Below are 57,671 nucleotides of genomic sequence, written 5' to 3'. Positions count from 1 at the left end.
CTCCGGGTGATCGGCGAGGAGAGACACGGCTTCCGCATCCTTCGCGTGGAGAGCCCGACCATCGCCAACGCGATCGCGGCGATACTCCTGCACCTGCGCGACCAGACCGGAAAGACGCCCAACGTCTACTTCCACTGGGCCGAGGGCAATCCCATCGGCGCGCTGCTGCGCTATCTCGTCTTCGGCGGGGGCGATGTCCCCCCGCTCACCCGCGAGGTCCTGCGGCAGGCCGAACCCGACGCCGAACGCCGCCCTCTCGTCCATGTCGGCTGACGTCGGCCGACATGCCGGGGTTCGCCCGCCGGCGCCTGCCCGCGCTCACTCGCTCAGCGGAAGCACGACTCCGAGGATCGCGTAGCGCTCGTAGCCGCCGGGGAAGATGAACTGGGTGAGCAGGTCCACGAAGCCGATGCTCCGGTAGAGGTGCCGGGCCGCGGTGGGCTGGTCACGGGTGGACAGTACGGCGGTGCGCTCCAGGCGGCCCGTGCACATGCCCGTGATCATCGCCCGGCCGACGCCCTTGCCCTGGTAGTCGGGGTGCACGTGGATCTCGGCGAGTTCCAGGGCGTCGCCGAGCCAGCCGCGCGCACTTCCCTCGCCGTTCTTCTCCGCGATCGCCCGGCGCACCACGTCGTGCCACCACTGCCCGGGGTCGCCGTGGAAGCCGTAGGCGACCCCGACCGGCGTCCCGTCGGAGGTCTCGGCGAACAGGCAGGTGAACCCGGGATGGGCCGCGTGGTTCCTCATGATCGCTTTTCGCCCCGAAAGCTGATCACTGGGCGGATTCATCGCCGCGGTGTAGACATCGAGGACCGAGTCCAGCCGAAGGGTGAACTCATCGGGGGCGACCCGTCGCAGTCCGATCACCCGACGCACCCTAGCAGGACGGCGTCACGGGGACCGCCAAAAGGCGCGAAAGCGATGTTTGGTGATTTTCATGGAATTTTTGGACATCTTTGCCTGCTCTCCGGCCCGGGTGATCCAGGGTTGAGAACGCGTCCCACGAGGCCGCTGCGGAACGCACCGCACCGTGCGAGGCATGCGCGTCCTGCCTCCACGCCGGTGTTCCCCCGCGGGAGCGGAACGAACCCGGGCCGGCCGAGCGCTCGGGCACCGTCCGGTCTCCGTGGGCGCGACGGGCGGCGGGGCGTTCTCCAATCGATCAACGGCCCGCTCTCCGCGGTCGCGATGCTCTTCCGGTGGTGCTCGTCGACGAGCACCACCGGCCTCCGCGGGCGTGCGGCCGCACCGGACAGCGGTTACTCGACGTCCACCGGCACGCCGCCGGTGATGCGGATGAGCTCGTCGAAGGAGGTGGGGAAGATCGTGTGCGGATGGCCGGCGGCCGCCCAGACCACCTCGTGCTTGCCGAGCCAGGTGTCGACGAGCGTCCTGATGGGGGCGGGGTGACCGATCGGGGAGACCCCGCCGATGACCTGGCCGGTGGCGGTGCGGACGAAGTCCGGGCTGGCCCGCTTCACCTTCGCCACGCCGATCGTCTCGGCGACGAGGTCGGTGTTCACCCGGTGAGCGCCGCTGGTCAGCACCAGGAGGGGCTCACCGTCGGCGTCGAATATCAGGCTGTTGGCGATGGCGCCGACCTCGCAGCCGAGCTGGGCGGCCGCGGTGACGGCGGTGGGAGTGGCCTCCGCGAACACGACGATCTCGCCCGAGACGTTGTGCTCGGTGAGGATCGCGGCGACTTTCTCGACGTTTGGATGCAACTTTTCTGGCACTCGGCCACTCTAAACAGGTTGACCATGGATTACCGCTTCATTACCTCTGGCTGAAGTAGGCGGTTCGTACGCTATGGTCCCTTGATTCGATCTCTAGCGATGTAAGGGGTTGATTTTAAGTGAGGGTTGGACAACGGCTCGGAGTGGCCGCGCTTATGACGGCGGGCGCCGTGCTTCTCTCATCCGCCGGAGTCGCGAACGCCCAGGCCGTCACCTCGGCGGCCCCGGTCGTCGTGGCGAAGGCCGAGGTGTCCAGGGCGGCGTCCAAGGCCGAGGCGTCCAGGTTCGCCGCGCCCGGCAAGACGCTCAAGGTCGGGGCCAAGGGCACGGAGGTCAAGGTGCTCCAGACCCGGCTGGCGGAGCTCGGCTACGCGCCGGGCAGGGTCGACGGCCGGTACGGCGGGTCGACGCTGTCGGCGGTCTGGGCCTTCCAGAAGGTCAACGGCATCTCGCCGACCAGCACCGTGGCGAGCAGGACCTGGAACGCGATGGAGGCCCCGCGGGCTCCGAAGGTGCTGGTGCCGGGAGGCAAGCCGACCAGGGTCGAGGTCAACCTCGCCAAGCAGTTGCTGGTCCTCTACGTCAACGGCCGGGTGAAGCTCATCAGCCACATCTCCTCGGGCAGCGGGATCGCGTACTGCGAGACGGCCACCTGGCAGGGGAAGCCCCAGCGGTTCTGCGGTGACGCCCGCACGCCGACCGGTGACTACAAGACGACCTGGCGGAGGGACGGCTGGCACAGGTCCTATCTGGGCCAGCTCTACAACCCGATCTTCTTCAACGGCGGCATCGCCTTCCACGGCGCGTTGTCCGTGCCGCTGGCACCGGCTTCTCACGGTTGTGTTCGACTGCCGATGCAGGTGGCGGAGGTCCTTCCCGGCCTGGTCGGCACCGGGGTGCCCGTGCACGTTCGGGGAAGGTTCGTTCGATAGTCGCAGGTGAAGGCCCCGGGAGATTTTGATCTCCCGGGGCTTTTGCTTTTCGACGAAGATCGAACTTTTGTTCGTGGTTTTACTTGACACTACGAGTGATCGAATTTATGTTCGATGTAATGACGCGGGGTTCGTGACCCGCGTCCAGGGCGGGTCGATCTGGTCCATGTCATCGGCGGGAGTCGATCGGGCCAGGTCGCGGCGGGCGGGGAGAGGGGAAGCTCCTCGTCCGGCCGCCGGTGAATTTGTCGGTGGGGTCTGCAAGTGTGACTTCACCGGCGAAATCGCCGGGAGCCGCTTGCGACCAAGGAGGCTGAAGCACATGACCCCTCGGCTCAGCGATTCCGGTGGGCCCCGGTTGTCCCCCACGGTGCGGGCACACCTCACAGACGCGCGCGACTGCCTCGAGGAGGCGGCCGCCGCCCAGACTTCCGCCACACGTTACGTCTCCGCCCACCTGGCGGCGCTCAGGGCCGCCGCCGCGATCCTGGCCGCACGACCCCGCCCCATGGACGGCCGCAGGCGTCGGCTTCGCAGCGCCTGGGAGCTGCTGCCCGAGGCCGAGCCCAGGCTGGCCGACTGGGCACCGTATTTCGAGGTGAGCGCGGCCAAGCGGGCCTCGGCCGAGGCCGGGATGACGCGCGTGGTGTCGTCGCGGGACGCGGAGGAGCTGATCTCCGAGGCTGAGCGGTTCGTCACGGCGGTGGAGCAGCTGCTCGGCGTGCCCACGCAGCCCAGGTTGCCGGGCAGCGTGCCCCTCGCGGGTTGATCGTGCTCTCTTCCGGTGGAAGACGGGGCCGGTCAGGGGTCAGCGCATGACCCGAACGGCACGGTCGGCGAAAAAGCCTAGGCGGCGGCGGAGGCCGTCGGGTAGGTGACGCGGTGGCGCAGCAGGAGCATGGCGGCGTCGTCGCCCAGCGGCCTGCCCACGTGGCGGAGCAGATCGGCGCGGAGGGCGTCCAGTGAGAGCTGCGGGTCGGAGCCGTTGAGCAGGTGTGCCCGCGAGGACAGGGGATAGAACGCACCCCTTCCGTTGCGTGCCTCGATGACCCCGTCGGTGTAGAAGAGCACCTGACCGCCCGGTTCGAACGGGATGTGGTACGGCATGGGCTCGATGGCCTTCAGCGAGCTCATGCCCAGGGGGAGCGCCTCGTCCGGCGGATCGGCGAACCAGCTCTTGCCGTCGGCGGAGAGCACCATGGGCGACGGGTGGCCGCAGTTGATGACGGTGATGGTGGAGCCGGCGCCGATCTCGGCGAGCACGGCGGTGACGAACTGCTCGCCGGACAACTCCCGGGTCAGGGCGTTCTCCAGCCGGACCACCACGCCCTGGAGCCTGCTCTCGTCGTGGGCCGCCTCCCGGAAGGCGCCGAGCACCACCGCGGCGGTCTCCACGGCCTCCAGGCCCTTGCCCTGGACGTCTCCCACGATGACTCTGACCCCGTGCGGGGTGGTGACCACCTCGTACAGGTCACCGCCGATCCTGGCCTCCGCCGTGGCCGAGGTGTAGGAGACGGCCACACCGATCCCGGGCCCCGCCCGGCGCGGCACCGGCCGCAGCAGCACCCGCTGGGCGGCCTCGGCCACCGAACGGACGTCGGCGAGCTGCCGCTCGTGGCGGAGCCGCCCGGCGCTGGCCAGCACGCTGGCCACGGTGACACCGAGGATGGCGATCATCGTGATGTTGGTGCGAGACGTCCAGAGGATGTCGTTGTAGAGGCCGAGAGCGACGAACAGCGCCAGGGCGACGGCACCGACCAACGTGGTGCGCGCCAGGCCACAGGCCACGCTGGCGAAGGCCGGGCCCAGGGCGAGCATGGAGAGCAGTCCGGCGGTGGGGCCGGAGGCGAGGTCGACGACGGCCACCGCGCCCATGACCACGAACGGCAGGAGCTTCAGGGTGTCCTGGGTCCTGCTGGTGCCGATGGACGCCAGCAGCCTCAGGAAGGCGCGCGTCCTGGTCGACCCCAGGGACGCCATGACGGCTTGGCGACGGCTCTTCGGGCGCGATCGAGAGTGGTCGTGCCGATCCTCTCCCGAAGCCATGTCCACCACATCTCGCTAAATGCATGTTTGCCTTTTCCTACCACAACCACTGTCGCCTGCGGTGGAATGAAGGCGATGTTCCGCTGAGAGCAGGATTTCCGGTGGGGTGGGCACGCCGGACCCCGGCGCACCCACGACCGGACGACCGTCAGAAGGCCTCGACGGCGCGGCGTGCCTCGGGGTCCAGGACGCCCCAGCTGATGAGCTCCTCGGTGAGCTCGGTGGGGGACTTGTCGTAGATTACGGCGAGCGAGCGGAGGTCCTCCTGACGGATGGACAGCACCTTGCCGTTGTAGTCGCCACGCTGGCTCTGAATGGTGGCCGCGTAGCGGGCAAGCGCACCCGCCTTCTCCTTGGGGAGCTGGGCAAGGCGCTCAAGGTCGATCACAAGTTTCGGTGTCGGACCCAGAGGGCTCGGAGCGGCTCCCCCGGGCAGCAACTCCGAGACCGGCACCCCGTAGAAATCAGCCAGCTCGGCAAGCTTCTGCACGGTGACAGCGCGATCGCCGCGCTCGTAGGAGCCAACGACAACCGCCTTCCAACGTCCACGGGACTTCTCTTCGACTCCATGCAGGGACAGGCCCTGCTGGGTGCGAATGGCGCGGAGTCGTGCACCCAGCGACTTGGCGTACTCAGACGGCATCGGTTGGCCCCCCGGCTCTCTATGTGCTGCTCTCAACTTGATTGTGCTACCTCGCAACTTATGCCCCAACCACCGGGTTGGTGCCCGGGGTAGGCACCTTCGGTGACCAGAGCGTCAGGGTTCACCCGATAACGCCGCGAGGTGTGGTTACGGACAGTGACGGTAAAGCTGTGGGAGCCTAAGGTCAAGCTGATTGGAAAAAAGATGTCGAATCCGGTCCGGTGTGGTCCGCCTCAAACGCCACACTTGTCCTATTCCACACCGTGAACTCTCACGTGTTTCCCGACTTTTAACCAGATTTCGACTTCTTTTGCAGGTTTCTGGGCAACATCATCAACGGGCACGGCGCCGAGCGTATGATCTTCAAGGAGACGTCGCCCAGAAACACCCGGCGCAACGGCCCTGCCTGGCTGGAGGCGCAGATCAGCATCGCTCCGGCGGGCCAGTCGACGCTTGTGAGCGCCGCCGCGATGTCCCTGCCCTCCAGCACCTCCACCTCGACCCGTACCGGCCGGTGACCGCGTGCCACCGTCTCGAGGTCGTCCGCGACCTGTTCGCGCACCCGGGCGAGCATCTCCTTGACCACGGAGCACCGCCCGCCGCTCACCACCAGGGTGATCAGGCGCAGCGGCACGTCCAGCTGCGTGGCGAGCGTGACGGCCTGCCTGACGGCCTGGCCTGCGGCCGGATCGCGCCGGTAGGCCACCGTCAGTTGCCGGAGCCCGGGCGGGGGCGAGGTGCCGTACCCCCTGGGGGCCAGCGCCACGGGCGCGGGAGAGCCGTGCAGGAGCTGGTCGGCGGTGCTGCCGAGGGAGATGCGGCTCCGGCCGCCCCGCGGGGCCGAGCCGATGACCACCACGTCGGCGTCCGTCCGGGCGGCGAGTTCGGCCAGACCGCGCCCGCTGCCCCGGTTGCCGTGGGAGACGTAGTCGATCGGCACGTCCCGCACCCCCGCCAGCAGCCGCCGCGCCTGTTCGAGGGTCTGGGCGGTCTGCTCGGCGATGTACGCCTGCCATTCGGCGTCGATCTTTCCGGGGCCGGGCGTGGTCCAGGCGGGCGGGTGGACGTAGGCGACCGTCAGCCGGGCGCCGGCCTGCCTGGCCAGCAGTACGGCCAGCGCCAGCCCGTCCCGGCACCGGGACTCGGGAACGAATCCGGCGAGAACGTGTTCGATCTTCATCCGAGGCTCCGGTTGAGACGGGAGTGGCGGTAGCCGTAGAGGAAGTAGGCGGCCAGGCCGACCAGCATCCAGATCGCGAAGGCCAGCCAGGTGACCCCCGCCAGCCCGAGCATCACGATGACGCAGAAGATCACGCCGAGGATCGGCGTGATCGGGAAGAACGGTGTCCTGAAGCTGCGAGGCAGGTCGGGCCTGGTGCGGCGGAGCACCAGCACGCCGACGTTGACGATGGCGAAGGCGAACAGGGTGCCGATGCTGGTGGCCTCGGCGAGCTGGCCCAGCGGGATGAACCCGGCGAGCACGGAGACGAACGCGGCCACGATGAGCGTGTTGGCCACCGGGACCTGGCGGCGCGGATCCACCTTCTCGAAGATCTTCGGGATCAGGCCGTCGCGCGCCATCGCGAACAGGATGCGGGTCTGGCCGTACAGCACGGTGAGGACCACGCTGGCGATGGCGACGACCGCGCCGAAGGAGATGATGAGGCCCGGCCAGGTGGCGCCGGTGGCCCGGTCCGCGATCAGGGCCAGGCTGGCCTCGGTGCTCTCGGGGTCGAACTGCCGCCACGGCATGGCGCCGACGGCGGCCAGCGCCACCGCCACGTAGACGACCGTGACGATGAGGAGCGAGAAGACGATCGCCAGGGGAAGGTCGCGCCTGGGGTTCTTGGCCTCCTCTCCGGCGGTCGAGGCCGCGTCGAAGCCGATGTAGGAGAAGAACACCTGCGAGGCGGCGGCGGTGATGCCGGCGACCCCCATGGGGACGAACGGCGTCAGGTTGCCCGTGCTGAAGGCGGCGAAGGCCACCAGGCAGAAGAACACGAGCACCACGACTTTGATCATCACGAAGATCGCGTTGGCGGTGGCGCTCTCGGAGGCGCCGCGCAGCAGCAGCCAGGTGGCGAGCAGGACGATCAGGATCGCGGTGAGGTTGAGCACGCCGCCCTGGACACCGGGGGAGTGGGTGACGGAGGCGGGCAGCTCCCAGCCGAACAGGTCCCGGAAGAAGTGGTTGAGATACTCGCCCCAGCCGACCGCCACCGCCGCCACCGAGACGGCGTACTCCAGCATCAGGCACCAGCCGCACACCCATGCCACGAGCTCGCCCAGGGTCGCGTAGGCGTAGGAGTAGGACGAGCCGGCGACCGGGATCGTACCGGCCAGTTCGGCGTAGGAGAGGGCCGAGAACAGGGCCGTGACCGCCGCCAGCACGAAGGCGATCACCACCGCGGGTCCCGCCTTGGGCACGGCCTGGCCGAGGATGACGAAGATGCCGGTGCCGAGTGTGGCGCCGACGCTGAAAAGGGTGAGCTGCCACAGGGTCATGGTCCGGCGCAGTTCCCCGCCCTCACCGTGGCCGCCCTCGGCGATGATCTGGTCGGTGGGTTTGGTACGGAACAGCCGATGCGCCACGGAAGCCATGTCCACGGAAGCCATGTGTCGCCTCCCTCCCCTGCCTGTGCGGCGATGATCCGTCTGTCAGAGGGGCGGACCAGGCCCTGTCCGCCGGAAGGCGGGCGGGGACCCTCGGTCAGAACACGTCCTCCAGTGGCCGGGTGGTGCGGGGCGAGGTGAGGGCGCCTGCCTCTCTCTCCGGATTCATTCCAGTTTCCGGTCGGTTTTCATCGGATTCCGGGTCATGTTCTGTTCAGATTCCGTCGCGTTCGAGCGGGCAGCTCATGCATCGCGGGCCGCCGCGGCCGCGGCCGAGCTCGCTGCCCCGGATCGTGATCACCTCGATGCCGTGGCCGCGCAGGAAGTTGTTGGTGGTGGTGTTGCGCTCGTAGGCGACGACCACGCCGGGTTCGAGGGCCAGTACGTTGCAGCCGTCGTCCCACTGCTCCCGCTCGGCCGCGTAGACGTCCTGCGTCGGGGTGAGGACCTTGATGTCGTCCAGGCCTATGGCCCGGCCGATGGCCCGGTGCATGTCCTCGGGAGCGTGATCGGTGATCTTGAGCTCCTTCTCGTTGTCCCCGGGTTCGACCGTGTAGGAGGGCAGCATGCCCAGGCCCGCGAACTTGGTGAACACCCCGACGTCCACGTTGGTCATGACCGTGTCCAGGTGCATGAACGCCCGCGCCTTCGGCATGTTCAACGCGACGATCTTTTCCGCCGACCCCTTGGCGAACAGGCTCCGCGCGAGCATCTCCACCGCCTGCGGCTGGGTGCGCTCGCTCATCCCGACCAGCACCGCCCCCCGGCCGATGACGAGCACGTCGCCGCCCTCGATCGTGGCCGGCGCGGCGGGCAGCCCGGACATCCAGACGTTGTAGCCGCCCTCGCCCGGCCTGTCGTACCCGGGGGCGAACAGCGGATGGTAGCGGTAGACGGCCTCGTAGTTCACGGTCTCGCGCTGGCGGGCCTTCTTTCTCATCGCGTTGATGGAGACGCCGTCGTAGATCCAGCAGGAGGTGTCCCGGGTGAACAGGTGGTTGGGCAGCGGCGGCAGGATGAAGTCGTCCGGCGCGAGCGTGTGGAACGCGAGGCTCTTGGGGTCGGTGCCCCTCTCCACGAGCTCGCGCTTGGTGATGCCCCCGGTGAGATACAGCTGGAGCTCGTCGGAGTCCATCGCGTCCAGCGCGTTGCGGAGGGCGTCGACGGCCATCGGCCCGAAGTACCGCTCGTCGATGATGTGGTCGAGGACGAACTTGCGGGCCTCGGGGATGTCGATCGTCTCGCGCAGCAGATCCGTCAGCAGGTGGACGGCGACGCCGCGGTCGCGCAGCACTCCCTGGAACTCCTCGTGCTCCTCCACCGCGCGCTGCACCCACAGCACGTCGTCGAAGAGGAAGTCGTGCATGTTCGAGGGGGTGAGCCGCTTCAGGGACAGCTCGGGCCTGTGCAGCAGGACCTGGTGAAGGCGACCCACTTCGGAGCCCACGTGAAAAGTCATGTTCTTCCTTCGTCCGCAGCGACCACGGCGATCCCGGCGATCACGACAAGATCGCCTATTTCGGGCTAATCATCACAGGATCTCCCATATCACCCAAAGTCATGAGTAATACCGAAAAAGATCCCCATGGGAGGGATGGCGAAACCATGCCGCCGACGGGGCCGCGCCTCGAGCCGTGTTGGTGGTTTGTCCATGTCAGTGAGCTAAGGGGGTGATTCCGAGGAGTCACACTCCGGCTGCTACCGTGGGGGCGTCGGCTTCCTTTAAGCCCCGTCCTGTGAGGCGGGAAAGGTGGTGTTTTCTTTGGCTGATGCCATTTCGCATGCTCAGAGCAGCGCACGTGCGGTCCTCGAAGGGCCTGACATCAACCGCGCGCTGATCCGCATCTCCCACGAGATCCTTGAGCGCACCAAGGGCGCGCAGGACATCGTCCTGCTGGGAATCCCCACCCGGGGCGTCCATCTGGCCCACCGTCTGGCCGCCCACATCAGGCAGTTCGAGGGCCGTTCCGTGCCCGTCGGATCCCTCGACGTGACGATGTACCGCGACGACCTCCGCCTCCGCCCCGCCCGCGCGCTGGGCCGCACGGAGCTGCCCGCCGACGGCATAGACGGCAAGATCGTCGTCCTCGTCGACGACGTCCTCTACTCCGGCCGCACCGTCCGCTCGGCGCTCGACGCGCTCAACGACCTGGGCCGTCCGCAGGCCGTCCAGCTCGCCGCCCTGGTGGACCGCGGGCACCGCGAGCTGCCCATCAGGCCCGACTACGTGGGCAAGAACCTCCCGACCTCCAAGTCCGAGATCGTCAAGGTCTACCTGGAGGAGAACGACGGCCGCGACGCGGTCCTGCTGCTGAAGGAGGACGAGAAGTGAAGCGGCACCTGATCTCGGCGGCCGACCTGAGCCGTGACGACGCCCTGCTGATCCTGGACACCGCCGACGAACTGGCGAAGATCTCGGAACGTTCCATTAAAAAGCTGCCGACCCTGCGCGGCCGTACCGTGGTGAACCTCTTCTTCGAGGACTCCACCCGGACCAGGATCTCCTTCGAGGCCGCGGCCAAGCGCCTGTCGGCCGACGTCATCAACTTCTCCGCCAAGGGCTCCAGCGTCTCCAAGGGCGAGTCGCTCAAGGACACCGCGCTCACCCTGGAGGCGATGGGCGCGGACGCCGTCGTCATCCGGCACGGCGCCTCCGGCGCGCCGCACCGGCTGGCCACCTGGGTACGCGGCAGCGTCGTCAACGCCGGTGACGGCACCCACGAGCACCCCACCCAGGCCCTGCTCGACGCCTTCACCATGCGCCGCCGCCTCGGCTCGCTGGACGGCAGGAAGATCACCATCGTCGGCGACGTGCTGCACAGCCGGGTGGCCCGCTCCAACGTGCTGCTGCTCAGCACGCTCGGCGCCGAGGTGACCCTGGTCGCCCCGCCGACCCTGTTCCCGGTGAGCGTGGACTCCTGGCCGTGCCAGATCTCCTACGACCTCGACGCCGTGCTGCCCAAGTCCGACGTGGTGATGATGCTGCGCGTGCAGCGTGAGCGCATGAACGCGGCGTTCTTCCCCACCGAGCGGGAGTACAGCCGCCGTTACGGCCTCGACCGCGACCGGGTCGCCCGGATGCCCGACGAGGCCATCGTGATGCATCCCGGCCCGATGAACCGCGGAATGGAGATCGCGGCCGAGGTGGCCGACTCGCCGCGCTCGACGATCGTCGAGCAGGTCGCCAACGGTGTGACCACGCGCATGGCCGTCCTGTACCTGCTGCTTGGCGGCGCCGACCTCGGGGGAGAGATTCAGTGAGCAGCATCGTCATCAAGGGCGCGAGCATCCTCGGCGGCGAGCCGCGGGACATCCTGATCCGCGACGGGGTCGTGGCCGACATCGGCCAGGGGCTGACCGGCGACGAGACGGTCGAGGCCCGGGGGCTCATCGCCCTGCCCGGCCTGGTCGACCTCCACACCCACCTGCGAGAGCCCGGCCGCGAGGACGCGGAGACCGTCGCCACCGGCACCCGCGCCGCGGCCCTCGGCGGCTACACCGCCGTCCACGCCATGGCCAACACCGAACCGGTCGCCGACACCGCCGGAGTCGTCGAGCAGGTCTGGCGCCTCGGCCAGGAGGCCGGCTACTGCGACGTGCAGCCGGTCGGCGCCGTCACCGTCGGCCTCGGAGGCGAGCGGCTGGCCGAGCTCGGCGCGATGGCCGACTCCGCCGCGCAGGTCCGCGTCTTCTCCGACGACGGCAAATGCGTCTCCGACGCGGTGCTCATGCGCCGCGCGCTGGAGTACGTCAAGGCCTTCGACGGCGTGGTCGCCCAGCACGCCCAGGAGCCGCGCCTGACCTCCGGCGCGCAGATGAACGAGGGCGCGGTCTCCGGCAGGCTCGGCCTGACCGGATGGCCCGCGGTCGCCGAGGAGGCGGTCATCGCCCGCGACTGCCTGCTCGCCGCGCACGTCGGCTCCCGCCTGCACGTCTGCCACGTCTCCACGGCGGGTTCCGTGGAGATCCTCCGCTGGGCCAAGTCGAAGGGCTGGGACGTCACCGCCGAGGTGACCCCGCACCACCTGCTTCTCACCGACGAGCTCGTCGAGGACTCTCCCGTCGGCGCCTACAACCCGATCTACAAGGTGAACCCGCCGCTGCGCACCCGCGCGGACGTCGAGGCGCTGCGCGAGGCGCTGGCCGACGGCACGATCGACTGCGTGGCCACCGACCACGCCCCGCACCCGGTCGAGGACAAGGAGACCGAGTGGGCCGCCGCGGCCATGGGCATGATCGGTCTGGAGACGGCGCTGTCGGTGGTTCAGGAGGCCATGGTGGAGACCGGGCTGCTCGACTGGGCCGGCGTCGCCGAACGCATGTCACTCGCCCCCGCGAGGATCGGACGACTCCGGGGTCACGGCCGGTCGATCGAGGTCGGCGCCCCGGCCAACATCACCCTCTACGACGCCTCCGTGCGCGGCGAGGTGGACCCGTCGGGCTACGCCTCCAAGAGCCGTAACACGCCCTACGAGGGCAGGACCCTCCCCGGACGCGTCGTGGCCACCTTCCTGAGGGGCAGGCCGACCGTCCTGAACGGAAAGCTCGCGTGACGCCTCCGACAACGCCGCGGCCGCCGGGTGGGCGTGTCCCACATCGTGGAGGGACGCTCCTCCAGAACATCGGATATTTCATACTTTGCGGAGCAATGACCGAGATGATCGGGGTGTTTGAGTGACCGCAGTGCTAGTGCTGGAAGACGGACGTGTCTTCCACGGGATCCCCTACGGCGCCGAGGGCGAGACCTTCGGCGAGATGGTCTTCAACACGGGGATGACCGGATACCAGGAAACCCTGACCGATCCCTCCTACCACCGCCAGATCGTCGCGATGACCGCGCCGCACATCGGCAACACCGGGATCAACGACGAGGACCCGGAGTCCTCGCGGATCTGGGTCTCCGGCTACGTGGTCCGCGAGCCCGCCCGCGTCTTCTCCAGCTGGCGCGCGGGCCGCTCCCTGGACGACTACCTCAAGGAGCAGGGCGTCGTCGGCATCGCCATCCCCGGCACCCGCGCCCTCACCCGGCACCTGCGCGAGAGGGGCGCCATGCGCGCCGGGGTCTTCTCCGGCGCGGCGCTCGCCCCGGTCGAGGAGCTCCTGGAACGGGTCCTTCGCAGCCCCGGCATGGAGGGCGCGGACCTGGCGCAGCAGGTCTCCACGAAGGAGCCCTACGTCGTCGCCGCGATCGGGGAGAAGCGCTTCACCGTGGTCGCCGTCGACCTCGGCATCAAGTCGATGACCCCGCACCGGATGGCCGAGCGCGGCTGCGAGGTGCACGTCCTGCCGGCCACCACCACCGCCGGGGAGATCCTCGCGCTCGACCCGGACGGCGTCTTCTTCTCCAACGGCCCCGGCGACCCCGCCACCGCGGACGGGCCGGTCGAAGCGCTTCGAGGGGTCCTGGACGCGGGCATCCCGTTCTTCGGCATCTGCTTCGGCAACCAGATCTTCGGCCGGGCCCTGGGCCTGGGCACCTACAAGCTGCGCTACGGCCACCGCGGGGTCAACCAGCCGGTCCAGGACCGGCGCACCGGCAAGGTGGAGATCTCCGCGCACAACCACGGCTTCGCCGTACAGGCTCCCCTGGAGGGACCCTTCGACACGTCGTACGGCCCGGCGGAGGTCAGCCACGTCAACCTCAACGACGACTGCGTCGAGGGTCTGCGCCTGATCGACCGCCCGGCCTACAGCGTCCAGTACCACCCCGAGGCCGCGGCCGGCCCGCACGACTCCGCGGGTCTGTTCGACGACTTCTGCGCATTGATGGAACAGGCGCGGGGAACAGGGATCGAAGTGGCCGGCGCGGTGCACGAGAGGCCGAGCGTGACCACGAACACGAAGGGAAGCAAGGGTGCCTAAGCGCACGGACATCCAGTCGATCATGGTGATCGGCTCCGGGCCGATCGTGATCGGCCAGGCATGCGAGTTCGACTACTCGGGCACCCAGGCCTGCCGCGTGCTGCGCGCCGAGGGCTTTCGCGTGATCCTCGTCAACAGCAACCCGGCGACGATCATGACGGACCCCGAGTTCGCCGACGCCACCTATGTCGAGCCGATCACCACGGAGATCATCGAGAAGATCATCGCCAAGGAGCGCCCCGACGCGCTGCTGGCCACCCTCGGCGGCCAGACCGCGCTGAACGCCGCGATCGACCTGTACGAGGCCGGGATCCTGGCCAAGTACCAGGTCGAGCTGATCGGCGCCGACGTGGACGCCATCCAGGCTGGCGAGAACCGCGAGCTGTTCAAGGGCATCGTGACCAAGGTCGCCAAGGAGAGCGGACTCAACGCGGAGTCGGCCCGCAGCTTCGTCTGCCACACCATGGACGAGTGCCTGGCCGCCGCGGGCGAGCTGGGCTACCCGGTGGTCGTGCGACCCTCCTTCACGATGGGCGGCGTCGGCTCCGGGTTCGCCTACGACGAAGGCGAGCTGCGCCGCATCGGGGGAGCGGGCCTCGACGCCTCGCCGACCACCGAGGTGCTCCTGGAGGAGTCCATCATCGGGTGGAAGGAGTACGAGCTCGAGGTCATGCGCGACCGGGCCGACAACGTCGTCATCGTCTGCTCCATCGAGAACATCGACCCGATGGGCGTGCACACCGGCGACAGCGTCACCGTGGCCCCCGCCCTGACCCTCACCGACCGCGAATACCAGAACATGCGCGACGTCGCCATCGCGGTCATCCGCGAGGTCGGCGTCGACACCGGCGGCTGTAACATCCAGTTCGCCGTCGACCCGCGCACCGGGCGCATGATCGTCATCGAGATGAACCCGCGCGTGTCACGCTCCAGCGCGCTCGCCTCGAAGGCCACGGGCTTCCCGATCGCGAAGATCGCGGCGAAGCTGGCCATCGGCTACACCCTGGACGAGATCCCCAACGACATCACCAAGGAGACCCCGGCGTCGTTCGAGCCCTCGCTCGACTACATCGTGGTCAAGGTGCCGCGCTTCGCGTTCGAGAAGTTCGCCGGGGCCGACGCGACCCTGACGACCCACATGAAGTCGGTCGGCGAGGCCATGGCCATCGGCAGGTCCTTCCCCGAGGCCCTGCAGAAGGCGCTGCGCTCGCTGGAGAAGAAGGGGTCGGTCTTCACCTGGGCCGGGGAGCCGGGAGCCAAGGAGGACCTCCTCGCGGCCTGTCGCGTCCCGCACGACGGCCGCCTGTTCACCATGCAGCAGGCCATCCGGGCCGGGGCCACCGCCGAGGAGCTCTTCGACGCCACCTCGATCGACCCGTGGTTCCTGGACCAGCTGTACGTGATCGACGAGGTCGCGGCGGAGCTGCGCGAGGCGCCCCAGCTGACCGCCGAGGTGCTGACGAAGGTCAAGCGCCACGGCTTCAGCGACGTGCAGATCGCCGAGCTCCGCGACATGACCGAGCCCCGGGTTCGCGACCTGCGCCACGCGCTCGGCGTCCGGCCGGTCTACAACACCGTCGACACCTGCGCCGCCGAGTTCGCCGCCCAGACGCCCTACCTCTACTCCACCTACGACGAGGAGACCGAGGTCCCGTACGGCGACCGCCCCAAGGTCCTCATCCTCGGCTCGGGGCCCAACCGGATCGGCCAGGGCATCGAGTTCGACTACGCGTGCGTGCACGCCTCCTTCGAGCTGTCGGCGGCGGGCTACGAGACCGTCATGGTCAACTGCAACCCCGAGACGGTCTCCACCGACTACGACACCTCCGACCGGCTCTACTTCGAGCCGCTCACCCTGGAGGACGTCCTGGAGGTCGTCCACGCCGAGCAGCAGACCGGCACGGTCGTGGGCGTCATCGTCCAGCTCGGCGGCCAGACCCCGCTCGGCCTGGCCCAGTCCCTCAAGGACGCCGGGGTCCCGATCGTCGGCACCTCGCCGGAGTCGATCCATCTCGCCGAGGAGCGCGGCGCGTTCGGCCGGGTCCTCGCCGAGGCGGGCCTGCCCGCGCCCAAGCACGGCGTCGCGGTGACCGTGGACGAGGCCCTGGCGATCGCCGAGGAGATCGGCTACCCGGTCCTGGTCCGGCCCTCCTACGTCCTGGGCGGCGCCGGCATGGCCATCGTCTACGACGACGAGACGCTGAGCTCCTACATGGGCAAGGCGGAGGCGGCCAGCGACCACCCGGTGCTGGTGGACAAGTTCCTCGACGAGGCCGTCGAGATCGACGTGGACGCGTTGTTCGACGGCGAGGAGCTCTACCTCGGCGGCGTGATGGAGCACATCGAGGAGGCCGGCATCCACTCCGGCGACTCGGCGTGCTCGCTGCCCCCGATGACGCTCGGCAGCTACGACATCAAGCGCATCCGCGCCGCCACCGAGGCCATCGCCAGGGGCGTGGGCGTGCGCGGCCTGCTGAACGTGCAGTACGCCATGTCGGCCAACATCCTCTACGTGCTGGAGGCCAACCCGCGCGCCAGCCGTACGGTGCCGTTCGTCTCCAAGGCCACGGCGGTGCCGCTGGCCAAGGCGGCGGCCCGCGTGATGATGGGCACCACGGTGGCCGAGCTGCGGGCCGAGGGCATGCTCCCGGCCGAGGGCGACGGCGGCACCATGCCGCTGGACGCGCCCATCGCGGTCAAGGAGGCGGTGCTGCCGTTCAACAGGTTCCGCGGCGTCGACATCGTGCTGGGCCCCGAGATGCGTTCCACGGGCGAGGTCATGGGGATCGACGAGTTCTTCGGCACGGCCTACGCCAAGTCGCAGTCCGCCGCCTACGGATCGCTGCCCGTCAAGGGACGAGCGTTCGTCTCTGTCGCGAACCGCGACAAACGGGCGATGATTTTCCCGGTCAAGGCTCTCGCCGACCTCGGTTTCGAGATCCTGGCCACCGAGGGTACGGCGGAGGTGCTGCGCCGTAACGGCGTCCATGCCAAGATCGTGCGAAAGCAGAGCGAGGGAACCGGATCCGACGGCGAGCCGACCATCGTCCGGCGCATCCTGGATGGGGAGGTGGATCTCATCGTGAACACGCCCTTCGGCAGCCCCGGCCAGTCCGGGCCGCGGCTGGACGGCTACGAGATCCGCACCGCGGCCGTGCTGCGGGGCATTCCCTGCATCACGACCGTCCAGGGCCTGGCCGCGGCGGTGCAGGGCATCCAGGCGATCGTCCGCGGCGACATCGGCGTACGGTCACTTCAGGAGCACGCCAGGCGGTTGCGGAGTAGCTGAGGGGAGGGTTCGCTCCCCTGTGGGGTCGATGCCTTAAGCGGAGGTGAGGGAGACGCCTGTTACTCCGGTACAGGTGACGGGCACGGTGCTGACGACGCGCCGGGTCGACGCCTACCATGCGCTGACCGTGGTGGCGCCCGGCATCGCCGAGCGGTTCCGGCCGGGCCACTTCGTGGGAGTGGCCGTCGGCGGGGCCCAGACGTCGATGCTGACGCGCCGCGCCTTCTCCGTCCACGACGTCAAACCCGACTACGGCGGCACGGTGGAGTTCGTCTTCACCGTGCGAGGCCCCGGTACGGCCTGGCTGGCCGAGCGCCGCGCCCGTGACACCCTGGACCTGGTCGGCCCGCTCGGCCGCCCGTTCCCGCTGCCGCGGGACCCGGTGACCTGCGTCCTGGTCGGAGGGGAGTACGGCTCGGCGACGCTGTTCCCCGTGGCCGACGCCCTCCAGCAGCGCGGCTGCCGCGTCGACTTCGTGCTCGGCGCGATCTCGGCCGACCGGGTGTTCGGCGCCCTGCGCGCCAGGAGGATGGGGGAGACCACCACGCTGACCACCGAGGACGGATCCGTGGGCATGCGCGGCCGGGTGACCGACGTGCTGCCCGGTGTGATCGCCGACGTCCGGGCCGACGCGGTCTACGCCTGCGGCCCGATGCCGATGCTGCGCGGCGTCACCGCGGTGGCGGTCGAGTTCGACATTCCCGTCCAGGTGGCCGTGGAGGAGCAGATGGCGTGCGGGACCGGCGTCTGCATGACCTGCGTTCTCCCGGTCATCGGAGACGACGGTGTAACCCGGATGGTGCGCTCGTGCGTCGAAGGACCGGTCTTCCGGGGCGAGCGCGTCCGCTTCGACGACGTGGGAACGATCCCGTTCGACGCGCTGGGAGCGCCCGGTGGGGGAACACGGAATGCCGGTTGACATGCGGACGTACCTCGGGCACGTGGAACTGATCAATCCGATCACCACGGCGGCGGGGTGCGCGGCATCGGGCTCCGAGCTCTCCCAGTTCTTCGACCTGGGCCGGATCGGCGCGCTGACCACCCGGTCGATCACGATGGCCCCCAGGGCGGGCCGGCCGACCCCCAGGATGGCGGAGACCCCCTCGGGCATGCTCAACGCCATCGGGCTCCAGGGGCCCGGCGTGGACGCCTTCCTGGAGCGCGAGCTGCCCTGGCTGGACCAGCGGGGCGTCAAGACCGTGGTGTCCATCGCCGGCGGCACCGTGGCCGAGTACACCGCGCTCGCCCGCAGGCTCACCGACGCCCCCGGCGTCAGCGCGGTGGAGGTCAACCTGTCCTGCCCCAACATCGAGGACCGGGGCCGGGTCTTCGCCCGCGACGGCGCGGCCTCGGCCGAGGTGATCGCCTCGGTGCGTTCGGTGATGCGCTACGACGTGCCGGTGGTGGCCAAGCTCTCCCCGGACGTGATGGACATCGTGAGCGTCGCCCGCGCATGCGTGGACGCCGGCGCCGACGCGCTCTCGATGATCAACAACCCGCTCGGCATGAGCATCGACACCGAGGCCATGCGTCCCTCGCTCGCGGCGGTCACCGGCGGCCTGTCGGGCCCCGCCATCCGGCCGCTGGCCGTACGCTGCGTGTGGCAGGTCCACGCCGCCCTGCCCAGCGTGCCCGTCATCGGCATGGGCGGCGTGCTGACCGGCAGGGACGCCTTCGAGCTCATCCTCGCGGGCGCCTGCGTCGTCGCTGTGGGCACGGCGCTGTTCCACGACCCATATGCCTGCCTGCGCATCCTGCGCGAGCTGGAGGAGCTCCTGGCCGCCCGGGGGTTCCACCGGCTGGCGGACGCGGTCGGGCTGGCCCATCGCCCGCCGGGGGCGGCCACCCGGCATCGAACGGATCTGGAGGAGAGCTCTCTTTAGACATCCCTCCCGGCCCCGCGGGCCGGGAGACCCGGCCGAGGCCGGATGGTTCGCGGTTCGCAGGCCCCGCCCTACGGCCGGAGGCCTCCCCGCGCAGCCACCTCGTGCCTCAGAGCCGTCAGACACGCCGACGGCTCGGCCCATGCCACCGACGGACCCAGACCAGCGAAAGGAACTCACAGATTCCGATGAACGCCACTCCTCACCGGCTCGAAGACCGGAGCATCCCGGCGGACCCCCGATGACGCCCGCGCCCATCGCCGTCGCCCTGGACGCCCCGGACCTCGAGACCGCGGCCCGCTGGGCGAGCCTGGTGACGCCCCACGTCAGCACGGTCAAGGTCGGGCTCGAACTCTATCTCCGCTACGGTCCCGACGTGATCGCCTCGATCCGCGGTGCGAGCGGCGTGCGGTTGTTCCTGGACCTGAAGCTCCATGACATCCCGAACACCGTCGCGGGCGCGGCCGGCGCCGTGGCCCGGCTCAAACCCGCCATCCTGACCGTCCACGCGACCGGGGGCCCCGCGATGATCGAGGCGGCGGTGAACGCCCTGCCCAACACCCAGATCGCGGCGGTGACACTTCTCACATCGCTCTCCGAGGCCGACCTGGAGCGGATCGGGGTGAACGGTCCCGCGAGTGACGCCGTGCGCCGCCTGGCGGTCATGGCCGTCGGCGCGGGCGCCCAGGCCCTCGTCTGCTCGCCGCATGAGATCACCACGGTGCGCGCGGAGGTCGGGCCGGACATCACCCTGATCATTCCCGGTGTCCGCCCCGTCGGCACCGCGAGCCAGGATCAGGTAAGAGTAGCGACTCCCGAGCAGGCTTTCGCCGACGGGGCGGATCTTCTCGTGATCGGCCGCCCGATCACCGGCTCCGCCGACCCCGGCGCGACGGCCGCGGGGATCGCCGCGTCGCTCCGGCGCACCTCCGCGGCCACCGGACGGCGATCATGATCCAACCCCTGAAAACGCGGCGCTGAGCGCAGTTTCGTAGACAGAACGCGACGGCATGATTACACAAAGTCACGAAGTAGATTTTCTCAAGGAAGAAAGTGGCCTTGACGTTGCTTGAAGCGCCATGACCAGCTAGTTTCCCTTCCCGTCCGAGTACATCGACAGGAAATTCGAGGTGACCCGGCGTGGCTCTTCCTCCCCTTACCCCTGAGCAGCGCGCCGCAGCCCTAGAGAAGGCTGCGAAGGCACGAAAAGAGCGTGCCGAGGTGAAAAACCGCCTGAAGCACGGTGCGGTCTCTCTGACTGAGGTGCTCAAAGACGGGCAGGCCGACGACGTCATCGGCAAGATGAAGGTTTCGGCTCTTCTGGAGTCGCTTCCCGGCGTGGGCAAGGTCCGCGCCAAGCAGCTCATGGAGCGGCTTGGCATCGCAGATTCTCGCCGCGTGCGGGGTCTCGGTACCAACCAGCGAGCTGCGCTCGAGCGTGAGTTCGGCGGGGCCGAGAGCTAATCTCGGTTCAGTACGAACACATTCACCCCGCATCCGCGGGGAAGGCAACACGGGGGGTTTGGAGTGACCGGAACGTCGTGGCCCGATGCGAGTCGGGCTCCGGAGGCAACCGCGAAGAGCGGGTCCGGTCGCGCCACATCCCCTGCCGGGAGTCCGGAGAAGGCGCGAGCCTTCGCCGGACTTCCGACAGGCAACCGCCTCACGGTCCTCTCCGGGCCGTCGGGCGTAGGCAAGTCCACGGTCGTCGCCGAGCTTCGGCGGGCACACCCCGAGGTGTGGCTGTCGGTCTCGGTGACCACCAGGAAACCCCGCCCCGGTGAGGTCCACGGGGTCGAATACTTCTTCGCCGACGAGGCGGAGTTCGATCGCCTCGCCGCCTCCGGCGAGTTGCTGGAGTGGGCCGAGTTCGCCGGCAACAAGTACGGCACGCCGCGGGGTCCGGTGCTCTCCAAGCTCGCCGCCGGGGTGCCCACGCTGCTGGAGATCGACCTGCAGGGCGCCCGGCAGGTCCGTGCGACCATGCCGGAGGCAATCCTGATCTTCCTGGCCCCCCCGACCTGGGAGGAGCTGGAGAAGCGCCTGCGCGGCCGCGGCACGGAGCCCGAGGACGTCATCGCGCGCCGTCTCGCCGCGGGCCGGATCGAGATGGCGGCCGAGCAGGAGTTCGACCTGACTCTGGTCAACACATCCGTCCAGGATGTGTGTCATCGGCTGATAGCCTTGTTGGCTGATGCTCCCGAGGCCTCACGCCCCGGACGTTCACCTAGCTAGGGGAAACACAACGTGGCAACCAGCGCCGCCTATTCCGAAGGCATCACCAACCCGTCGATCGACGCGCTGCTCGACATCGTCGACAGCAAGTACAGCCTTGTGATCTTCGGCTCCAAGCGGGCGCGTCAGATCAACGCCTACTATTCCCAGCTCGGCGAGGGCCTGCTGGAATACGTCGGCCCGCTCGTGGAGACCCACGCCCAGGAGAAGCCGCTGTCCATCGCGCTGCGCGAGGTCAGCGAGGGTCTGCTCACCTCCGAGCCGATCGAGGGCTAGTCCCCCCGTGCCGACGCCTGACGGTCGCAAACCCGGTGTCGTCCTCGGGGTGAGCGCGGGCATCGCCGCCTACAAGGCGTGCGAGCTGCTCCGCCTCTTCACCGAGTCCGGTCACGACGTCCGCGTCGTGCCGACGAGGGAGGCGCTCCGCTTCGTCGGCGAGCCGACCTGGGCGGCCCTCTCCGGCAACCCGGTGACGACCGACGTCTGGGAGTCCGTGCACGAGGTGCCCCACGTCCGGATCGGGCAGGGCGCCGACCTGGTGGTGGTCGCACCGGCCACCGCCGACCTGCTCGCCAAGGCCGCCCACGGCCTGGCGGGCGACCTGCTCACCAACACCCTGCTCACCGCGCGGTGCCCGGTGGTGTTCGCCCCGGCGATGCACACCGAGATGTGGGAGCACCCCGCGACCCGGGCGAACGTCGCCACGCTCCGCGAACGCGGCGCGATCGTCATCGATCCCGCCGTGGGCCGCCTGACCGGCGCCGACACGGGTCCGGGCCGGCTGCCGGACCCCAAAGAGATCTTCGAGGTCTGCCGGCGGATCCTCACCGGGCGTGCCGCGGATCTGGCGGGCCGCCGCCTGGTGATCTCCGCCGGTGGCACCCGCGAGGCCATCGATCCGGTCCGTTTCATCGGCAACCGCTCCTCCGGTCTCCAGGGCTACGCGCTGGCCCGCACGGCGCTCGCCAGAGGCGCCGAGGTCACGCTGGTGGCCGCCAACGTGGCCCTGCCCGATCCGGCCGGCGCCAGGATGGTCCGGGTGGAGTCGGCCCTGGAGTTGCGGGCCGCGGTGCTGGACGCGGTGGAGGGCGCCGACGCCGTGGTCATGGCCGCCGCCGTCGCCGACTTCCGGCCCTCGGCGCAGAGCGGGTCGAAGATCAAGAAGACCTCGGCGGAGCCCGACTCAATTCATCTGGTGAAAAATCCAGACGTCCTTGCCGAGCTGGGCGAGCGCCGCCGCGAGGGGCTCAAGCCGTACCCGCAGGTGATCGTGGGGTTCGCGGCCGAGACCGACGACGTCCTCGCCAACGGGCGGGCCAAACTCGCCCGCAAGGGCTGTGACCTGCTCGTCGTCAACCAGGTCGGCGAAAACCTCGCCTTCGGCACCCCGGACAACGCGGCGGTGGTCCTGGTCGCGGACGGTGACCAGGTGGACATCCCGCGCGGTCCCAAGGAGGCGCTCGCCGACGTGGTCTGGGATCTCGTGGCCGCACGTCTTCTCTGATCTGCCTGATCTGCTTGCCCGGGATCTTCTCTCGACGGATACTGCGTCCGAGATGACCTGGAACGTTGCAGTAGGGAGGGATTTGACCATGCCGGTTCCCGCCGCTGTCAGAGCTCGTTGCCGCGCGCTGCTCCCTCCCGGGGAAGACCTGCGCTACCTTCTGCCCGCGACGTCGGCGAGCTCCCCGGAGACGGCGTCCTTTCTGATCGCGATCACCGACCGCTCCATCTGCGTGCTGTCCACGCTGCCCACACTCTCCCCGCTCTCCACCGCGTTCTCCGACCGGATCCTGCCGACCGCGGTCTACGCCACCCATTCCCGGCGGACCCGGCTCGGCCCGGTGGAGTTCTCCGCGGGCGCGGCCATCGAGTTGGGAGGCATGGTGTTCAAGGTCGACGAGGAGTACGTGGCGGTGATCTGTGCCGCCGACGCCGAGGTGTTCGCGCCCGAGACGCTGCCCCCGGACCCGCTTCCCCACCTCTGACGAGCGCTCGGTCTCTTCGGCCTCGGGCCGGGCCTCACCCTCTGACAGAGGCTCTGACGAAGGTTCCGGCGAAGTTGATTCAGGGGCTTTCTCCCTGATCAGGACGTACTCGATTTGATAAGATAGCTCCAGGTGAAGACCTGATTGTCCGGTCGCTGCCTCCCATCGAGGCGGACCGACACGCGATAGCCGGATACGAGATGGTTTCGCGACGCCACTCCAGGTGGGGCTAGACTTCGGCGAAGCGCTACTGGTGTCCTGTCGACGCCAGAGCCCCCAGACGCCAGCAGCCGCTGCATGAGGAGCCACTGACTTGTCCCGTCGCCTTTTCACCTCCGAGTCGGTCACAGAGGGCCACCCGGACAAGATCGCCGACCAGATCAGTGACGCGATTCTCGACGCCATGCTCAAGGGTGATCCCAAGAGTCGTGTCGCCGTCGAGACGCTGATCACCACCGGTCAGGTCCACGTCGCCGGAGAGGTGACGACGGAGACCTACGTCGACATCCCCGGCCTGATCCGGGAAAAGATCCTCGAGATCGGCTACGACGCCTCCCACAAGGGCTTCGACGGCGCCTCCTGTGGCGTGTCGGTGTCCATCGGCGCTCAGTCGCCCGACATCGCCCAGGGCGTCGACGACGCCTATGAGGCCCGCGAGGGTGAGGGCATCGACGAGCTCGACCGTCAGGGCGCCGGCGACCAGGGCCTGATGTTCGGCTACGCCTGCCGCGAGACGCCCGAGCTGATGCCGTTGCCGATCCAGCTGGCACACCGCCTCGCCGAGCGCCTGTCGCAGGTCCGCAAGGACGGCACCGTTCCGTACCTGCGCCCCGACGGCAAGACCCAGGTCACCATCGAATACGACGGCGACAAGCCGGTCCGCCTCGACACCGTGGTGGTCTCCACCCAGCACGCGGCCGAGATCGACCTCAAGGAGATGCTCGCGCCGGACATCAAGGAGCACGTGGTCGACCCGGTGCTCGCCGACCTGGAGATCGACACCGAGGGCTACCGCCTGCTGGTCAACCCGACCGGACGCTTCGAGATCGGCGGCCCGATGGGCGACGCCGGCCTGACCGGCCGCAAGATCATCGTTGACACCTACGGCGGCATGGCCCGCCACGGCGGCGGCGCCTTCTCCGGCAAGGACCCGTCCAAGGTCGACCGCTCGGCCGCCTACGCCATGCGCTGGGTCGCCAAGAACATCGTGGCCGCCGGTCTGGCCGACCGCGCCGAGGTCCAGGTCGCCTACGCCATCGGCAAGGCACACCCGGTCGGCGTGTTCGTGGAGACCTTCGGCACCGAGAAGATCGAGGCCGAGAAGATCCAGGAAGCCGTGCTCAAGGTCTTCGACCTCCGCCCGGCCGCGATCATCCGTGACCTCGACCTGCTCCGCCCGATCTACTCGGCCACCTCCGCCTACGGGCACTTCGGCCGGGAGGGCTTCTCCTGGGAGTCCACCGACCGCGCCGAGAGCCTGCGCGCGGCCGCCGGTCTCTGACCTCAGCCTGTGGAACGGCCCCCGTGAGAAGCCTCACGGGGGCCGTTCCATGCCCGGACCAGCCGCGCCTCCGGCCGCTCCGCGGCCGTCCGCGTCCCACGCCGGTTCGAAGGCCCTAGCCGGCGGCGGAGCCGGGCGTACGGATCGGGGCGTTCCGCGCGGCGCCGCGTCGGCCACCCACCCCGCGCCGGATCACGCGCTCCGCAAGAGGCCGCGTGAGCGGCACGGGGAATCCCCGGTTCAGGCCGGCGAGGTGGTCACATGCCGGCCGGTATGGCCGGGTGGCGCTGGACGATGATCGTGCTGCGCACGATGGCCTCCTTGTACAGCGCCGCCGTACGCCCGGTGAGCACGGTGGCGCGCGGGCTGTCGTCGGCGTTGACGAACTGGATGAGCCCGTCGCGCCGGCCCAGGCTGATGCACTGGTTGAAGTACCGGAAGTGCAGGGGGCGCGGCTCGCGTCCGGACAGGCGGTCGGCGAGGGCGCGGACGGCCTGCTGCGCGGTCGGCAGTCCGGTCGCGCACGCCATGCGCAACTCCTGCCCGTCCGGCCTCCGTATGGCCGCCGCGTCCCCGATCCCGTAGACCTCCGGGTGCGAGGCCGAGCGGAGCGTCTCATCCACGATCATGCGGCCGTGCCCGTCGACGGCGAACCCGGCCTCGCGAGCCAGGTGCGGCACCCGGAAACCGGTCGTCCACACGACGGTGTCGGCGCCGATGTGCTCGCCGCCCTCCAGCAGCAGACCGTCCGCGCGGACCTCGGCCACCCGGACGCCGTCCCGGACGTCGATGCCGAGACGATGGAAGGTTCGCCGCAGGTAGCGCCGGCCGCGCTCCGACAGAGAGCCGCCCAGAACGCCATCTGTCACCAGCTTCACCGTCAATCCCGGATGGGTCTCCGCCAACTCGGTAGCGGCCTCGATGCCGGTCAGCCCGCCTCCGACCACGGCGATCACCCCGGCCTCGCCCACGCGCTCTCTCAGGCGCAACGCCCGATCGGGCTCGATGACGCTGTAGGCGTGCTCGGCCACGCCGGGAACGGAGTCGAGATCGGCCTGGCTGCCCAGGGCGTAGATCAGGATGTCGTAGCCCACGGCCTGGGACGCCCGCTCCAGCCGTACGGTCCGCTCCGCCGCGTCGATCTCCGTCGCGCGGTCGACGACGAGCTCCACCCCTGTGCCCTTGAGGAGATCGCTCAGTGGGAGGTCCCGGAGCCGCTGGCCCGCCGCGAGCTGGTGCAGCCGCACCCGCTCGACGAACCGATCGCTCGCGTTGATCAGCGTTACCTCGGTGTCCGTCCACTTGGCCGCCAGCTTGGCGGCGGTGAGCCCCGAGTAACCGGCGCCGAGGACCACAGTACGGAGTGTCATTTCCTGTTCCCTTCGTCGCCTTAAGAACCGGCGACCGGGATCATCCGTGACAACGCCCCCTGTGAGTTGGATCACGCGACCGGCCTCGCAAGGATCTCCCCGGCGATGAGTCTCGCCGTCCTCCGGCTTCCAGACGCCGCGGAGCCGGCCGCACTCCCGCTGCTGGAGGACCCGGGAGACAAACTCGGCTTCGCCAGCCGCGACACCGTACAGAGCGAGGCCGCCGCGGCGCTTGGTTTCACTCACGTCCAAGGATCGCGCCGCCGATCGACGGCTCGATCCCGGCAACTGCTGCGGGCGCGTTCATGTCACGCGATTGACCGAATGTGCGGCGGCGGTCCCGCACGGCTCTTTGAACGTGGCCACGGCTTCTACCGGAGACCCTCCAGGTTCGGCTCTCAAGGGAGAGGACGGCTCCCGGCATCTGGTAGGACATGTGGGTGCCCCACGCCAGCTCCTCGTCGGACGACGACGCCCTGCTACCGCTCGACGCCGTGCGCGCGCGGCCCGTGCCGGGCGGTGCCGCGACGGCGCGGGCCAGGGCCGGCAGGGCCGTCAGGGCCGCCGGGACGCCCAGGACCGCCGCCACGGCCAGGGTGCCCAAGACGGACGCCCCGGCCAGGGGGGTGCCGGAGCCCGCCGCGGTGCTGCCGGTCGCGCGGGTCGCCGTGGACATGCCGCTGCCGCATCTGGACCGCCCGTTCGACTATCTCGTCCCCGCGGCCCTGGACGCCGACGCGGTGCCCGGCACCCGGGTCCGGGTCCGGTTCGCGGGCAAGCTCGTCGACGGGTTCCTGCTGGAGCGGGCGGAGACGACCGAGCACGAGGGCAAGCTGGCCCGCCTGGAGAGGGTCGTCTCCGCCGAGCCCGTGCTCACCCCCGAGATCGTCCTGCTGGCCCGCGCGGTGGCCGACCGCTACGCCGGGACCCTGGCCGACGTCCTGCGCCTGGCCGTGCCGCCCCGCCACGCCAGGGTGGAGGCCGAGGGCGGCGCTGAGGAAGGCGCTGAGGGCGGCCCGGGGAGGGAGCGGCCGGAGCCCGGGCCGTGGGCGGACTACCCGGATGGGGAGTCGTTCCTGGCGGCCCTCGCCGATGGACGGTCGCCGCGGGCCGTGTGGACCGCTCTGCCCGGGATGGGCGAGGGCGGGCCCGCGTGGGCGACGGCGGTGGCGACGGCCGTGCGGGAGACCCTCCGAGGGGGCAGGGGGGCTCTCGTGGTCCTTCCCGACGGGAAGGACGTGGCGCTGGCCGACGCGGCGCTGAGCGAGGCCCTGGGGTCCGGGACGCACGTGGCGCTGACCGCCGATCTGGGGCCCGCTGAGCGCTACCGGCGGTGGCTGCGGGTGCTCCGGGGACAGGCGCGGGTCGCGGTCGGCACCAGGGCGGCGGCGTTCGCCCCGGTCAGGGACCTCGGGCTGGTGGTGATCTGGGACGACGGGGACGACCTGCACGCCGAGCGGCTCGCGCCGTACCCGCACACCAGGGAGATCCTCTCCCTCCGCGCACATCAGGCGCGCGCGGGCCTGCTCATCGGGGGATACGCCCGTACGGCGGAGGCCACCCAGCTCATCGCCACCGGCTGGGCGGGGCCCATCGCCGCCGCCCGCGAAACGGTCAGGAACAGGGCTCCGAGGGTCCATCCCGCGGGAGAGGACTCGGAGCTGGCCAAGGACGAGGCGGCCAGGGCGGCGCGGCTGCCCAGCCTCGCCTGGCGGACGCTGCGCGCCGGTCTGGAGAGCGGTCCGGTGCTGGTGCAGGTCCCCCGGCGGGGCTACCTGCCCGCGCTGGCGTGCCAGAACTGCCGGGCCCCGGCGCGCTGCGGGCACTGCAGGGGACCGCTCGCGCTGCGCGGCGGCCACGCCGTCCCCTACTGCCGCTGGTGCGGCCGGATCGCGGGGGATTGGCGGTGCTCGGCCTGCGGTGCGGCCCGGGTGCGGGCACAGGTGATCGGCGCCCGCCGTACGGCCGAGGAGCTGGGGAGGGCCTTTCCCTCGGTCCAGGTCAGGACCTCGGGCAAGGAGGGGGTGCTCGCCACGGTCGGCGCCGGTCGCGCGCTGGTGGTGGCCACCCCGGGGGCCGAGCCGGTGGCCGAGGGCGGTTACGCGGCCGCGGTGCTGCTGGACGGATGGGCGCTGCTCGGCCGGCCCGATCTGCGGGTCGGCGAGGAGACGTTGCGCCGGTGGATGAACGCGGCGGCGCTGCTGCGGCCCCGGGCCGAGCTGGTGGTGATGGCGGACTCCTCGGTGCTCGCCGTTCAGGCGCTGCTGCGCTGGGATCCCATCACCCATGCCGAACGGGAACTGGCCGAGAGGACAGAACTAGGTTTCCCCCCCGCGGTAAGGCTGGCGACCCTTACGGGGTCTCCCGCGGCGGTGAGGGAAATGCTCGGCGAGGTGGTGCTGCCCGGTGAGGCGCAGGTTCTCGGACCGGTTCCCGTGGACGCGCCCAGGGGGGACGAAGTGCGAGAACGCGCCATGGTGCGGGTCCCGCGAGGGTCCGGATCGGCCCTGGCCACCGCGCTGAAAGGGGCCGTCGGAGTGCGCTCCGCACGTAAGGCTTCGGAGGTGGTCAGGGTATGCATTGACCCCCTCGATGTGATTTGAGTTATTTCCCCGATTCGCGGTGCTGGCAGTAAGCCGTTAATTTTCCCCTGTGTCGATCGAATGGGTGAATCGGGCCGTAGACGACCTGCGCGCGTGGGGGCGTGCGCACGGCCTGGATGTTGACGTGGACGAGGTACGGCTGCTCTGCGACTACGCGAGCGACTATCTGGACGTGAACGAGCTGGGTGACTTCACCCCGGTCGCCTTCGAGGAACTGCTGCTCAACATCTACCCCCGCAAGGTCATCGCCCCGCCGGAAAGCGCCTCCGAGACCGTCGCCGCGGCTCGCACGCTGGTCGACTTCCTGCTCGCGACCGAGGAGATCGGCGGCAAGATGGCCGTCCGCATGCGGCTCGTCCTGGACAGGATCGAGCCCGAGATGCCGGTCGCGCTCGCCGACACCTCCCGGTTCGGCATGGCCAAGAGCCTGTTCAGCGCGATGGGCGCCGACTCGCTGGAGCAGGGCGACGTCTCACTGTCGGCGGTGGAGGAACCCGTCTCCGAGGCCTGTGACTGCCCCGGTTGCTCCCCGCTTCCCCCGGTACGGCTCGCGCCCCGCGAGACGCTCGCGGAGAGCGTCCTGCGGGTGCCCCTGGTGACCGACGTCCGGCGGCTGGTCCAGTGGATGCTGGCCGGGGGCCGCACGCCGACCCTCAAGGGACGGCTCAGGGTCCGCGACGCCGCCGAGGCCACCGCGCAGCTCGCGGTGGCCGATCCCACGCTCCTGTGGAACCTGGCCGTCTACACCGGCCTGGTCGAGGTGGAGGGCGCCGCCATCTTCGACGGCGAGGACTTCGACCCGCTCGGCACGTGGGCGGCGGTGGTGGAGTTCGTCGTGGAGAAGGAGACCGGTGGCGCCGTCACCGGCGACAGCTCCCTCGACGAGGAGCTCTACGGCCTGTGCGACATGCTCTACCGCCTGCAGGCGCCGGTGCCGATCCCCCTGGTCACGGAATACCTCGAGGAGATCGGGCTGACCGAGGACGGGGAGATCGACGTCCGGGACGTCGTGCGGCGGCTGGCGTACTGCGGGCTGGCCGAGCCGGGAGACGAGGTCCTGGAGCTGACCCCGCTGGCCCTGTGGGGCCTGCGGGAGTTCTACGCCGACCTGGGCATCGAGGCGCCCGAGGCCGCCGACCTGACCGTCGCCGACGCGTCGGAGCTCATCGAGGGACTGCTCTCCGGGATACCCACCGAGATGGCCGAGGCCGACATCGAGGGCTGGCTGGAGAACAGGACCCCGGCCGAGGCCGCCACGGAGCTGCTGGGCGCCGCCTCCGGCGCGCCCTCGATCGCCCGGGGCATCGCGGTGACGGTCGTCGACCGGCTCGGCCCCGACGCCGAGGCCGCGGTGCGCGCCTACCTGGAGGAGGCGGAGCTGCGCCCGCACGCCATCCACTGGCTGTCCGCGCGGGGCCTGGCCGCCCCGGCGCTCACCCAGGAGGAGGTGCTCTGGATGAGCGTGGACATGCTCGCCCTGGCCATGCCCGCCGCCGAGGACGACCCGGAGACGTTCGCCGAGAACATGTCGGCATCGGGCCCGTCGGCACACGTGATCGAGGAGATGTGGCGGGTCGACCACCCGGACGTCGTCGACGTCCTTGAGCTGCTGGGACGCTCCCTGGAGGACCAGAACACGGCCAAGGCGGCCCGTAAGGCGGCCTTCAAAGCGCGTTCACGCGCGATCGGTTGAGCCGTGTATGTGTGAGGCTTGAGTGCAGTAAGTTTCACGGGTGGCAAAGAGCGGGAACACTGGCAACGTCTTCGATATCGGCGAATTGCGCAGGTTGGTGGACGAGCTGGGAGCAGGACCCCGTGAGGCGCGAGCGGCTGTTCTCGAAGGAGCCGTCGCCGACAACGAGGACTGTGACTGCCCCAGCTGTGGCACCGACGCGCTGACCTTCCCACCGGTCGAGCTCTCTCCGGACGGCGAGCTCGCGGCGTCCGTGCTCAAGGTCCCGCTGGTGCTTGACGCCCAGCGGCTGGCCGCGTGGACCGGCACCCGCGAGGTGTCCCCCGAGAACCTGCTGCCCGACCCCTTCCTGCCGTGCGCCGAGCTCGGGCTGCCCAGCCCCGCACGGCTGCACCTGCTCTGGGTCGTCGCGGTCAACACCGGCATGCTCCGCGTCTCCCGGGGCGTGGCGGCGCCCGGCCCCCTGGTGCTCTCTCCCGGGCTGCCCCCGGAGGCCCTGCTGGGATTCTGGGACGGCGTGGTCATGGACGTCCTGGACCGCGCGGACGAGGGCCTGACCGGATCCGCGGTGGTGGACGACCACCTCGCCGAGATGCTCGCCACCCTGTACGCCGTGGGCGAAGGCCTCTCCTCGGCCACCCTCGTCAAGGGCATCCTCCAGTCCCACGAGGTGGCCTGCGAGGCCCGCCCGGCGGAGATGCGGGCGCTGACCGTCGCCCTGCCCGGCGAGCTGGAGACGGCGCTGTCGCTGCTCGGCTACTGCGGGCTCATCGAGCCGTCGCAGGCGGGCTGGCCCCGGCTGACCCCGCTCGGCATCTGGGCCGTCCGCCAGGATCTGCTGCGCGAGGGCCACGACGCGCCCACCGGTGCGGAGGTCGCCGCCTTCGCGGACCTCGGCGCCGCCGAGCTGGTCGATGCGATCGTGAAGGGCTCGGCCGCTCCCAGCGCCGTCACCGTGTGGCTGGAGTCCCGCCGTCCCGAGGTCGCCGCCCGCGAGCTGGTCAAGGTCGCCGTATCCGGTACGGCGGGCCTGCGCGGGGCCGTGGGCAGGATTCTGGAGGAGCTCGGGCCCGAGGCCGAGACTCCCCTCAGGGAGGCGCTCTCCGAGCCCGCCATGTGGCGCTACGCCGCGTCCTGGCTGCACATCCGCGACCTGCCGGCACCCGACCTCACTCCCGCCGACAGCACCTGGCTCACGGTCGACTCGCTCGCCTCGCTGATTCACCTCGGCAACGTCCCCGAGGCTCTGTGCGGGTTCGACGCGCTCGAACCCGGCGAGGACCTGGTCCGGCTGGTGGAGGAGATGGCCCTGGTGGACCATCCCGACACGATCGCCGTCCTGGACCTGCTGGGCGCCCATCACAGCAAGGCGGCGGTGGCCAAGAGCGCGCGCAAGGCGGCCATGAAGGTCCGCTCCCGATAGGGGGCACGGCCCGGGAAGGCAGCCATGACGGCTCGTTTCGAGGGCTCGTTCCCGATGGGGGCACGGCCGACGGGGCGGCCGTGAAGGTCCGTTCCCGATAGGGTCACGGCCAGGGGTTCCCGCCGATCTCGCGGCGTGCGGGCAGAGGATCCGAAGGACACGGTCAGGCCCTTAGACTGGGAGATCCCCGGAAAGTGTGAGGAGATCCCTGTTGGCCATTCAGCCGATCCGCCTTTTCGGCGACCCGGTGCTGCGTACCCCGGCCGATCCGGTGAAGGACTTCGACAAGGAGCTGCGCAAGCTCGTCAAAGACCTCACGGACACGATGATGGACGCCCCCGGAGCCGGACTGGCCGCGCCGCAGATCGGGGTCGGCCTGCGGGTCTTCACCTACTACGTGGATGACCAGCTCGGCCACCTGATCAACCCCGGTCTCGACCTGTCGGACGAGAAGGACGAGGAGGGCGAGGAGGGCTGCCTGTCCTTCCCCGGCCTGTCATACCCGACGCCCCGGGCGGTGCGGGCCGTGGCGACGGGCTTCAACATGCACGGCGAGCCCGTCACCCTTGAGGGCACCGACATGATGGCCCGTTGCTTCCAGCACGAGACCGACCACCTGGACGGCGTGCTGTTCATCGACCGGATGGATCTCAGGCAGCGCAAGCTCGCCATGAAGGAGATCCGCGAGGCCGAGTGGAGCGGGCTGTCGTCGACCCCCACGTTCAAGTTCTCTCCGCACGCTACCCACGGGAAGGCTCTGTAGGAACCTTGCGCCTGGTCTTCGCCGGAACTCCGGACACCGCCCTGCCCTCGTTGCGGGCACTGATCGATTCACCGCGCCACGACGTCGTCGCCGTCGTCACCCGGCCGGACGCCCAGTCGGGCCGGGGCCGCAAGGTCCAGCCGAGTCCCGTCGCCGAGCTCGCCGAGGAGGCCGGCATCGAGATCCTCCGGCCGCACAAGGCGGGCGATCCGGAGTTCCTGGAGCGGCTCCGGCAACTTGACCCCGACTGCTGCCCGGTCGTGGCCTACGGCGCGCTCCTGCCGCAGTCCGCCCTGGACATCCCGCGGCACGGCTGGGTCAACCTCCACTTCTCGCTGCTGCCCGCCTGGCGCGGCGCGGCTCCGGTGCAGCACGCCGTACTGCACGGTGACGAGATCACGGGTGCGGCCACCTTCCAGCTCGTCAAGGCGATGGACGCCGGTCCGGTCTACGGCGTGGTCACCGAGGAGATCCGGCCCACCGACACCAGCGGCGATCTGCTGGCCCGGCTCGCCGAGTCCGGCGCCGGGCTGCTGCTGGCGACCCTGGACGGGATCGAGGACGGCAAGCTGGAGGCCATGCCGCAGCCCGTCGACGGGGTGAGCCTCGCCCCGAAGATCAGCGTGGAGGACGCCAGGGTCGACTGGTCCGCGCCCGCCATGCGGGTGGACCGCCTGATCCGCGCCTGCACGCCCGCCCCGGGCGCGTGGACCGAGTTCCGCGGTCAGCGGGTCAAGCTCGGTCCGGTGCGACTCGCACCCGACGCCACGGGTCTGGCCCCCGGCCGGATCGCGGCGTCCAAGAATTCTGTTCTGGTCGGTACGGCCACGCACCCGGTCGAGCTGGGTGAGGTGCAGCCGCAGGGCAAGCGCCTGATGAACGCGGGAGAGTGGGCCCGCGGTGTGCGGCCCACCGACGAGGATCGGCTGGCCTGAAGATCATGAATAATCGGGGGAACGGCGGGGATGTCCCGCGCGGCGGCGCGGGCGGGGCCGGAGGCCGCGCGCGAGGCGGTGCCGGCGGCCAGGGAGCGGGCGGTCGCGGGCAGGGCGCCGGTGCTCCGGCCGGAGGCCGCGGTCAGGGTTCCGGCGGTGGCCGAGGCAGGGGCTCCGGTGGCGCCCCAGGTGGCGGCCGGGGCCAGGGTTCGGGTGGCGGGGGCAAGAGCGCCGGAGGCAGAGGCGCCCGGCCGCCCAAACCGGTTCACGACGCGGCCCGCAACACCGCGTACGACCTGCTGCGCGCCGTCGACGAGCGCGACGCCTACGCCAATCTGCTGATGCCCGCGCTGCTGCGTGAGCGTCGCCTGTCCGGAAGGGACGCGGGCCTGGCGACCGAGCTGGCCTACGGCACCCTGCGCGGCCTCGGCACCTACGACGAGATCATCGCCGCCTGCAGCGACCGGGCCCCGGAGAAGGTGGACCCGCCGCTGCTCGACGCCATCCGCCTCGGGGTGCACCAGCTGCTCAAGACCCGGGTTCCCCCGCACGCCGCCGTGGGCACGACCGTCGACCTGGTGCGGCTGCGCGTGGGCGTCGGCGCGTCGAAGTACGCCAACGCCGTGCTGCGCAAGGTCTCGACCCGCTCCCTGGAGCAGTGGCTCCCGATCGTGGCCCCTGACTCCGCCGAGGATCCGATCGGGCATCTGGCCGTGGCGCACAGTCATCCGCGGTGGATCGTCACCGCGCTGCGCGACGCCGTGGGCGGCGACTTCGACGAGACGGCCGCCCTGCTGGCCGCCGACAACGAGCGTCCCCGGGTCACCCTGGTCGCCCGCCCCGGCCGCTCGTCGATCGAGGAGCTTCTCGCCTCGGGCGCCGAGCCCGCCCAATACTCTCCCTACGCGGCCTACCTGCCCGAGGGCGACCCCGGAGCCGTCCCGGCCGTGGCCGAGTCGCGCGCCGCCGTCCAGGACGAGGCCAGCCAGCTTGTCGTCCTGGCCCTGACCCGGGTCCCGGTGGAGGGCACGGACTCCCGCTGGCTCGACCTGTGCGCCGGCCCCGGTGGCAAGGCGGGCCTCCTGGACGCCATCGCCACCCACGGAGACGAGTCCGGTCGCGCGCCGGTGCACGCCTCAGGGGAGCAGGCCGGGTCATCCGGTCCGGTGGCCTTCTCCGGCGGAGCCAACCTCCTCGCCGCCGAGCTTCAGTATCACCGCGCCCGCCTGGTCTGGCAGACCACCCGCAACGCCTCGGTGGTCACCGTCGACGGTACGGCTCCCGCCTGGCGGCCGGGGTCGTTCGACCGGGTCATGGTCGATGCCCCCTGCACCGGCCTGGGCGCCCTGCGCCGCCGGCCGGAGGCCCGCTGGCGCCGCGACCCCCGCAGTCTCCCCGAGCTCGGCAGGCTCCAGCGTGAGCTGCTCACCTCGGCCCTCGACTCCGTCCGCCCCGGCGGGGTCGTCGCCTACGCGACCTGCTCGCCTCACCTGGCCGAGACGGCCGCCGTGGTCGGTGACATCCTGCGCCGCCGCGACGACGTCGAGGCCCTCGACGCCCGCTCCTACCTTCCCGAGGTCGACGGGCTGGGCGAGGGCCCTCACGCCCAGTTCTGGCCCCACCGCCACGGCACAGACGGGATGTTCCTGGCGCTGCTGCGCCGCCGCTGAGCGACTGTCCGCACCTGCCCCTCGCGGGGCCGGCGCGGGGAGATCGCGGATGATCGAGGTGGAGGCTCGCGGCGCCTCCGCCTGAATTCTTCCCTTGATGAGTTTGCGGTCCTATCTACCAATTGTCCTACTTTTAGCCTTTGTGTGACATTGAGCTGCCCCCCGACGTTGTTGAAAGGTGGAAAGACTTCACGACAAGCGAGGGGTTGTCGAGATGTGTGGAATCGCTGGGTGGGTGGACTTCGGACGCGACCTCAGGCAGTCACGGGACGTCGCACAGGCCATGACCGACACCATGTCCTGCCGCGGACCGGACGACGAAGGACTGTGGCTGGCTCCACACGCCGCGATGGGGCACCGGCGGCTCGCCATCATCGACATCGAGGGCGGACGTCAGCCGATGATCGCGGATGAGGACGGGCGGGAGCTCGCCGTCCTCATCTACAGCGGTGAGGTGTACAACTTCCAGGAGTTGCGCGCCGAGCTGACCACGCGAGGCCACCGATTCCGCACACGCAGCGACACCGAGGTCGTCCTGCGGGCCTACCTGGAATGGGGCGAGGATCTCGCCACCAGGCTGAACGGCATGTTCGCCTTCGCCATCTGGGACACCCGCCGCGAGGAGCTGTTGCTCGTCCGCGACCGGATGGGCATCAAGCCGCTCTACTACTATCCGACGCCGGAGGGCGTGCTGTTCGGCTCCGAGCCCAAGGCGATCCTCGCCAACCCGCTCGCGCAGCCGGCGGTGGTCGACGCCGACGGGCTACGCGCGCTGATCTCCTTCGTCAAGCCACCGGAGCACGGGATCTACCGCGGGATGTACGAGGTGCGTCCCGGCCAGACCGTCCGGGTGAGCCGGGAGGGCCTGAGCAAGCGCCGTTACTGGAAGCTCGAGTCCTACGAGCACCCCGACGACATTCCCACCACCGTCCGGACCGTGCGAGAGCTGCTGGACGACATCGTCGACCGTCAGACCATCTCCGACGTGCCGCTGTGCACCCTGCTCTCCGGTGGCCTCGACTCCAGCGCCGTCACCGCGCTCGCCCAGCAGGCGGTCGAGAAGCAGGGATTGGGCAAGATCCGGTCGTTCTCCGTCGACTTCGTCGGCTACAGCGAGAACTTCAAGCCCGACGAGATGCGCGGCACCCCCGACACGCCGTTCGCCCACGACGTCGTTGACCACGTTCACACCGACCACGCCGACATCGTCCTCGACTCCGCGGACCTCATGAACCCGGGCGTACGCGACGCCGTCCTGAGGGCACGCGACATGCCGACCGGCATGGGCGACATGGACACCTCGCTCTATCTGCTCTTCAAGGCGATCCGGAGCCAGTCGACGGTGGCGCTGTCGGGTGAGTCCGCCGACGAGGTCTTCGGCGGCTACCGGTGGTTCCACGACCCCGCGGCGGTCAACGCCGACACCTTCCCGTGGCTGGTGTCGGGGGAGGCCATGAGGTTCACCGGTCTGAACATGATCCTCGGCGAGGATCTGCGGCGTGAGCTGGACATTCCCGGCTACCGCGCCGAGAGCTACCGGCAGGCGCTGGACGAGGTGCCGCGGCTGCCCGGCGAGAGCGCCGTGGAGAGGCGCATGCGGGAGATCAGCTACCTGCACCTCACCCGGTTCGTGCAGATCCTGCTCGACAGGAAGGACCGCATGAGCATGGCCGTCGGCCTCGAGGTCCGGGTGCCGTTCTGCGATCACCGGCTGGTGGAGTACGTCTTCAACGCCCCGTGGGCGATGAAGACCTTCGACGGCTACGAGAAGAGCCTGCTCCGGGCCGCCTCGGAGGACATCCTGCCGCGTTCGGTGCTCGATCGTCGTAAGAGCCCTTACCCCTCCACCCAGGACCCCTCCTACGAGCAGGCCCTTCGCGTGGAGACGGCCCGGCTGCTCGACCGCGGGGACATCGCCGCCACGCCGCTGATCGACCTCGACAGGATCCGGATCATCCTCGAACAGCCCATGTCCGACGACAGCCCTCCGGGAACCCGCGCATCGCTGGACGGCCTGCTCGAGTTCAACCGGTGGATCGAGGACTACCAGCTCCAGCTCAAGGTCTGACGCCCTCCGGCGGCTCCCCTCGGCACCGCTGAACCGGCCTCGGCGTTCGCACGGGTCACACCGCCGGCTCATTCCGGGATTTTCGGAATGAGCCGGCGGTGTGCGGTCCGGCCGGAGGCGCCTTACGGCCCTGTCCGGGCGGCGGGGATTCAGCGGATGCCTCGATACCGGGCCTTCATCCGGCGCGGGACGGCGACGCACGCAGCCGGCCGGCGAACGTCCACGGATGAGTCGTCCGTCGTTACGACGGCCGGAGACGACCCAATAGACTCGACCGCATCATGGCCGTACAGATCTCTCCCAGCATCCTGTCCGCCGACTTCGCCCGCCTCGCGGAGGCGGCCGCGGCGATCCCGAACGCCGACTGGCTACACGTCGACGTCATGGACAACCACTTCGTGCCCAACCTGACCATCGGGCTGCCGGTCGTCGAGTCCCTCCTCAAGGCGACCTCGACGCCGCTCGACTGCCACCTCATGATCGAGGACCCGGACCGCTGGGCCCCGGCCTACGCCGAGGCCGGGGCGGGCAGCGTGACCATCCACGTCGAGGCCGCCAAGGCCCCGATCCGCACCCTGCGCCAGATCCGCGGGGCCGGAGCCCGCGCCGGCCTCGCGCTGAACCCGGCCACGCCGGTCGAGCCGTACGAGGACCTGCTCGGCGAGATCGACATGTTGCTGGTGATGACCGTCGACCCCGGATTCGGCGGGCAGAAGTTCCTCGACGTGGTGCTGCCCAAGATCCGCCGGGCCCGGACGTTGATCGACGGGCACGGGGGCCAGGTCTGGCTGCAGGTGGACGGCGGGGTGTCGGCCCAGACGATCGAGCGCTGCGCCGAGGCGGGGGCGGACGTCTTCGTGGCGGGCAACGCCGTCTACGGGGCCGACGACCCGGCCCGCGCGGTGGACGGCCTGCGGGCCCTCGCCGAGAAGGCCTGATCCCTCGCGGCCCCACCGCCTCTCGGAGGTGAAGTCTCGACGAGAGGCGGGTACCGGGCGGCTCAGGGCCGCGCCGCAGACTAAGACCGCAGTGCGGGGTCCAGCACGACGTCCCTGCCGTGCACGCTCGGCTGCTCGGGGAAGTGGCAGGCGGTCAGGTGCCCCTCCTTGTTCCCCTCCAGCCTGACCAGCGGGGGTTCCTCGGTCGCGCACTTGTCCTGCGCCTTCCAGCAGCGGGTGCGGAAGCGGCAGCCGGACGGCGGGTTGATCGGGGAGGGCACGTCTCCGGCCAGGCGGATCCGCTCGCGGGGCTCGTCGTCCTCGGTGACCTCGGGGACCGCGGAGAGCAGCGCGTGGGTGTAGGGATGGCGCGGACGCGTGTAGAGGGAGTCCCGGTCGGCGATCTCGACGATCTTGCCGAGATACATGACCGCGACCCGCTGGGAGAAGTGCCTGACCACGGCCAGGTCGTGCGCGATGAACAGGAACGCGATGCCCATGTCGCGCTGGAGCTGCTGGAGCAGGTTGACGACCTGCGCCTGGATCGACACGTCCAGCGCCGAGACCGGCTCGTCGGCGATGATCAGCTTGGGGTTGAGGGAGAGCGCGCGGGCCACTCCGATGCGCTGCCGCTGGCCGCCGGAGAACTCGTGCGGGAAGCGGTTGTAGTGCTCGGGGTTGAGTCCGACGATCTCCAGCAGTTCCTGGACCCGGTTCTTCACGCCGCCCGCAGGGTTGATGCCGTTGATCTCCATCGGGCCGCCGACGATGCTGCCCACGGTGTGCCGGGGGTTGAGCGACGAGTACGGGTCCTGGAAGATCATCTGAATCTCGGCGCGGATCGGCTTGAGCCCCCTGCGGCTGGCGTGGCCGATCTCCTGCCCGGCGTACCGGATGTTGCCCGCGGTCGGCTCCAGCAGCCGGGCGGCCAGCCGTCCGGTGGTGGACTTGCCACAGCCCGACTCGCCGACCAGCCCCAGGGTCTCCCCGGCGTGCACCGTCAGGTCGATGCCGTCCACCGCGTGGACCTGACCGACCTGACGCTTGAAGATGAGGCCGCCCGTCAGGGGGAAGTGCTTCTTCAGCCCGGACAGCTCCAGCAGCGCCTCGCCGCCGGATTCACCGGTTGTCTCGCTCACTTGTGGATCTCCCGCTTCTGGGCGAGGGTCAGGTAGCACGCGTCGCCGTGGCCGCGGTGCGGGGACAGTTCGGGCCGTTCGGACCGGCACAGTTCGGGACCCGCCAGCTTCACGTAGTCGCACCGGGGGTGGAACGGGCAGCCCGGCGGGACGTTGAGCAGGCTCGGCGGCGTACCGCGAACCGGGAGGAGCGGCACGTCCACCGCGGAGCTCAGGCGGGGCATCGAGCCCAGCAGGCCCCAGGTGTAGGGGTGGCGGGGCTCGTGCAGCACCTCCTTGACGGTGCCGCGTTCCACCGCCCGTCCCGCGTACATCACCAGCACGTCGTGCGCGGTGTTGGCCACCACGCCCAGGTCGTGGGTGATCAGGATGATCGAGGTGCCCATCTCGTCCTGGAGGTTCTTGAGCAGGTCCAGGATCTGGGCCTGCACGGTCACGTCCAGGGCGGTGGTGGGCTCGTCGGCGATCAGCAGGTCGGGGTCGCACACCAGCGCCATCGCGATCATCGCGCGCTGCCGCATGCCGCCGGAGAACTGGTGGGGATAGTCGTCCACCCTGGTCTTCGGCTGGGGGATGCCGACCCGCGTCAGCATCTCGATCGCGCGGTCCCTGGCCTCGGCGCGGCTCGCGCCCTTGTGCTTGCGGTAGACCTCACCGATCTGCTTGCCGATGGTGTGGTACGGCGAGAGCGACGTCAGGGGGTCCTGGAAGATCATCGCGACCTTGTTGCCGCGCAGTTTCTCCATGCTGGACCGGGAGGCGCCGATCAGCTCGTCGCCGTCCAGCCGGATCTCGCCACTGATCGTGGTGTTCTCCGGGTTGTGCAGGCCGAGCACGGTCAGGTTGGTCACCGATTTGCCGGAGCCGGACTCGCCGACGATGCCCAGCGTGGTGCCCTTCTCCACGTCGAAGGAGAGCCCGTTCACGGCGTGGACGACGCCGTCCTCGGTGTGGAAGTCGACGGTCAGGTCACGGACGGAGAGGAACGGAGTTGACACTTTCTTCGAGACTCCTAGCTCAGCCGCACGCGGGGATCGATGAAGGCGTACATGATGTCCACGATGATGTTGAACACGACGATGGCCCCTGCCGCCACCAGCACCGTCGCCATCAGCATGGGCAGGTCGGAGGAGGTGACGGCTCTGATCGAGAGCTGCCCCACGCCCTGTAGCCCGAAGGTGGTCTCGGTGATGATCGCTCCGCCGATCAGCGCTCCGAGGTCGATGCCCAGGATGGTGACGATGGGGGTCAGGGTGCCGCGCAGCGCGAATCTCATCACGACGCTGCGGGCCGACATGCCCTTGGCCCGCGCGGTGCGGACGTAGTCCTCACCGAGTTGCTCCACCATCGTCGAGCGGGTCATGCGGGTGTAGTTGGCGGTGAAGATGAGCGCCAGCACGATCCAGGGCAGCAGCAGTCCGGCGGCCCAGGAGAGTGGGTTCTCGGTGAACGGCACGTATTTGGGTTGCCGCAGGATGTGGTTCTGGTAGACGAGGAAGTACAGCGCGAGCGTGCCGACGAAGTAGATCTGCACGGAGGCGCCGATGAGGGACGACACGCTGGCGATTTTGTCCAGGGCCTTCCCCTGCCGCAGCGCCGCGATGATGCCCGTGGCCACGCCGAAGATGAAGAAGATGACCGCCGCGCCGATCGTCAGCGAGATGGTGAGCGGGAGCCGGTCGAGGATCGTCCCCAGCACCGGTGCCTTGTTGACGAAGGAGTAGCCCAGGCAGGGCGCGGAGCAGTGCCCCAGCCCCTCGTAGTCGCGGCCGACGAAGATGCCGGACAGCCAGGACACGAACTGGGCGAACAACGGCTGGTCCAGCCCCAGGTTGTGCCGTGCCTGCTCGAGCAGCTCGGGCGGGCAGACCTTGCCGCACGCGAGCCGCGCCGGGTCGGCCGGTACGGCGAAGAAGAGGAAGAACGTGACGGCGGCGATGATCACCAGGGTGACCACGGCGCCGAAGGTTCGGCGAGTGATGAATCGAAGCATTGCCTGTTTCCCGACGGTGGCTTGGACCGCTGCGGGGGGCCTGACGGCCCCCGGGCCGTGATCTCGCCCATGTCGTGCTGCGAGATCACGGCCGCTGGTTTCCTACGGCTTCACGAAGATTTCTACGGCTTCACGAAGATGGTGTCCGGCTGAACGATCCACTGCTGCGGGTCGATCTCGGCGCCGCCCACCTTGGAACCGTGGAGCGTGGTGGCGATCTTGTTCTCCGCGACGACCAGCGGGGTGATCGTCTCCTGGATCTTCTTGTCCAGGGCCATCCACGCGGCGTTGGCCGCGTCGATGTCGGTCATAGCGGTGATCTTGTCCATCTCGGCCGTGATCGCCGGGTCCTTCAGGTGCGAGTAGTTCGGCGCGCCGTCGCTGACCGGGCCGAAGATGATCGGCAGCACCGTGGAACCGGACGGCCAGTCGGCGCCCCAGCCACCCCAGTACAGGTCGAACTCGTTCTGCACCTTGCCGATGGAGTCGTAGTAGGTCTTGCGGTCGAGCGGCTTGGCCACGACCTTGATCCCGGCCTTCTCCAGAGCGTTCTTGATCACGACGGTGACCTGCTCCTGGACCGGCGTCTGGTTGTAGGCGTAGACGACGGTCGGAGTCGGGTTGCTGGAGGAGGCCAGCAGCTCCTTGGCCTTCTCGATGTCACCGTCGGGCTTGGCCACCTTGTTGAACAGGTCGTAGGACTGGTAGCCGACCGTGGTGTTCTCGTTGAGGATCGTGGTGGGCAGCGCGGCGGCCGCGGGGCCTCCCAGCGTCTGCTGGATCTGCTTGGACGGCCAGGCGAAGTTGATGGCCTGACGGACCTTGGGGTCCTTCATCCGGTCGAGGTTGAAGTAGTAGTAGTTGCCGTACGGCGAGGGGCTGTTCAGCCGGCGCGAGGCCAGGGAGGAGTCGCCCAGCACCTGCTGCAGCCGCTCGGGCGGAACGGACGCGTAGAAGGTCATGGCCGTCTGGTCGGCGCCCGAGTCCGCGATCAGGCGGTCGTTGATCTGCAGGGCCTCCTGACCGAACTCCATGTGCCACTTGTCGGGGTAGGCGCCGCGGATCGGGTCGGTGGCCGGGTCCCAGTTCGGGTTGCGCTCAAGGTCGATGGACTTGTCCACCAGGTGCGACTTGATGATGTAGGGCCCGCTGGAGAAGGGCTCCTTGTCGTACTTCTCCTTGGTGTCCTTGGCCTTGGGCACGATGCCGTAGCCGGCCATGGCGAAGGCGTAGCTGGCGTCGGCGTGCGGCGTCTTGAACTTGTAGACGATCGTCTTGTCGTCCGGCGTCTCGATGGAGTCCAGGCTCTTGCCGTCGTACGGGCCCTGGTAGGCCTTCTTGTAGTCGACGTCGGTCAGCCACTGCTGGACGTAGGTCGGGCCCTGGGTGATGAACGACGCGAACGTCCGCTCCATGCTCCACTTGACGTCCTCGGACGTGATCGGAGTGCCGTCCTGCCACTTCACGCCGTCCTTGAGGGTGAAGGTCCAGGTCTTGCCGCCGTCGGAGGGGGTGCCCGTGTCGGTGGCCAGGTCGCCGACCAGCTTGAAGTCACCCGCGGTGATCCGCTTGTAGCCCGTCAGGGCGCGGCCGATCAGCCGGTTGAAGTTCGCCTCGGTGTTGATGTAGATCTGGGCCGGGTCGAAGTGGGAGAAGTCATCCCGGTCGAGCATCGTGACGGTGCCGCCCTTGACGGCGCCTTCCGGTGCGATGGCGGGTCCCTTGGAGTCGTCCGCCGTGCCGACGGTGATCGTCGGCGGCTTGTAGGCGGCGGTGGGGGCCGTCGCGCCGGGGGTGTCGCCGGAGGCGGCCGGGGCGCCCTGGTTGCCCTCGGCGCACGCACTCGTCATTGCGAGCACGCCGATGGCGAGTGCGGCTACTGCTGACCGCGTACGGACTGTCATCTCTCTCCTATTGGGTGGATCTAGCGCTTAAGTTTGGGGTCGAAGGCGTCGCGGACGGAGTCTCCGAGCAGGTTGAAGGCGATCACGAAGACCAGCAGGGCGACACCCGGGAAGATCAGATAGGTGATGTCGTTCTGGTAGATCTCGGTGCCGCGCCGGAACATGCGGCCCCAGTCGGGGATGGGCTCGATCATTCCGACGCCGAGAAAGGACAGCGCGGCCTCGGACGTCACCAGCGCGGGCAGCAGCAGCGACGCCTGGATCAGGATCGGCGTCCACAGGTTGGGCAGCAGTTCCTTGAACACGATCCGGGCGGGGGAGGCCCCGGTGACCCGGGCGGCCTCGACGAACTCGCGCTCGCGCATGGAGAGCACCTGGCCGCGCAGGAGCCTGGCCAGTCCGGCCCACCCGAACAGCGTCAGCATGACCACGAGCGTCACCGCCCGCAGCCAGACCGGGGTCTCCTCCTCCGGGCTGACGAAGATGTTCTCCACGACCGGCATGAACGCGATGATGAAGAGCACCGAGGGGAACGACAGAACGGTGTCGACCACGCGGCCGATGACGTAGTCGGTCTTGCCGCCCGCGTATCCGGCGACGATGCCGATCACGACGCCGATCGCCGTCGTGAGGACCGTCGCGATGACCGCGATCAGCAGGGAGGTCCTGATCCCGTAGACCAGCTGCATGAACACGTCGCGGCCCAGGCCGGGTTCGATGCCGAACCAGAAATCCGAGCTGATGCCGCCGCTGGGCAGGATCGGATAGCCATAGTCGTTGAGCAGTCCCGGGGTGTCCTGGCCGTAGAGGGCATAGGGGTCCTTGCCGTACAACCAAGAGATCACCGGCGCGAATATCGCGACCAGCAGAAAGAAAATCACGACGACGGCGGAGGCGATGCCGGTCCGGTCGCGGCGGAAACGCAGCCACATCAGCTGGCCGGGTGAACGGCCCACCGTTTCCGGTGGCTTCACCGTGGGCGCCTCGCCAATCGTAGTCGTGGCAGGTGCAGGGATGGTCATCGTGCGGGGGCCCCCAACGAGCATGGCTGAGCTGGATCTCAAGGAACCATTGCAATTGACCATGAACAAATCAATACTTGGACCATTCCTGATTTTTTTGTTGTGAAATGTAAATCAGGTTGTGGCTGCAATTCCGTTGACGCAGAAGGGGGCCGGATGGAATAGTAAAGGTACCCAGAAGTTCATATTCACGGATCTGTGACACAATCATGACGCTATTAAGGTGAATTCATCTGGGTCTTGTCTTGGTTGTGTAACAGACTTGGGACATATGTGTGCAGCCCGCTTTCGTGGGGTAATTACCTGCTTACGAGGGGGTGGCGTATGGATCATGGGCTGTTCGGGCCGGATTCGGTGACCTGGCGGGTGATGGGGGAGCCGATCCTGCTTGTCGGGGGCTTCCGGGCCATGCTCATGCAGGGCCTGCACCCCCGCGCGATGCGCGGCGTCGCCCAGAACTCCGCGCTGATGGATCCGTCCGAGGCCTGGGCCCGCTTCGCCCGCACCACCGAGTTCGTCCGCGTGCGCACCTACGGCACGAGGGCCGAGGTCGCCCGTGCCGGCGCCCGGGTCAGGAAGATCCACTCGCGGCTCACCGCCCTCGACCTCGACACCGGGGAGCGGTTCCGCCTCGACGATCCCGACGCGTTGCTCTGGGTCCACGTGGGCGAGGTCGACTCCTACCTGTCGGTCGCCCGCAGGGCCGGGGTGCGCCTGACGGACGAGGAGGCCGACCGGTTCGTCGACGAGTGGCGGCGGGCCGCCGAGGTCGTCGGTCTCCGTCCCGATGACGTGCCCCGTTCGGTCGGCGAGATGTACGACTACATCGAGAGCTGCCGGCCCGGCCTCTACTTCGCCCCCGAGGTGCCCCACCCGCTCCGCCAGTCGTTCAACGCCCCGCTCCCGGCGCGCCTGACGCCGCTCAAGCCGGTGTTCCCCGTGCTCACGCTGCTGGCGTTCGCGACCCTGCCGCGCTGGGCCCGCAAGCTGTACGGCCTGCCCGCGACACCGCTCGGCGACCTGTGGGCGACGGCCAGCCTGAGAGCCCTGCAGACGGGGATCGGCCTGATCCCCGCGCCGGTCAGATACTCCCCGGACGCCCGCAGGGCAAGGCAGGCGATGGCCGGGCGGGTCGCCTAGTCCGGCCCCTCGGCGCACCCGGCCGGTTCGGAGCGTCCGGCACTCGGCTCGGAGCGTCCGGTTCCGCCTGACCCGGCCCCGTACCCCCGGCAGGGCCGGTTCGGAGCGTCCGGTGCCCGGCTCGGGCAGGCCGCTTCGGGCCGTCCGGACATGAACAATCGAGTGCTTGGTCCACATTGTGGAGGTGCGTCCCGTTCGGTTTGCCGGACGTGGCACACTGATATAGGGGGAGCGAGCCCGACGCGGTGATCTCCCACCAGACAGAGCAGCGTGCTCCGGGGTCGGTGAAAGTCCGAACCGGCGGTTACAGTCCGCGACCCGGTCGATGCCATCGACCGGTTGACCTGGTGAAATTCCAGGACCGACGGTTAAAGTCCGGATGGGAGGAAGCGCGCGAGCGGAGAGTGTCTTCGGGCACCCTCCGCTGACTGGGTGTATACACCTGTGATCCCCCGGGGCCCGCCGTGGCAGAAAGCTACTGGCGAGTAGGAGACCTCGGGTGACTGATCGGGCGCAGACGCGCCGGGCGATCGAGCGTACGGCCCACGGGCGCGACGCTACCGGCCCCCATCCCTTCGCAGGCCGTGCCGGCCTCGACATCCTTGACGTCCCCTCCACCCGGCCCCACGCGGCGGTCCCGGCGGAGGCCGCCTTGACGAACGCCCCCTCAGCGAGCGCCTTCCCATGGAACGCCGTCCCGGCGGACGCCGCATGGATGGACTTCGCCCCGGCGGATGTTGTCCCGAACGCCGCCCTGACGGGTGCCCCGCCGAGGGGCGCCGTTCCCGGTGGACACCGCTTCCGGCGCATGCCGGAAGCGGTCCGGCCGATACCCCCGAAGGAGCTGTGAATGTTCACCGGAATCGTTGAAGAACTGGGTGAGATCGCCGCGATCGAGCCGCTTGAGGACGCGGCGCGGATGTCGATCCTGGGCAAGGTGGTCACCGCCGATGCCGGCCACGGCGACTCGATCGCCGTCAACGGCGTCTGCCTGACCGTGGTGGACGTGCAGGGGGAGGTGTTCACCGCCGACGTGATGAAGGAGACCCTGGACCGCAGCTCGCTCGGCGCGCTGAAGCCGGGATCCCCCGTCAACCTCGAGCGCGCGGTCCGTGCGGACCAGCGTCTGGGCGGTCACATCGTGCAGGGCCACGTGGACGGCACCGGCGTGCTGCTGTCGCGGGAGCCCGCCGAGCACTGGGAGGTCGTCCGGATCTCCCTGCCGGACGCGCTCAACCGCTACGTGGTGGAGAAGGGCTCGATCGCGGTGGACGGCATCAGCCTGACCGTGATGAGCGTGGACGGCGAGGGCTTCGCCGTCAGCCTGATCCCGACCACCCTGCAGCTCACCACCCTCGGCGCGAAACGGCCCGGCGACCCGGTGAACCTCGAGGTCGACGTGATCGCCAAGCACGTGGAGAAGCTCGTCGGCGCGTATGTCCCCGGCGGCCGGTCGTGAACTGGGCCGAGGCGGGATTCGCGGTCTTCGGGACCAAGGTCCTCTGGACCGATCTGATCGGGAACGTGGCCGCGCTGGCCACCGTACTGCTGGCGATCCGCAAGTCGATCTGGACCTGGCCGGTGCAGCTCGTCGGCTCGGTGCTGCTGCTCGTCGCCTCAATCAACGCGCACATCACCGGCAACGCGCTCAAGCAGTTCATGTTCGGCGCCCTGGCCGTCTACGGCTGGTGGCGCTGGTCGCGCGGTACCCAGAACGGGCAGGAGCTGGCCGTTCGGCCCGCCACCGGCCGTGAGCGGTCCATGCTGGTCGGAGTCATGGTCGCGGGTACGGCCGCGGTCGGTCTGATCTTCTTTGTCACCGGGCTCTCCTGGGGTTCGTACGCCCCGCTGCCCGAGGGCTACTTCCTGGTCGCCGCCGACGCCTACATCTTCGTCGGCAGCGCGGTCGCGACCTGGGCCCAGAGCCGGGCGCTGGTCGACTTCTGGCTGATCTGGGTGGCCGTGGACCTGGTGGGCGTGCCGGTCGCCTTCCGCTCGGGACTGGTCGTCTCGGGAGCCGTGTACGGAGTGTTCTTCGTGCTCGTCCTGGTCGGATTCTTCAACTGGCTCAAGGAGTACCGGTCGAGGGCCGTGCTCGTTCCGAAGGAGGCGGTGTGATCAAGCTGGACCCGATCGAACGGGCGATCGCCGATATCCGCGAGGGTAAGGCCATCGTGGTCGTCGACGACGAGAACCGCGAGAACGAGGGTGACATCATCTTCGCCGCGTCCAAGGCCACGCCGGAGCTGCTGGCCTTCACGATCCGGCACAGCAGCGGCGTGGTGTGCGTGCCGATGCGCGGTGAGGACCTCGACAGGCTCGGCCTGCCGCTGATGGTGCACAACAACAAGGAACGACTCCGTACCGCCTACACGATCAGTGTGGACGCCCGTGACGGGGTGAGCACCGGCATCTCGGCGTCGGACCGGGCCAGGACGATCCGCACCCTGTGCGACTCGGCCACCGAGCCGTTCGAGCTGGTACGGCCGGGCCATGTCTTCCCGCTCCGCTACCGCGAGGGCGGCGTGCTGGTCAGGCGCGGCCACACCGAGGCGGCCGTGGACCTGGCCGTGCTCGCCGGGCTGGGTTCGGCGGGCGTGCTGGCCGAGGTCGTCAACGACGACGGCACGATGATGCGGCTGCCCGAGCTGCGCGAGTTCTGCGACCTGCACGACCTCGCGCTCGTCTCGATCGAGCAGCTGGTGGAGTACCGGCGGCGGACCGAGCGGATGGTGACGCTGGTCGCGGAGACACGCCTGCCGAACCAGTACGGGATGTGGAAGGCGTACGGCTACGCGAGCTCGCTGGACGGCGGCGAGCACCTGGCCCTGGTCTACGGCGAGCTGGAGGACGGGGAGAACGTCCTGGTCCGAGCGCATTCCGAATGCCTGACCGGGGACGTGTTCGGGTCGCTGCGGTGCGACTGCGGGGTGCAGCTCGACCGCGCGATGTCCACGATCGCCGCCGAGGGCCGAGGAGTGATCGTGTATCTGCGCGGGCACGAGGGACGCGGGATCGGGTTGCTGGCCAAGCTCAAGGCGTACGGCCTCCAGGACAGCGGCAGCGACACCGTGGACGCGAACCTGGAGCTCGGACTGCCGGTGGACGCGCGGGAGTTCTCCAACGCGGGGCAGATCCTCGCAGACCTGGGCGTCAAGTCGATCCGGTTGCTGACCAACAACCCGGCGAAGGTGCGGGGCATGGACGGCTACGGGATCAAGGTGCTCGGCCGGGAGCCGATGCCCGTGGCGATGAACCCGTACAACGAGAAATACCTGAGGGCCAAGCGCGACCGCCTCGGCCACGACATTCCCGAGGAGAACGCATGAGCGGCACCGGACGTCCCCCCTCGCAGGCCGTCGAGGCCGGGGGGCTGACCGTCGGCATCGTGGCCGCCCGATGGCACGAGAAGATCACCGACCAGCTCGTGGCCCGCGCCGTACAGGCCGTCCAGGACAGCGGGGCCACCGCGACCGTGATCCGCGTGGCCGGGTCCCTGGAGGTCCCGGTCGTGGTCCAGGCCCTGGCCCGGCGGTGCGACGCGGTTGTCGCCCTCGGGGTCGTGATCCGCGGTGAGACCGCCCATTTCGACTACGTCTGCGACTCGGTGACCTCCGGTCTGACCCGGATCTCCCTGGACGAGGAGATCCCGGTCGGCAACGGCGTGCTGACCTGCGAATCCCTCGACCAGGCCCTCGACAGGTCCGGGTTGCCCGGCAGCCACGAGGACAAGGGCTACGAGGCCACCGTCGCGGCCCTGGAGACGGCGTTGCTGCTGAGGGACCTCCGGGCCCTGGACGTGCCGAAGGCGGCCGATCCGGGACGGGTCTGAGAGGCCGAGCTCCGGAACCCGGCCGGGACAGCCGGATCCGGGACGCGCCCGAGGCCGTGCAGGGGCTCCTCTCCCGCTCGTCGCGGAACATGACGCCCGTCGCGCTCGCGACGAGCGGGAGAGACGCCTCCACGCCGGTGCCCGTGTGCGGCCGGGACCGGAGGTGCCGTGCGGTAAATTTCGTTCGGCACTGTGGCCGGCCGTCACAGCCGTCGTGACCGGTGGTCTGCCCGAAGGATCGTGATCTCCAGTTGAGCCCAGAGAACGTCTCTCCGCCCGTCCTGCCCGTCGTGTGGCGGCCAAGGAAGGGCCGGATCGTGGCGTACGGCTTCGCGGGCGTGATCGTGCTCGGGGCGTTGCTCCTGGCGATCCTCCTGCCGCCGCCGTTCACCGTCCCCGACAAGATCGCGATGGTCGGGCTCGGCGTGATCGTCGCCGGGGTCCTGCATCTGCTGGGACGGTGCCGGGTGGAGGCCGACGAGCGGGGGATCACCGTCGTCAACCCACTGCGTGTGCACCGCTACGAGTGGTCCGAGGTGCTCGGGGTCAGCCTGATCGTCAACGAGCCCTGGGCCAAGATCGACTTCGCGGACGGCGTCACGATCGGGGCCATGGGCCTGCAGGGTTCGGAGAAGAATCGGACCGTACGGCAGGTCCGCGAGCTGGCCGCTCTCATCAGGGAGCGCGGCGAGGCCGGCGAGACCCGATAATCCCTGCCTGCTCCCTCTCGGAGGGAGCAGGGCTCATCGGGGAGTACGGCGAGACCCGCCTCCGGTCCGCACCCTCTCGACCGGTGACCGCGGCTGACCGGCCCCGGACGCGCCCGACCCGGCGGACCCGAGGAGACCTCAGGTCTCCTCGGCGAACCGCTCGGCCTTGTCGGTCTCGCCGGCCACGAGCAGGATGTCGCCGCCCTGGATGAGCGTGTCGGAGGTGCAGTAGGTGAACCCGCTGCCGGGCTTCTTGATCCCGACCACGGTGACCCCGTACTTCTTGCGGATGCCGAGCTCGCCCAGGGGCTTGCTCTCGGCCCATCGGGGAGCCTTGGTTTTGATCAGGGCGTAGCCCTCGTCGACCTCCACGTAGTCGAGCATCCGGCCGGTGACCAGGTGCGCGACCCGCTCGCCCATGTCGTGCTCGGGCTGCACCACGTGGTGGGCGCCCACGCGCTCCAGGATCCGGCCGTGCTGGAGGGTGATCGCCTTGGCCCAGATGTCGGGGACGCCGAGATCGCTCAGGATCGAGGTGGTCAGGATGCTCGCCTCGATGTCGGTGCCGATGCCGACCACGGCCCGGCCGAACTCCGCGATGCCCAGCTGGGTGAGCGCGTCGGGGTCGGTGGAGTCGGCGCACACCACGTGGGTGAGCTGCCCGGAGAGCTGCTGCACGGTCCGGGAGTCGCTGTCCACGCCGAGCACCTCGACGTCGCGTCCCACGAGTTCCACCGCCAGCGAGCCGCCGAACCGGCCGAGGCCGAGCACCACGACCGCGTCGCCGCGGCTCTTCTTGTCAACCAACGAGAGGACGCTCCTCCGGATAGCGGAACCGACGGGTCTGGATGTGCAGGGCCAGGGCCGCACCGAGGGTCACCGGGCCGATTCGGCCGATGAACATCAGGGCCGTCAGGACCAGGTGCCCCGCGGTGCCGGCCTGGGCGGTGACCCCCGACGACAGGCCGACCGTGCCGAAGGCGGAAATCACCTCGAACAGTACGCGGTCGAGCTTGAACGGGGTCACCACCATCATCACGAAGGTGCCCACGGCGACGGAGGCCACGCTCAGAAGCGCGATGGTCAGCGTCTGCCGCTGGAGCTGCTCGGGGATGCGGCGGCGGCCCGCCGAGACGTCCGGTTCGCCGCGCAGCTCGGCGAGGATGACGTACCCCAGAAGCGCGAACGTCGTCACCTTGATGCCGCCGCCGGTGCTCGCGCTGCCCGCGCCGACGAACATCAGCACGTCGCTGATCAGCCAGGAGTTCTCCGACATCTGGGAGGTGTCAACCGAGTTCAGGCCGCCGCTCCGCGTCATGGCGCTGTGGAAGAACCCGGCCATGATCCGCAGGCCGGGGGAGAGCCCGCCCATGGTGCCGGGGTTGTTCCACTCGGTGACGGTGATGGCCAGGGCACCGCCGAACAGCAGGACGGCGGTCATCCCCAGCGTGATCTTGGTGTGCAGCGACCAGCGGGCCGGGCGGCGCCAGTGCTGCCGGAGCACGGCGTAGACGGGGAAGCCGAGGCCTCCGGCGACCACCGCCAGCGCGAGGGGGATGCAGATCCACGGGTCGCCGACGAACCTCATGATGCTGTCCGGCCAGAGCGCGAACCCGGCGTTGGTGAAGGCCGAGACGGAGTGGAATATCCCGTAGTAAAGGGCGCGGCCGAACGGCTCGCCGTACCCGATCAGAAAGCGGGCGGTGAGCGCCGCGGCGGTCAGCACCTCCGCCACCAGCGTGACCTTGGCGACGCCCGTGATCACCCGGCGCACGTCGCCGGGGCCGAAGGTCTTGGTCTCTGCCTGCGTGTTGAGCCGGGCGCGCAGGCCCAGCCTGCCGGAGACGACCACCGCGAGGATCGAGGAGAGCGTCATGATCCCGAATCCGCCGATCTGCATCAGCACCAGGATCACGATCTCACCGAAGAACGACCAGTGTTCCGCGGTGTCGTGCACGGCGAGGCCGGTCACGCACACCGCCGAGGTGGCGGTGAACAGAGCGGACGTCCACGAGGTCGTCTCACCCGCCTCGACCGCCATCGGCATCGACAGCAGCCCCGTGCCGATGGCCACCACCGTCAGGAACGCCACCACGACGACTCTCGACGGCGTGTTGAGCTGACGGACCGGATTCCTCACAGGGGGTGAGGATACGCCTGTTCGCTCCCGAACCTAAGATCGTTCGCCCGATCGCCCCGGGGTGATCGGGCGGAGCCGCTCCGGCCTCCCCTCCGAGCACCGCTCGCGGCGGCCCGCCATGGCCGATCTCTGCCATCCGGCGCCGGATCCGATGGCAGAGATCGGCCAAGCCCTGATCGGACATTCAGGCGTAACCTGAGGTGGTGAGGCGGACGATCAAGGCATCGGACATGGAGTCTCCCGGCCGGCTGGCCGAGTTGCTCGACGAGCGGGCGTATCTCGCCGACGATGGGCTGGCCACGGCGGCGTTCCTCGCGCTGCGGATGGGCCGCCCGCTGCTCCTCGAAGGCGAGGCGGGGGTCGGCAAGACCGAGCTGGCCAGGACCCTGGCCGCCGTGCTGGGGGCGCCGCTGATCCGGCTGCAGTGTTACGAGGGACTCGACGCCTCCCAGGCGCTCTACGACTGGGACTTCGCCCGCCAGCTCCTGCACCTGAAGGCCGCCGAGGCGGGCGGGATCACCGACGCCGCCCGGCTGGAGGGGGAGGTCTACGACCGGAGGTTCCTGATCGCCCGGCCGCTGCTGAAGGCGATCGAGACCCAGCCGGCGGTGCTGCTCATCGACGAGGTCGACCGGGCCGACGTGGAGTTCGAGGCGATCCTGCTGGAGGTGCTCTCGGACTTCGCGATCTCCGTCCCCGAACTCGGCACGATCCGCGCCGAGCGGCCGCCGGTGGTCGTGCTGACCTCCAACCGCACCCGCGAGGTGCACGACGCGCTCAAGAGACGCTGCCTCTACCACTGGCTCGAACACCCCTCCTTCGAGCGGGAGGTGGCGATCCTGCGCAGACGGCTGCCCGCGTGCTCCGAGAGCCTCGCCGAGCAGGTGGCCAAGGCGACGGCACGGCTCCGCGAGACCGACCTCATCAAGCCTCCCGGGATCGCCGAGACCCTCGACTGGACCGAGGCGCTGCTGACCCTCGGTGCGCGGGAGCTGGACCCCGACGTGGCCGCCGCCACGCTGGGCGCCCTGCTCAAGCACCGGGAGGACCACGAGGCCGTGCTGGGGAACGGGTTCTTCGGTGATCTCCGACGCTGACGGCGACCGGCGGCCCGGTGGCCCCGCCGACGCGGAGACCGCTGTGTCCGCTGTGTCCGCTGCGCCTGCTGTGGCGCCGGGGGACATGGTCGCCGTCATGACCGGCTTCGCCAGGACGCTGCGCGCCGCCGGGGTCCCCGCCGACCACGAGAGGACCCAGAACTTCCTGCGGGCCCTGTCCCACCTGGACGCCGCCAGGCCCGACGACGCCTACTGGGCGGGCCGGTTCACCCTGTGCGCCTCGGCCGACGACCTGCCCCGCTACGACCGGGTCTTCCGGGCCTACTTCGGGGGGCTGCGCGCGGGCCGTGCGAAACCCGCCGCGATCACCGTCGTCCGGCACACCGCGGCTCTGGCCGGTGACCGGGGGGAGAGCGGCGACGGTCCGGTCCCCGCGGCGACCGCGAGCGCGGTGGAGGTGCTGCGCAACCGGGACGTGGCCAGGATGACCGGGGCGGAGCTGGCCGAGGTGCACCGGCTGCTCGCCCTGCTCAGGACAGGGCGTGAGCAGCGCAGGTCGCGGCGGTTCCAGCCGTCGCACCGGGGCCGGCTGGACAGCAGGGCGACGATCCGCGAGGCGCTGCGAAGGGGCGGGGAGACCGCCAGGCTCCGCTATCGCACGCACAGGACCAGGCCCCGCCGGGTCGTGCTGCTGGTGGACGTCAGCGGTTCCATGACCCCCTACGCCGACACGCTGCTCCGCCTCGGCCACGCGCTGGTCAGGTCCGAGCCCCGGGCCACCGAGGTGTTCAGCACGGGCACCCGGCTCACCCGGCTCACCGCGGAGCTGCGCCACCGCGACCCGGCCACCGCCATGAACGCCGTCTCCCGCGCCATCCCCGACTGGAGTGGCGGCACCCGGCTGGGCGAGGAGCTGCGGAGGTTCCTGTCGCTGAACGACGCGGGGGGCGCGGTGGTGGTGATCGCCTCCGACGGGTGGGAGCGGGGGGACGTCTCGCTGCTCGGCGCGGAGATGGCCCGGCTGTCCCGGACGGCGCATCGCGTGATCTGGGTCAACCCGCACAAGGGCCAGAAGGGTTACCAGCCGCTCACCGCGGGGATGCGTGTGGCACTGCCGTACGTTGACGACTTTGTGGCCGGGCACAGCCTGGCCGCCTTCGAAGAGCTCGCCAGGTTGCTGGGAGGCGCGAATGCGTGACGTGTTGATGCAGATCGCGCGGTGGTGGGAGACCGGGGAGAGATTCGGCCTGGCCACCGTGGTGGATACCTTCCGTAGCGCCCCGCGCCCGCCGGGCGCCTCCATGGCCGTGCTCGGCGAGGAGGCGGAGGGCAGTGTCTCGGGCGGCTGCGTCGAGGGCGCCGTCTACGAACTGGCCCAGGACGTGCTCGCCTCCGGGACGCCGGTCCTGCAACGGTACGGCGTGAGCGACGACGACGCCTTCTCCGTCGGGCTGACCTGCGGCGGCATCCTGGATGTGTTCGTCGAGCCGATATCGCGCGAGACCTTCCCCGAGCTGGGGGCGATCGCCGAATCGGTGCGGGAGCGCGAGCCGGTGGCGGTGGCGACCGTGCTGTCGGGACCCGGTGCGGTCGGGGCCCGCCGGGTGATCTGGCCGGACCGCTCCTCGGGCTCGCTGGGCGTGGCCCGGCTCGACGAGGCGGTGGACGACGACGTCCGGGGCATGCTCGCGCAGGGGCTCACCGGGGTCCGGCGCTACGGCGCGCGAGGCGAGCGGCGCCTCGATGATTTGTCGGTCTTCGTGAACTCCTTCGCCCCGCCGCCCCGGATGCTGGTCTTCGGCGCGATCGACTTCGCCGCGGCGGTGGCCAGGGTCGGCAAGTTCCTCGGCTACCACGTGGTCGTGTGCGACGCCCGGCCGGTGTTCACCACGGCCAAACGCTTTCCCGAGGCCGACGAGGTGATCGTCAAGTGGCCGCACGACTACCTCAGCTCGATCGCCGTGGACGAGCGGACCGCGATCTGCGTGCTCACCCACGACCCGAAGTTCGACGTTCCCCTGCTGGAGGTGGCCCTGCGCACCCCGGCGGGCTACGTCGGCGCGATGGGCTCGCGCCGTACGCACGAGGACCGACTGGCACGGCTCGCTCAGGCGGGCCTGAGCGAGGTGGAGCTGAAGCGGCTGCGCTCGCCGATCGGCCTGGACCTGGGAGCGCGGACCCCGGAGGAGACCGCGGTCTCCATCGCGGCCGAGCTGATCCAGCTGCGCTGGGGCGGTTCCGGGCAGCCGCTCACCGACGGCTCGGGCCGGATCCACGGGCACGGGCCCCACGCGTGATCACGATGGCCGGGCGGAGCCGAGGAGTCACATGAGATCTGGAAGCGCGGGGCTGCTGCTGGCGGCCGGGTCGGGGTCGCGCCTCGGCACGCCGAAGGCACTGGTGGAGTTCCGGGGAGAGCGGCTGGTGGACCGGGGGATCCGGCTGCTCCACGACGGCGGCTGCCATCCCGTGGTCGTCGTGCTCGGAGCCGCCACCGCGCAGGTGCGGGGAGCGGTGACCGTGCGCAACCCCGACTGGCGCTCCGGGATGGGCTCCTCGCTCCGCGTCGGCCTGGGCGCGCTTCCCGACGACGCCGAACACGTGGTGATCGCCCTGGTGGACCAGCCGTTCATCGGCCCGAAGGTGGTGGAGCGGCTCATCCGGGCCGCGAGAGACGGGGCCTCGGTGGCCGTCGCCACCTACGGCGGGGCGCGGCGCAACCCGGTGCTGATCGCCAGGGAGCACTTCGAGGAGGTCGCCGGGCTCGCGACCGGCGACACCGGCGCCCGGCCGTTCCTGCGTGCCCACCCCGAGCTGGTCGTCGCGGTGCCCTGCGACGACATCGGCGACCCCGCCGACATCGACACTCCGGCGGATCTGTCCGCGCTGCGGGCCCGCTGAGGTCTCCCGCGGCGGCGGGCCGGACGGGAGGGTCTCCCCGCCGCCGGGTTCAGAGGCGGAGTGACGCGACCGCCGCGCGGTGGTCGCTGCCCGCGGCCTGCTCGACACCGGCGCTGGTGGCGGTGAGGCCGCGGTAGAGGATGTGGTCCGGGCGGGTGACGGGGAAGGACGCCGGCCAGGTGAAGCCGAATCCCTCGCCGGCCTCCTGCTGGGCGTCCGACAGGGGCGGCACCAGGCCCGCGCGTTTGCGGTCGGTGGTGGCGGTGTTGAGGTCGCCGAGCAGCAGCAGGTGCTCGCTGGTATCCCTGTCGACGATCTTCCCGGCCTTGGCGAGGGTCTCGTCGCGCAGGTCGGTCTGGCCGGGGCGGGCGGAGGCGAGATGCATGACGTAGACGGTCAGCTTTCCCCTGGGGGTCTTGACCACCGCCCGCAGGGCCCGCGCCCAGTCCAGGCCGATGTCCACCTTGCGGGTCTCAAGGATCGGAAACCGGCTCCAGAGGCCGACCGTGGCGATCCGGTAGTTGTACGGGAAGTGCTCGTTGAGGAACTTCGCGGCCGGGCCGCCCGGCGTCAGCTCCTGCACCGCGATCAGGTCACGGCCTTTCGAGACGGTCTGTACGGCCTGCGCCGACTGGGCGTTGGTCGCGCCCACGTTGAGCGTGGCGACGGACACGTCGCTCAGGCCGCCGGGCGGGCTGTGCAGCAGCGTGGGGCCGAACATGAACGCCCACACGGTCACGGGGACCAACGCCGCGGTGATCACCTGCCACGAACGGGTGAACAGCGCGCCCACCAGCAGGATCGGCGTGGCGACCCCCAGCCAGGGGAGCACGCTCTCCAGAACGGGTGTGAACCCGCCCAGCTCCGGCAGCAGCCAGTGCCCCCCGAGAACCAGGGAGAGCACCCCCGCCGCCACGACGATCGACCACCTCAGCACATCGCTCCTCGTCCGCCGCACCCGGGGGATCCCCTACCCCGGAATGCGTACGCTACCGGCCATGCGGCGGCGGCGCGGGGCTTGGTGCTTCGGCGGTCAGTAGATAGCCTTTGTTGCCGAGACAACGGAACAACATTCGGTTTCGTCGGCGTATGCGGAAGGACGATCTCACGATGCGTATCGGTATGGCCCTGAACTACTCGGGGGGCTTCAAGGAGACGGTGGCCGAGCTGGCCGACTACGAGAAGGCCGGTCTCGACATCGTTTTCGTCGCCGAGGCCTACAGCTTCGACGCGGTCAGCCAGATGGGCTACATCGCGGCCAAGACCGAGCGGCTGCAGATCGCCTCCGGCATCCTGCCGATCTACTCCCGGACCCCGACCCTGCTGGCCATGACCGCCGCGGGCATGGACTTCGTCTCCGACGGCCGCTTCACCCTCGGCCTGGGCGCCTCGGGCCCGCAGGTCATCGAGGGCTTCCACGGCGTGCCGTACACCGCCCCGCTGGGCCGTACCCGCGAGATCATCGAGATCTGCCGCCAGGTCTGGAAGCGCGAACGCCTGACCTACGAGGGCAGGCACTACACCATCCCGCTCCCCGCGGACCAGGGCACCGGCCTGGGCAAGCCCCTGAAGATCATCAACCACCCGGTCCGCGATCGCATCCCCGTCGTGGTCGCCGCCATCGGCCCGAAGAACGTCGAG

At 69.8% G+C, this 57,671-nt stretch carries 53 protein-coding genes and 1 riboswitch (2 of these 54 only partly in view); of the genes, 37 read left to right on the top strand and 16 right to left on the bottom strand.

Annotated elements, in window-relative coordinates:
• Positions 1-273, top strand: partial view of an APC family permease gene (locus CHC08_RS06410; protein WP_218825140.1) — the 3' portion only. Its footprint begins 1,698 nt before the window's first position; the window shows 273 of its 1,971 coding nt (coding positions 1,699-1,971); its start codon lies off the left edge, out of view; the stop codon is at positions 271-273.
• Between the two features lie 45 nt (positions 274-318).
• Here the strand turns inward: CHC08_RS06410 and CHC08_RS06405 are convergent, their stop codons facing one another.
• Entirely contained in the window at positions 319-867 is a 549-nt protein-coding gene (locus tag CHC08_RS06405) for a GNAT family N-acetyltransferase (protein WP_179281909.1), read from the bottom strand.
• Between the two features lie 392 nt (positions 868-1,259).
• Entirely contained in the window at positions 1,260-1,736 is a 477-nt protein-coding gene (locus CHC08_RS06400; RefSeq protein ID WP_089206211.1) for a YbaK/EbsC family protein, read from the bottom strand.
• A 170-nt stretch (positions 1,737-1,906) separates the two neighbouring features.
• Between CHC08_RS06400 and CHC08_RS06395 the strand changes: the two genes are divergently transcribed.
• On the top strand, positions 1,907-2,668 hold the full coding sequence (locus tag CHC08_RS06395; RefSeq protein ID WP_245878159.1) for a L,D-transpeptidase family protein: 762 nt from the start codon (positions 1,907-1,909) through the stop codon (positions 2,666-2,668).
• Positions 2,669-2,990: 322 nt separating this feature from the next.
• Positions 2,991-3,437, top strand: coding sequence for an SAV_6107 family HEPN domain-containing protein (locus tag CHC08_RS06390; protein WP_089206209.1), 447 nt, complete (start codon positions 2,991-2,993; stop codon positions 3,435-3,437).
• Positions 3,438-3,514: 77 nt separating this feature from the next.
• On the opposite strand, the gene CHC08_RS06385 is transcribed toward CHC08_RS06390, so the two are convergent.
• The 5 genes from CHC08_RS06385 to CHC08_RS06365 form a co-directional block, all read right to left on the bottom strand.
• Positions 3,515-4,648, bottom strand: a complete 1,134-nt coding sequence (locus tag CHC08_RS06385; RefSeq protein ID WP_089206208.1) for a PP2C family protein-serine/threonine phosphatase — start codon at positions 4,646-4,648, stop codon at positions 3,515-3,517.
• Between the two features lie 214 nt (positions 4,649-4,862).
• A complete protein-coding gene (bldD, locus tag CHC08_RS06380; protein ID WP_089206207.1) occupies positions 4,863-5,357 on the bottom strand; it encodes a transcriptional regulator BldD in 495 nt (164 codons plus the stop codon).
• A gap of 289 nt (positions 5,358-5,646) precedes the next feature.
• Complete coding sequence (locus CHC08_RS06375) at positions 5,647-6,537, bottom strand: universal stress protein (protein ID WP_089206206.1); 891 nt, start codon at positions 6,535-6,537, stop codon at positions 5,647-5,649.
• On the bottom strand, positions 6,534-7,973 hold the full coding sequence (locus tag CHC08_RS06370; protein WP_420823557.1) for an amino acid permease: 1,440 nt from the start codon (positions 7,971-7,973) through the stop codon (positions 6,534-6,536). The genes CHC08_RS06375 and CHC08_RS06370 overlap by 4 nt, the downstream gene beginning before the upstream one ends.
• Before the next feature lie 211 nt (positions 7,974-8,184).
• Positions 8,185-9,429 carry an arginine deiminase gene (locus tag CHC08_RS06365; protein ID WP_089206205.1) on the bottom strand — a complete coding sequence of 415 codons (1,245 nt, stop codon included), beginning with the start codon at positions 9,427-9,429 and terminating at the stop codon, positions 8,185-8,187.
• 303 nt (positions 9,430-9,732) lie between these two features.
• Here CHC08_RS06365 and pyrR point away from each other — a divergent pair, with 303 nt between their 5' ends.
• From pyrR to metK, 14 genes are all read left to right on the top strand, one after another.
• On the top strand, positions 9,733-10,302 hold the full coding sequence (gene pyrR, locus CHC08_RS06360) for a bifunctional pyr operon transcriptional regulator/uracil phosphoribosyltransferase PyrR (RefSeq protein ID WP_239514207.1): 570 nt from the start codon (positions 9,733-9,735) through the stop codon (positions 10,300-10,302).
• On the top strand, positions 10,299-11,231 hold the full coding sequence (locus CHC08_RS06355; RefSeq protein ID WP_089206204.1) for an aspartate carbamoyltransferase catalytic subunit: 933 nt from the start codon (positions 10,299-10,301) through the stop codon (positions 11,229-11,231). Before pyrR ends, CHC08_RS06355 begins: the two co-directional genes overlap by 4 nt.
• The gene (locus tag CHC08_RS06350; protein ID WP_089206203.1) at positions 11,228-12,523 is read left to right on the top strand and encodes a dihydroorotase; all 1,296 of its coding nucleotides are present in this window, start codon (positions 11,228-11,230) and stop codon (positions 12,521-12,523) included. The genes CHC08_RS06355 and CHC08_RS06350 overlap by 4 nt, the downstream gene beginning before the upstream one ends.
• 121 nt (positions 12,524-12,644) lie before the next feature.
• On the top strand, positions 12,645-13,832 hold the full coding sequence (gene carA / locus CHC08_RS06345; protein WP_245878158.1) for a glutamine-hydrolyzing carbamoyl-phosphate synthase small subunit: 1,188 nt from the start codon (positions 12,645-12,647) through the stop codon (positions 13,830-13,832).
• On the top strand, positions 13,825-17,121 hold the full coding sequence (gene carB / locus CHC08_RS06340; protein WP_089206202.1) for a carbamoyl-phosphate synthase large subunit: 3,297 nt from the start codon (positions 13,825-13,827) through the stop codon (positions 17,119-17,121). The genes carA and carB overlap by 8 nt, the downstream gene beginning before the upstream one ends.
• Before the next feature lie 73 nt (positions 17,122-17,194).
• The gene (locus CHC08_RS06335; RefSeq protein ID WP_089206201.1) at positions 17,195-18,040 is read left to right on the top strand and encodes a dihydroorotate dehydrogenase electron transfer subunit; all 846 of its coding nucleotides are present in this window, start codon (positions 17,195-17,197) and stop codon (positions 18,038-18,040) included.
• Positions 18,030-19,004 carry a dihydroorotate dehydrogenase gene (locus CHC08_RS06330; protein WP_089206200.1) on the top strand — a complete coding sequence of 325 codons (975 nt, stop codon included), beginning with the start codon at positions 18,030-18,032 and terminating at the stop codon, positions 19,002-19,004. Before CHC08_RS06335 ends, CHC08_RS06330 begins: the two co-directional genes overlap by 11 nt.
• A 241-nt stretch (positions 19,005-19,245) precedes the next feature.
• Positions 19,246-19,959, top strand: a complete 714-nt coding sequence (gene pyrF, locus CHC08_RS06325) for an orotidine-5'-phosphate decarboxylase (protein WP_089206199.1) — start codon at positions 19,246-19,248, stop codon at positions 19,957-19,959.
• 185 nt (positions 19,960-20,144) lie between these two features.
• Positions 20,145-20,468 (top strand): integration host factor, actinobacterial type, encoded by a 324-nt coding sequence (gene mihF, locus CHC08_RS06320; protein ID WP_089206198.1) that lies wholly within the window; start codon positions 20,145-20,147, stop codon positions 20,466-20,468.
• Between the two features lie 63 nt (positions 20,469-20,531).
• Positions 20,532-21,239, top strand: coding sequence for a guanylate kinase (gene gmk / locus CHC08_RS06315; protein WP_089206197.1), 708 nt, complete (start codon positions 20,532-20,534; stop codon positions 21,237-21,239).
• Positions 21,240-21,251: 12 nt separating this feature from the next.
• The gene (gene rpoZ, locus CHC08_RS06310) at positions 21,252-21,515 is read left to right on the top strand and encodes a DNA-directed RNA polymerase subunit omega (protein ID WP_030909981.1); all 264 of its coding nucleotides are present in this window, start codon (positions 21,252-21,254) and stop codon (positions 21,513-21,515) included.
• 7 nt (positions 21,516-21,522) lie between these two features.
• Positions 21,523-22,743 (top strand): bifunctional phosphopantothenoylcysteine decarboxylase/phosphopantothenate--cysteine ligase CoaBC, encoded by a 1,221-nt coding sequence (coaBC, locus tag CHC08_RS06305; RefSeq protein ID WP_089206196.1) that lies wholly within the window; start codon positions 21,523-21,525, stop codon positions 22,741-22,743.
• A gap of 88 nt (positions 22,744-22,831) precedes the next feature.
• On the top strand, positions 22,832-23,227 hold the full coding sequence (locus tag CHC08_RS06300; protein ID WP_089206195.1) for a hypothetical protein: 396 nt from the start codon (positions 22,832-22,834) through the stop codon (positions 23,225-23,227).
• A 313-nt stretch (positions 23,228-23,540) separates the two neighbouring features.
• Entirely contained in the window at positions 23,541-24,728 is a 1,188-nt protein-coding gene (metK, locus tag CHC08_RS06295; RefSeq protein WP_089206194.1) for a methionine adenosyltransferase, read from the top strand.
• 257 nt (positions 24,729-24,985) lie between these two features.
• Here the strand turns inward: metK and CHC08_RS06290 are convergent, their stop codons facing one another.
• The gene (locus CHC08_RS06290) at positions 24,986-26,098 is read right to left on the bottom strand and encodes an NAD(P)/FAD-dependent oxidoreductase (RefSeq protein WP_179281907.1); all 1,113 of its coding nucleotides are present in this window, start codon (positions 26,096-26,098) and stop codon (positions 24,986-24,988) included.
• A 440-nt stretch (positions 26,099-26,538) separates the two neighbouring features.
• On the opposite strand from CHC08_RS06290, the gene CHC08_RS06285 reads away from it, so the two are divergent.
• The 8 genes from CHC08_RS06285 to rpe all read left to right on the top strand — a co-directional run bounded on the left by CHC08_RS06285 (position 26,539) and on the right by rpe (position 38,191).
• The gene (locus tag CHC08_RS06285; protein WP_245878157.1) at positions 26,539-28,701 is read left to right on the top strand and encodes a primosomal protein N'; all 2,163 of its coding nucleotides are present in this window, start codon (positions 26,539-26,541) and stop codon (positions 28,699-28,701) included.
• A 49-nt stretch (positions 28,702-28,750) separates the two neighbouring features.
• Positions 28,751-30,394, top strand: a complete 1,644-nt coding sequence (locus tag CHC08_RS06280; protein WP_245878156.1) for a hypothetical protein — start codon at positions 28,751-28,753, stop codon at positions 30,392-30,394.
• A gap of 40 nt (positions 30,395-30,434) precedes the next feature.
• A complete protein-coding gene (locus tag CHC08_RS06275) occupies positions 30,435-31,817 on the top strand; it encodes a hypothetical protein (protein ID WP_089206191.1) in 1,383 nt (460 codons plus the stop codon).
• Positions 31,818-32,028: 211 nt separating this feature from the next.
• Positions 32,029-32,580: a peptide deformylase gene (gene def, locus CHC08_RS06270; RefSeq protein ID WP_089206190.1), complete on the top strand. Its 552-nt coding sequence runs from the start codon at positions 32,029-32,031 to the stop codon at positions 32,578-32,580.
• A 5-nt stretch (positions 32,581-32,585) separates the two neighbouring features.
• Positions 32,586-33,515, top strand: a complete 930-nt coding sequence (gene fmt / locus CHC08_RS06265; RefSeq protein ID WP_089206189.1) for a methionyl-tRNA formyltransferase — start codon at positions 32,586-32,588, stop codon at positions 33,513-33,515.
• 5 nt (positions 33,516-33,520) lie between these two features.
• Positions 33,521-35,185 (top strand): RsmB/NOP family class I SAM-dependent RNA methyltransferase, encoded by a 1,665-nt coding sequence (locus tag CHC08_RS06260; RefSeq protein WP_089206188.1) that lies wholly within the window; start codon positions 33,521-33,523, stop codon positions 35,183-35,185.
• A gap of 214 nt (positions 35,186-35,399) precedes the next feature.
• Entirely contained in the window at positions 35,400-37,253 is a 1,854-nt protein-coding gene (asnB, locus tag CHC08_RS06255) for an asparagine synthase (glutamine-hydrolyzing) (protein ID WP_089206187.1), read from the top strand.
• A 281-nt stretch (positions 37,254-37,534) separates the two neighbouring features.
• Positions 37,535-38,191 (top strand): ribulose-phosphate 3-epimerase, encoded by a 657-nt coding sequence (rpe, locus tag CHC08_RS06250; protein WP_089206186.1) that lies wholly within the window; start codon positions 37,535-37,537, stop codon positions 38,189-38,191.
• An 80-nt stretch (positions 38,192-38,271) separates the two neighbouring features.
• Here rpe and CHC08_RS06245 read toward each other — a convergent pair whose 3' ends face one another.
• The 5 genes from CHC08_RS06245 to CHC08_RS06225 form a co-directional block, all read right to left on the bottom strand.
• Complete coding sequence (locus CHC08_RS06245; protein WP_089206185.1) at positions 38,272-39,330, bottom strand: ABC transporter ATP-binding protein; 1,059 nt, start codon at positions 39,328-39,330, stop codon at positions 38,272-38,274.
• A complete protein-coding gene (locus CHC08_RS06240) occupies positions 39,327-40,328 on the bottom strand; it encodes an ABC transporter ATP-binding protein (protein ID WP_089206184.1) in 1,002 nt (333 codons plus the stop codon). Before CHC08_RS06240 ends, CHC08_RS06245 begins: the two co-directional genes overlap by 4 nt.
• A 14-nt stretch (positions 40,329-40,342) precedes the next feature.
• The gene (locus tag CHC08_RS06235) at positions 40,343-41,323 is read right to left on the bottom strand and encodes an ABC transporter permease (protein WP_089206183.1); all 981 of its coding nucleotides are present in this window, start codon (positions 41,321-41,323) and stop codon (positions 40,343-40,345) included.
• A gap of 122 nt (positions 41,324-41,445) precedes the next feature.
• The gene (locus CHC08_RS06230; protein ID WP_089206182.1) at positions 41,446-43,227 is read right to left on the bottom strand and encodes an ABC transporter substrate-binding protein; all 1,782 of its coding nucleotides are present in this window, start codon (positions 43,225-43,227) and stop codon (positions 41,446-41,448) included.
• Between the two features lie 20 nt (positions 43,228-43,247).
• Positions 43,248-44,201, bottom strand: coding sequence for an ABC transporter permease (locus tag CHC08_RS06225; RefSeq protein ID WP_218825139.1), 954 nt, complete (start codon positions 44,199-44,201; stop codon positions 43,248-43,250).
• Between the two features lie 372 nt (positions 44,202-44,573).
• Here CHC08_RS06225 and CHC08_RS06220 point away from each other — a divergent pair, with 372 nt between their 5' ends.
• From CHC08_RS06220 to CHC08_RS06190, 7 genes are all read left to right on the top strand, one after another.
• Entirely contained in the window at positions 44,574-45,389 is an 816-nt protein-coding gene (locus CHC08_RS06220; protein WP_089206181.1) for an oxygenase MpaB family protein, read from the top strand.
• A gap of 266 nt (positions 45,390-45,655) precedes the next feature.
• Positions 45,656-45,786: riboswitch (FMN riboswitch) on the top strand.
• A gap of 102 nt (positions 45,787-45,888) precedes the next feature.
• Positions 45,889-46,239, top strand: a complete 351-nt coding sequence (locus tag CHC08_RS06215; protein WP_089206180.1) for a hypothetical protein — start codon at positions 45,889-45,891, stop codon at positions 46,237-46,239.
• Positions 46,240-46,848 (top strand): riboflavin synthase, encoded by a 609-nt coding sequence (locus CHC08_RS06210; protein WP_089206179.1) that lies wholly within the window; start codon positions 46,240-46,242, stop codon positions 46,846-46,848.
• Positions 46,845-47,507: a nicotinamide mononucleotide transporter family protein gene (locus tag CHC08_RS06205; protein ID WP_089206178.1), complete on the top strand. Its 663-nt coding sequence runs from the start codon at positions 46,845-46,847 to the stop codon at positions 47,505-47,507. Before CHC08_RS06210 ends, CHC08_RS06205 begins: the two co-directional genes overlap by 4 nt.
• Positions 47,504-48,718: a bifunctional 3,4-dihydroxy-2-butanone-4-phosphate synthase/GTP cyclohydrolase II gene (locus CHC08_RS06200; protein ID WP_089206177.1), complete on the top strand. Its 1,215-nt coding sequence runs from the start codon at positions 47,504-47,506 to the stop codon at positions 48,716-48,718. Before CHC08_RS06205 ends, CHC08_RS06200 begins: the two co-directional genes overlap by 4 nt.
• Complete coding sequence (gene ribH / locus CHC08_RS06195) at positions 48,715-49,221, top strand: 6,7-dimethyl-8-ribityllumazine synthase (RefSeq protein ID WP_089206176.1); 507 nt, start codon at positions 48,715-48,717, stop codon at positions 49,219-49,221. The genes CHC08_RS06200 and ribH overlap by 4 nt, the downstream gene beginning before the upstream one ends.
• A gap of 251 nt (positions 49,222-49,472) precedes the next feature.
• Positions 49,473-49,931, top strand: coding sequence for a PH domain-containing protein (locus CHC08_RS06190; RefSeq protein WP_089206175.1), 459 nt, complete (start codon positions 49,473-49,475; stop codon positions 49,929-49,931).
• Positions 49,932-50,069: 138 nt separating this feature from the next.
• Here CHC08_RS06190 and CHC08_RS06185 read toward each other — a convergent pair whose 3' ends face one another.
• Positions 50,070-50,738 (bottom strand): potassium channel family protein, encoded by a 669-nt coding sequence (locus CHC08_RS06185; RefSeq protein ID WP_179281906.1) that lies wholly within the window; start codon positions 50,736-50,738, stop codon positions 50,070-50,072.
• The gene (locus CHC08_RS06180) at positions 50,731-52,071 is read right to left on the bottom strand and encodes a TrkH family potassium uptake protein (protein WP_089206174.1); all 1,341 of its coding nucleotides are present in this window, start codon (positions 52,069-52,071) and stop codon (positions 50,731-50,733) included. The genes CHC08_RS06185 and CHC08_RS06180 overlap by 8 nt, the downstream gene beginning before the upstream one ends.
• A gap of 230 nt (positions 52,072-52,301) precedes the next feature.
• Between CHC08_RS06180 and CHC08_RS06175 the strand changes: the two genes are divergently transcribed.
• The 4 genes from CHC08_RS06175 (at position 52,302) to CHC08_RS06160 (ending at position 56,030) form a co-directional block, all read left to right on the top strand.
• Entirely contained in the window at positions 52,302-53,168 is an 867-nt protein-coding gene (locus tag CHC08_RS06175) for an AAA family ATPase (RefSeq protein ID WP_089206173.1), read from the top strand.
• A gap of 97 nt (positions 53,169-53,265) precedes the next feature.
• Positions 53,266-54,327 (top strand): vWA domain-containing protein, encoded by a 1,062-nt coding sequence (locus CHC08_RS06170; RefSeq protein WP_245878155.1) that lies wholly within the window; start codon positions 53,266-53,268, stop codon positions 54,325-54,327.
• Positions 54,320-55,426 carry an XdhC family protein gene (locus CHC08_RS06165; RefSeq protein WP_089206172.1) on the top strand — a complete coding sequence of 369 codons (1,107 nt, stop codon included), beginning with the start codon at positions 54,320-54,322 and terminating at the stop codon, positions 55,424-55,426. The genes CHC08_RS06170 and CHC08_RS06165 overlap by 8 nt, the downstream gene beginning before the upstream one ends.
• A 31-nt stretch (positions 55,427-55,457) precedes the next feature.
• The gene (locus tag CHC08_RS06160) at positions 55,458-56,030 is read left to right on the top strand and encodes a nucleotidyltransferase family protein (protein ID WP_089206171.1); all 573 of its coding nucleotides are present in this window, start codon (positions 55,458-55,460) and stop codon (positions 56,028-56,030) included.
• A gap of 49 nt (positions 56,031-56,079) precedes the next feature.
• Here CHC08_RS06160 and CHC08_RS06155 read toward each other — a convergent pair whose 3' ends face one another.
• On the bottom strand, positions 56,080-56,967 hold the full coding sequence (locus CHC08_RS06155; RefSeq protein WP_089206170.1) for an endonuclease/exonuclease/phosphatase family protein: 888 nt from the start codon (positions 56,965-56,967) through the stop codon (positions 56,080-56,082).
• 173 nt (positions 56,968-57,140) lie between these two features.
• On the opposite strand from CHC08_RS06155, the gene CHC08_RS06150 reads away from it, so the two are divergent.
• A protein-coding gene (locus CHC08_RS06150) for an LLM class F420-dependent oxidoreductase (RefSeq protein ID WP_089206277.1) crosses the window boundary here: on the top strand, positions 57,141-57,671 show its 5' portion. Its footprint extends 510 nt past the window's final position; only the first 531 of its 1,041 coding nucleotides appear in the window; its start codon is at positions 57,141-57,143; the stop codon falls past the right edge of the window.

The organism is Streptosporangium subroseum (assembly GCF_900188345.1).
GTDB classification, from domain to species: Bacteria; Actinomycetota; Actinomycetes; order Streptosporangiales; family Streptosporangiaceae; genus Streptosporangium; species Streptosporangium subroseum.
Note: the sequence above shows the minus strand (reverse complement) of the source record. Positions and strands in the feature narration are given on the sequence as shown.

What these genes read in the sequence shown, in the direction of transcription:
- CHC08_RS06390 (WP_089206209.1), top strand. Translation starts at nt 2,991, where the DNA reads ATGACCCCTCGGCTCAGCGATTCCGGTGGGCCCCGGTTGTCCCCCACG.
- CHC08_RS06385 (WP_089206208.1), bottom strand. Translation starts at nt 4,648, where the DNA reads ATGGCGTCCCTGGGGTCGACCAGGACGCGCGCCTTCCTGAGGCTGCTG.
- bldD (WP_089206207.1), bottom strand. Translation starts at nt 5,357, where the DNA reads ATGCCGTCTGAGTACGCCAAGTCGCTGGGTGCACGACTCCGCGCCATT.
- CHC08_RS06375 (WP_089206206.1), bottom strand. Translation starts at nt 6,537, where the DNA reads ATGAAGATCGAACACGTTCTCGCCGGATTCGTTCCCGAGTCCCGGTGC.
- CHC08_RS06370 (WP_420823557.1), bottom strand. Translation starts at nt 7,973, where the DNA reads ATGGCTTCCGTGGACATGGCTTCCGTGGCGCATCGGCTGTTCCGTACC.
- CHC08_RS06365 (WP_089206205.1), bottom strand. Translation starts at nt 9,429, where the DNA reads ATGACTTTTCACGTGGGCTCCGAAGTGGGTCGCCTTCACCAGGTCCTG.
- CHC08_RS06330 (WP_089206200.1), top strand. Translation starts at nt 18,030, where the DNA reads ATGCCGGTTGACATGCGGACGTACCTCGGGCACGTGGAACTGATCAAT.
- pyrF (WP_089206199.1), top strand. Translation starts at nt 19,246, where the DNA reads ATGACGCCCGCGCCCATCGCCGTCGCCCTGGACGCCCCGGACCTCGAG.
- CHC08_RS06300 (WP_089206195.1), top strand. Translation starts at nt 22,832, where the DNA reads ATGCCGGTTCCCGCCGCTGTCAGAGCTCGTTGCCGCGCGCTGCTCCCT.
- CHC08_RS06290 (WP_179281907.1), bottom strand. Translation starts at nt 26,098, where the DNA reads ATGACACTCCGTACTGTGGTCCTCGGCGCCGGTTACTCGGGGCTCACC.
- CHC08_RS06260 (WP_089206188.1), top strand. Translation starts at nt 33,521, where the DNA reads ATGAATAATCGGGGGAACGGCGGGGATGTCCCGCGCGGCGGCGCGGGC.
- asnB (WP_089206187.1), top strand. Translation starts at nt 35,400, where the DNA reads ATGTGTGGAATCGCTGGGTGGGTGGACTTCGGACGCGACCTCAGGCAG.
- rpe (WP_089206186.1), top strand. Translation starts at nt 37,535, where the DNA reads ATGGCCGTACAGATCTCTCCCAGCATCCTGTCCGCCGACTTCGCCCGC.
- CHC08_RS06235 (WP_089206183.1), bottom strand. Translation starts at nt 41,323, where the DNA reads ATGCTTCGATTCATCACTCGCCGAACCTTCGGCGCCGTGGTCACCCTG.
- CHC08_RS06230 (WP_089206182.1), bottom strand. Translation starts at nt 43,227, where the DNA reads ATGACAGTCCGTACGCGGTCAGCAGTAGCCGCACTCGCCATCGGCGTG.
- CHC08_RS06220 (WP_089206181.1), top strand. Translation starts at nt 44,574, where the DNA reads ATGGATCATGGGCTGTTCGGGCCGGATTCGGTGACCTGGCGGGTGATG.
- CHC08_RS06210 (WP_089206179.1), top strand. Translation starts at nt 46,240, where the DNA reads ATGTTCACCGGAATCGTTGAAGAACTGGGTGAGATCGCCGCGATCGAG.
- ribH (WP_089206176.1), top strand. Translation starts at nt 48,715, where the DNA reads ATGAGCGGCACCGGACGTCCCCCCTCGCAGGCCGTCGAGGCCGGGGGG.
- CHC08_RS06175 (WP_089206173.1), top strand. Translation starts at nt 52,302, where the DNA reads ATGGAGTCTCCCGGCCGGCTGGCCGAGTTGCTCGACGAGCGGGCGTAT.
- CHC08_RS06170 (WP_245878155.1), top strand. Translation starts at nt 53,266, where the DNA reads ATGACCGGCTTCGCCAGGACGCTGCGCGCCGCCGGGGTCCCCGCCGAC.
- CHC08_RS06165 (WP_089206172.1), top strand. Translation starts at nt 54,320, where the DNA reads ATGCGTGACGTGTTGATGCAGATCGCGCGGTGGTGGGAGACCGGGGAG.
- CHC08_RS06160 (WP_089206171.1), top strand. Translation starts at nt 55,458, where the DNA reads ATGAGATCTGGAAGCGCGGGGCTGCTGCTGGCGGCCGGGTCGGGGTCG.